Source organism: Ancylobacter crimeensis, assembly GCF_023016805.1.
Taxonomy (GTDB): domain Bacteria; phylum Pseudomonadota; class Alphaproteobacteria; order Rhizobiales; family Xanthobacteraceae; genus Ancylobacter; species Ancylobacter crimeensis.
Genome location: NZ_JALKCH010000003.1, coordinates 225888 through 282008 on the forward strand (window position 1 = coordinate 225888; position 56121 = coordinate 282008).

58 protein-coding genes (1 of these 58 cut by a window edge) are annotated in these 56121 nt (G+C 69.0%); 15 read left to right on the plus strand and 43 right to left on the minus strand.

What is annotated here, in order from left to right; all coding sequences use genetic code 11:
• Positions 1-1480, plus strand: partial view of a PAS domain-containing sensor histidine kinase gene (locus tag MWN34_RS05285; protein WP_247027301.1) — the 3' portion only. 833 nt of this gene lie to the left of the window's left edge; 1480 of the gene's 2313 nt are visible here — the last part of the coding sequence; the start codon falls outside the window, past its left edge; the stop codon is at positions 1478-1480.
• An 8-nt stretch (positions 1481-1488) separates the two neighbouring features.
• On the opposite strand, the gene MWN34_RS05290 is transcribed toward MWN34_RS05285, so the two are convergent.
• From MWN34_RS05290 to MWN34_RS05425, 28 genes are all read right to left on the minus strand, one after another.
• The gene (locus MWN34_RS05290) at positions 1489-4431 is read right to left on the minus strand and encodes a bifunctional [glutamine synthetase] adenylyltransferase/[glutamine synthetase]-adenylyl-L-tyrosine phosphorylase (RefSeq protein ID WP_247027626.1); all 2943 of its coding nucleotides are present in this window, start codon (positions 4429-4431) and stop codon (positions 1489-1491) included.
• Between the two features lie 200 nt (positions 4432-4631).
• Positions 4632-6035 carry a sensor histidine kinase gene (locus MWN34_RS05295; RefSeq protein WP_247027303.1) on the minus strand — a complete coding sequence of 468 codons (1404 nt, stop codon included), beginning with the start codon at positions 6033-6035 and terminating at the stop codon, positions 4632-4634.
• On the minus strand, positions 6019-6699 hold the full coding sequence (locus MWN34_RS05300; protein WP_247027305.1) for a response regulator transcription factor: 681 nt from the start codon (positions 6697-6699) through the stop codon (positions 6019-6021). Before MWN34_RS05300 ends, MWN34_RS05295 begins: the two co-directional genes overlap by 17 nt.
• 495 nt (positions 6700-7194) lie before the next feature.
• The gene (locus tag MWN34_RS05305) at positions 7195-8772 is read right to left on the minus strand and encodes a Do family serine endopeptidase (protein WP_247027306.1); all 1578 of its coding nucleotides are present in this window, start codon (positions 8770-8772) and stop codon (positions 7195-7197) included.
• Positions 8773-8898: 126 nt separating this feature from the next.
• Positions 8899-9399: a cytochrome c-type biogenesis protein gene (locus tag MWN34_RS05310; RefSeq protein WP_247027308.1), complete on the minus strand. Its 501-nt coding sequence runs from the start codon at positions 9397-9399 to the stop codon at positions 8899-8901.
• Positions 9400-9410: 11 nt separating this feature from the next.
• Positions 9411-11414 (minus strand): heme lyase CcmF/NrfE family subunit, encoded by a 2004-nt coding sequence (locus MWN34_RS05315; protein ID WP_247027310.1) that lies wholly within the window; start codon positions 11412-11414, stop codon positions 9411-9413.
• A 17-nt stretch (positions 11415-11431) separates the two neighbouring features.
• Positions 11432-11920 carry a cytochrome c maturation protein CcmE gene (ccmE, locus tag MWN34_RS05320; protein WP_247027312.1) on the minus strand — a complete coding sequence of 163 codons (489 nt, stop codon included), beginning with the start codon at positions 11918-11920 and terminating at the stop codon, positions 11432-11434.
• Between the two features lie 15 nt (positions 11921-11935).
• A complete protein-coding gene (gene ccmI / locus MWN34_RS05325; protein ID WP_247027314.1) occupies positions 11936-13099 on the minus strand; it encodes a c-type cytochrome biogenesis protein CcmI in 1164 nt (387 codons plus the stop codon).
• Positions 13100-13332: 233 nt separating this feature from the next.
• Positions 13333-13818 carry a glycine zipper domain-containing protein gene (locus MWN34_RS05330; protein ID WP_247027316.1) on the minus strand — a complete coding sequence of 162 codons (486 nt, stop codon included), beginning with the start codon at positions 13816-13818 and terminating at the stop codon, positions 13333-13335.
• A 109-nt stretch (positions 13819-13927) separates the two neighbouring features.
• Entirely contained in the window at positions 13928-15343 is a 1416-nt protein-coding gene (locus tag MWN34_RS05335) for an ATP-binding protein (protein ID WP_247027318.1), read from the minus strand.
• 4 nt (positions 15344-15347) lie between these two features.
• Positions 15348-16019 (minus strand): response regulator transcription factor, encoded by a 672-nt coding sequence (locus MWN34_RS05340; protein WP_247027628.1) that lies wholly within the window; start codon positions 16017-16019, stop codon positions 15348-15350.
• Between the two features lie 106 nt (positions 16020-16125).
• On the minus strand, positions 16126-16824 hold the full coding sequence (locus tag MWN34_RS05345; RefSeq protein ID WP_247027320.1) for a lysozyme: 699 nt from the start codon (positions 16822-16824) through the stop codon (positions 16126-16128).
• A gap of 111 nt (positions 16825-16935) precedes the next feature.
• Positions 16936-18873, minus strand: coding sequence for an SGNH/GDSL hydrolase family protein (locus tag MWN34_RS05350; RefSeq protein WP_247027322.1), 1938 nt, complete (start codon positions 18871-18873; stop codon positions 16936-16938).
• 1 nt (position 18874) lies between these two features.
• Positions 18875-19027 carry a hypothetical protein gene (locus tag MWN34_RS05355; RefSeq protein ID WP_247027324.1) on the minus strand — a complete coding sequence of 51 codons (153 nt, stop codon included), beginning with the start codon at positions 19025-19027 and terminating at the stop codon, positions 18875-18877.
• A 290-nt stretch (positions 19028-19317) separates the two neighbouring features.
• Positions 19318-19623 (minus strand): hypothetical protein, encoded by a 306-nt coding sequence (locus MWN34_RS05360; RefSeq protein WP_247027326.1) that lies wholly within the window; start codon positions 19621-19623, stop codon positions 19318-19320.
• Between the two features lie 28 nt (positions 19624-19651).
• Complete coding sequence (locus tag MWN34_RS05365) at positions 19652-20350, minus strand: DUF2793 domain-containing protein (protein ID WP_247027328.1); 699 nt, start codon at positions 20348-20350, stop codon at positions 19652-19654.
• A gap of 12 nt (positions 20351-20362) precedes the next feature.
• Complete coding sequence (locus tag MWN34_RS05370; protein ID WP_247027330.1) at positions 20363-24265, minus strand: baseplate multidomain protein megatron; 3903 nt, start codon at positions 24263-24265, stop codon at positions 20363-20365.
• 297 nt (positions 24266-24562) lie between these two features.
• Positions 24563-25003 carry an NlpC/P60 family protein gene (locus MWN34_RS05375; protein WP_281502892.1) on the minus strand — a complete coding sequence of 147 codons (441 nt, stop codon included), beginning with the start codon at positions 25001-25003 and terminating at the stop codon, positions 24563-24565.
• The gene (locus MWN34_RS05380; protein WP_247027334.1) at positions 25000-25863 is read right to left on the minus strand and encodes a DUF2163 domain-containing protein; all 864 of its coding nucleotides are present in this window, start codon (positions 25861-25863) and stop codon (positions 25000-25002) included. Before MWN34_RS05380 ends, MWN34_RS05375 begins: the two co-directional genes overlap by 4 nt.
• Positions 25860-26498, minus strand: a complete 639-nt coding sequence (locus MWN34_RS05385) for a DUF2460 domain-containing protein (protein ID WP_247027336.1) — start codon at positions 26496-26498, stop codon at positions 25860-25862. Before MWN34_RS05385 ends, MWN34_RS05380 begins: the two co-directional genes overlap by 4 nt.
• Before the next feature lie 25 nt (positions 26499-26523).
• Positions 26524-27114, minus strand: coding sequence for a phage tail tape measure protein (locus MWN34_RS05390; RefSeq protein WP_247027338.1), 591 nt, complete (start codon positions 27112-27114; stop codon positions 26524-26526).
• Between the two features lie 212 nt (positions 27115-27326).
• Complete coding sequence (locus MWN34_RS05395) at positions 27327-27560, minus strand: rcc01693 family protein (RefSeq protein ID WP_281502876.1); 234 nt, start codon at positions 27558-27560, stop codon at positions 27327-27329.
• On the minus strand, positions 27557-27955 hold the full coding sequence (locus tag MWN34_RS05400) for a gene transfer agent family protein (RefSeq protein WP_247027342.1): 399 nt from the start codon (positions 27953-27955) through the stop codon (positions 27557-27559). The genes MWN34_RS05395 and MWN34_RS05400 overlap by 4 nt, the downstream gene beginning before the upstream one ends.
• Positions 27956-27966: 11 nt before the next feature.
• Complete coding sequence (locus MWN34_RS05405) at positions 27967-28374, minus strand: phage major tail protein, TP901-1 family (RefSeq protein ID WP_247027344.1); 408 nt, start codon at positions 28372-28374, stop codon at positions 27967-27969.
• Between the two features lie 198 nt (positions 28375-28572).
• Positions 28573-28992 (minus strand): DUF3168 domain-containing protein, encoded by a 420-nt coding sequence (locus tag MWN34_RS05410; RefSeq protein ID WP_247027346.1) that lies wholly within the window; start codon positions 28990-28992, stop codon positions 28573-28575.
• Positions 28985-29137: a hypothetical protein gene (locus tag MWN34_RS05415; RefSeq protein WP_247027348.1), complete on the minus strand. Its 153-nt coding sequence runs from the start codon at positions 29135-29137 to the stop codon at positions 28985-28987. The genes MWN34_RS05410 and MWN34_RS05415 overlap by 8 nt, the downstream gene beginning before the upstream one ends.
• A complete protein-coding gene (locus MWN34_RS05420; protein ID WP_247027350.1) occupies positions 29137-29487 on the minus strand; it encodes a phage head closure protein in 351 nt (116 codons plus the stop codon). Before MWN34_RS05420 ends, MWN34_RS05415 begins: the two co-directional genes overlap by 1 nt.
• A complete protein-coding gene (locus MWN34_RS05425) occupies positions 29484-30050 on the minus strand; it encodes a head-tail connector protein (protein WP_247027352.1) in 567 nt (188 codons plus the stop codon). The genes MWN34_RS05420 and MWN34_RS05425 overlap by 4 nt, the downstream gene beginning before the upstream one ends.
• A gap of 435 nt (positions 30051-30485) precedes the next feature.
• On the opposite strand from MWN34_RS05425, the gene MWN34_RS05430 reads away from it, so the two are divergent.
• Both MWN34_RS05430 and MWN34_RS19585 read left to right on the plus strand, forming a co-directional pair.
• Complete coding sequence (locus MWN34_RS05430) at positions 30486-31199, plus strand: S1 family peptidase (protein WP_247027354.1); 714 nt, start codon at positions 30486-30488, stop codon at positions 31197-31199.
• A gap of 288 nt (positions 31200-31487) precedes the next feature.
• Positions 31488-31613 carry a hypothetical protein gene (locus tag MWN34_RS19585; RefSeq protein ID WP_281502877.1) on the plus strand — a complete coding sequence of 42 codons (126 nt, stop codon included), beginning with the start codon at positions 31488-31490 and terminating at the stop codon, positions 31611-31613.
• Positions 31614-31705: 92 nt separating this feature from the next.
• On the opposite strand, the gene MWN34_RS05435 is transcribed toward MWN34_RS19585, so the two are convergent.
• From MWN34_RS05435 to MWN34_RS05455, 5 genes are all read right to left on the minus strand, one after another.
• Positions 31706-32962 (minus strand): phage major capsid protein, encoded by a 1257-nt coding sequence (locus tag MWN34_RS05435; RefSeq protein ID WP_247027630.1) that lies wholly within the window; start codon positions 32960-32962, stop codon positions 31706-31708.
• Positions 32963-33078: 116 nt separating this feature from the next.
• Positions 33079-33681, minus strand: a complete 603-nt coding sequence (locus tag MWN34_RS05440) for an HK97 family phage prohead protease (RefSeq protein WP_425532055.1) — start codon at positions 33679-33681, stop codon at positions 33079-33081.
• A 592-nt stretch (positions 33682-34273) separates the two neighbouring features.
• Positions 34274-34453, minus strand: coding sequence for a hypothetical protein (locus MWN34_RS05445; RefSeq protein ID WP_247027356.1), 180 nt, complete (start codon positions 34451-34453; stop codon positions 34274-34276).
• Positions 34450-34638: a hypothetical protein gene (locus tag MWN34_RS05450; protein WP_247027358.1), complete on the minus strand. Its 189-nt coding sequence runs from the start codon at positions 34636-34638 to the stop codon at positions 34450-34452. Before MWN34_RS05450 ends, MWN34_RS05445 begins: the two co-directional genes overlap by 4 nt.
• A 454-nt stretch (positions 34639-35092) precedes the next feature.
• On the minus strand, positions 35093-36247 hold the full coding sequence (locus MWN34_RS05455; protein WP_247027360.1) for a phage portal protein: 1155 nt from the start codon (positions 36245-36247) through the stop codon (positions 35093-35095).
• Between the two features lie 159 nt (positions 36248-36406).
• Between MWN34_RS05455 and MWN34_RS05460 the strand changes: the two genes are divergently transcribed.
• Entirely contained in the window at positions 36407-36706 is a 300-nt protein-coding gene (locus MWN34_RS05460) for a hypothetical protein (RefSeq protein WP_247027362.1), read from the plus strand.
• A gap of 68 nt (positions 36707-36774) precedes the next feature.
• Here the strand turns inward: MWN34_RS05460 and MWN34_RS05465 are convergent, their stop codons facing one another.
• Positions 36775-38154 carry a DNA-packaging protein gene (locus tag MWN34_RS05465; protein ID WP_486187716.1) on the minus strand — a complete coding sequence of 460 codons (1380 nt, stop codon included), beginning with the start codon at positions 38152-38154 and terminating at the stop codon, positions 36775-36777.
• Positions 38060-38800 (minus strand): hypothetical protein, encoded by a 741-nt coding sequence (locus MWN34_RS05470; RefSeq protein ID WP_247027366.1) that lies wholly within the window; start codon positions 38798-38800, stop codon positions 38060-38062. Before MWN34_RS05470 ends, MWN34_RS05465 begins: the two co-directional genes overlap by 95 nt.
• Positions 38801-39533: 733 nt before the next feature.
• Here MWN34_RS05470 and MWN34_RS05475 point away from each other — a divergent pair.
• Both MWN34_RS05475 and MWN34_RS05480 read left to right on the plus strand, forming a co-directional pair.
• Positions 39534-40136 carry a molybdopterin-binding protein gene (locus MWN34_RS05475; protein WP_247027368.1) on the plus strand — a complete coding sequence of 201 codons (603 nt, stop codon included), beginning with the start codon at positions 39534-39536 and terminating at the stop codon, positions 40134-40136.
• Positions 40133-40342 (plus strand): TOBE domain-containing protein, encoded by a 210-nt coding sequence (locus MWN34_RS05480; RefSeq protein WP_247027369.1) that lies wholly within the window; start codon positions 40133-40135, stop codon positions 40340-40342. The genes MWN34_RS05475 and MWN34_RS05480 overlap by 4 nt, the downstream gene beginning before the upstream one ends.
• A gap of 108 nt (positions 40343-40450) precedes the next feature.
• Here MWN34_RS05480 and MWN34_RS05485 read toward each other — a convergent pair whose 3' ends face one another.
• On the minus strand, positions 40451-41005 hold the full coding sequence (locus MWN34_RS05485; RefSeq protein WP_247027371.1) for an NADPH-dependent FMN reductase: 555 nt from the start codon (positions 41003-41005) through the stop codon (positions 40451-40453).
• Positions 41006-41171: 166 nt separating this feature from the next.
• Here MWN34_RS05485 and dcd point away from each other — a divergent pair, with 166 nt between their 5' ends.
• Positions 41172-41729, plus strand: coding sequence for a dCTP deaminase (gene dcd, locus MWN34_RS05490; protein WP_247027373.1), 558 nt, complete (start codon positions 41172-41174; stop codon positions 41727-41729).
• Between the two features lie 22 nt (positions 41730-41751).
• On the opposite strand, the gene MWN34_RS05495 is transcribed toward dcd, so the two are convergent.
• Positions 41752-42516 carry an FCD domain-containing protein gene (locus MWN34_RS05495; protein WP_247027374.1) on the minus strand — a complete coding sequence of 255 codons (765 nt, stop codon included), beginning with the start codon at positions 42514-42516 and terminating at the stop codon, positions 41752-41754.
• 220 nt (positions 42517-42736) lie between these two features.
• On the opposite strand from MWN34_RS05495, the gene MWN34_RS05500 reads away from it, so the two are divergent.
• Positions 42737-44416 carry an L-lactate permease gene (locus MWN34_RS05500; RefSeq protein ID WP_247027376.1) on the plus strand — a complete coding sequence of 560 codons (1680 nt, stop codon included), beginning with the start codon at positions 42737-42739 and terminating at the stop codon, positions 44414-44416.
• A gap of 95 nt (positions 44417-44511) precedes the next feature.
• Here MWN34_RS05500 and MWN34_RS05505 read toward each other — a convergent pair whose 3' ends face one another.
• Positions 44512-45021, minus strand: a complete 510-nt coding sequence (locus MWN34_RS05505; RefSeq protein ID WP_247027378.1) for a YcgN family cysteine cluster protein — start codon at positions 45019-45021, stop codon at positions 44512-44514.
• A gap of 280 nt (positions 45022-45301) precedes the next feature.
• On the opposite strand from MWN34_RS05505, the gene MWN34_RS05510 reads away from it, so the two are divergent.
• The 4 genes from MWN34_RS05510 (at position 45302) to MWN34_RS05525 (ending at position 50313) form a co-directional block, all read left to right on the plus strand.
• Positions 45302-47578, plus strand: a complete 2277-nt coding sequence (locus tag MWN34_RS05510; RefSeq protein WP_425532056.1) for a transglycosylase domain-containing protein — start codon at positions 45302-45304, stop codon at positions 47576-47578.
• A 12-nt stretch (positions 47579-47590) separates the two neighbouring features.
• On the plus strand, positions 47591-48166 hold the full coding sequence (locus MWN34_RS05515; RefSeq protein ID WP_247027380.1) for a DUF1214 domain-containing protein: 576 nt from the start codon (positions 47591-47593) through the stop codon (positions 48164-48166).
• Between the two features lie 134 nt (positions 48167-48300).
• Positions 48301-48849 carry a DUF1254 domain-containing protein gene (locus MWN34_RS05520; RefSeq protein ID WP_425532062.1) on the plus strand — a complete coding sequence of 183 codons (549 nt, stop codon included), beginning with the start codon at positions 48301-48303 and terminating at the stop codon, positions 48847-48849.
• A 378-nt stretch (positions 48850-49227) separates the two neighbouring features.
• Positions 49228-50313 carry a hypothetical protein gene (locus MWN34_RS05525; RefSeq protein ID WP_247027384.1) on the plus strand — a complete coding sequence of 362 codons (1086 nt, stop codon included), beginning with the start codon at positions 49228-49230 and terminating at the stop codon, positions 50311-50313.
• 49 nt (positions 50314-50362) lie between these two features.
• Here MWN34_RS05525 and MWN34_RS05530 read toward each other — a convergent pair whose 3' ends face one another.
• From MWN34_RS05530 to MWN34_RS05540, 3 genes are read right to left on the minus strand one after another with little or no spacing between them, the layout of a single operon-like run.
• Positions 50363-50692 carry a DUF1491 family protein gene (locus MWN34_RS05530; protein WP_247027386.1) on the minus strand — a complete coding sequence of 110 codons (330 nt, stop codon included), beginning with the start codon at positions 50690-50692 and terminating at the stop codon, positions 50363-50365.
• A 1-nt stretch (position 50693) separates the two neighbouring features.
• Positions 50694-51404 (minus strand): peptidoglycan-binding protein, encoded by a 711-nt coding sequence (locus tag MWN34_RS05535; RefSeq protein WP_247027388.1) that lies wholly within the window; start codon positions 51402-51404, stop codon positions 50694-50696.
• 8 nt (positions 51405-51412) lie between these two features.
• A complete protein-coding gene (locus MWN34_RS05540; RefSeq protein ID WP_247027390.1) occupies positions 51413-53152 on the minus strand; it encodes a PAS domain-containing sensor histidine kinase in 1740 nt (579 codons plus the stop codon).
• Between the two features lie 327 nt (positions 53153-53479).
• Between MWN34_RS05540 and MWN34_RS05545 the strand changes: the two genes are divergently transcribed.
• Both MWN34_RS05545 and MWN34_RS05550 read left to right on the plus strand, forming a co-directional pair.
• On the plus strand, positions 53480-53977 hold the full coding sequence (locus MWN34_RS05545) for a DUF5330 domain-containing protein (RefSeq protein WP_247027392.1): 498 nt from the start codon (positions 53480-53482) through the stop codon (positions 53975-53977).
• 94 nt (positions 53978-54071) lie between these two features.
• Entirely contained in the window at positions 54072-54503 is a 432-nt protein-coding gene (locus tag MWN34_RS05550) for a SufE family protein (RefSeq protein ID WP_247027394.1), read from the plus strand.
• 24 nt (positions 54504-54527) lie between these two features.
• Here MWN34_RS05550 and MWN34_RS05555 read toward each other — a convergent pair whose 3' ends face one another.
• Positions 54528-55070: a DUF6456 domain-containing protein gene (locus tag MWN34_RS05555; RefSeq protein WP_247027396.1), complete on the minus strand. Its 543-nt coding sequence runs from the start codon at positions 55068-55070 to the stop codon at positions 54528-54530.
• Positions 55071-55379: 309 nt separating this feature from the next.
• Between MWN34_RS05555 and MWN34_RS05560 the strand changes: the two genes are divergently transcribed.
• Positions 55380-55559: a hypothetical protein gene (locus tag MWN34_RS05560; RefSeq protein ID WP_247027398.1), complete on the plus strand. Its 180-nt coding sequence runs from the start codon at positions 55380-55382 to the stop codon at positions 55557-55559.
• Between the two features lie 83 nt (positions 55560-55642).
• Here MWN34_RS05560 and MWN34_RS05565 read toward each other — a convergent pair whose 3' ends face one another.
• The gene (locus tag MWN34_RS05565; protein ID WP_247027400.1) at positions 55643-56062 is read right to left on the minus strand and encodes a Ros/MucR family transcriptional regulator; all 420 of its coding nucleotides are present in this window, start codon (positions 56060-56062) and stop codon (positions 55643-55645) included.
• Positions 56063-56121: the final 59 nt, after the last annotated feature.

Genomic DNA, 56121 nt, shown 5'->3' on the forward strand with positions numbered 1-56121 from the left:
TGAGTTGATCTCGTTCGGCGAAGTGGCGGAAATGATCCACCCAGACGACACGAACCTCTACGACATCGCCAAGGAGCTCGCCGACAAGCCTGGCCGCAGCATCGAACGTGTCTTCCGGATGAAGAACGCGGATGGCGACTGGCTCTGGGTGCGGGCGCGCTGCGAGGTCGTGCCGCAGGCCAGTGGGGAGGCGCCCCATCTTGTCGGCATTGCAATCGACGTGACCGAGGAACGACGGCTCGCCGAACGCACCGCCACCGCTGACATGCGGTTGCGGGATGCCATCGAGAGCATTTCCGAGTCCTTCGTGCTTTGGGACTGCAACAATCACCTCGTGATGTGCAACTCGAAGTTCCAGACCCTCTATGGTTTGCCGGACCATTGCACCGTGCCGGGCACGCCGTTCGAGAAAGTCGCGAACCACGCGCGCCAGCCAGTCGTGCGCATCCCATTGAAATCCGAAGACCGCCCCGAAGAAGGAGCGCGCGCCTTCGAAGCTCAGATCGAGGGCGGGCGCTGGCTCAAAGTGGCCGAGCGACGCACCAAGGATGGTGGCTTCGTCTCGGTCGGCACCGACATCACGGCACTGAAGCGCCACGAAGAGCGGCTCATGGAAAGCGAGAAGCGCCTGATGGCGCTGGTCGCGGACCTGCGCAAATCACAGCAGACGCTCGAATTCCAAGCCCAGCAACTCGCCGAACTCGCCCAGAATTACGCGGATGAGAAAACGCGGGCAGAGCAGGCCAACCGCGCCAAGTCGGAATTCCTCGCCAATATGAGCCACGAGCTGCGAACGCCGCTCAATGCTATCATCGGGTTCTCGGAACTGATGGAAAGCGGCTTGTTCGGCCCACTCGGTTCCGAAAAATACAATGAATACTGCCGCGATATTCGGGATTCCGGGCGCTATCTGCTGGATGTCATCAACGACATTCTCGATATGTCCCGCATCGAGGCAGGCCGCGTCCGCCTCGCCCTCCAACCCGTCCGGCTCGACGAGGTTGTGCAGGACGCACTGCGGGTCATGTCGGTGCGTGCCGATGAGAAACATCTCACGATGGCGGCCGAGATCGACACCGACGTAACCATCGAAGCCGACAAGCGGGCGTTGAAGCAGATCACGCTCAACTTGCTGTCGAATGCCATCAAGTTCACACCGGAACATGGACGCGTGACCGTCCGTACCCGGCTCTCCGCTCAATCGGCACTTCTCGTCATCGAGGACACCGGCATCGGCATCCCCCGGGCCGCGCTTGCCACGATCGGCAAGCCGTTCGAACAGGTCGAGAGCCAGTTCACCAAGACACACAAGGGCTCGGGCCTTGGCCTGGCCATCGCGCGCTCGCTGGTGGAACTGCATGGTGGCACGATGCGGATCCGTTCGTCCGAAGGTACCGGCACGACGGTGGTGATCCGCATGCCGACGGCAGCGCGGCCCGGACGTCAGATGCGTGCCGACAGTCTCGACGCCGCCGAATGAGTTGAAGCTCAAACGGCGTCCTCGACCCCGAGGATCCGATTGAAGATCGCCCGAACCTGCGCCTGCGTCTCGACCAAATGGGCCTCCAGCGTCGAGAAATCCGGCAAGGCCCCTGCCCGCGCCATCAGCCGCCGTAAGGCCGGGCTTGCTGTCGTCGGGTCGAACGGCCCGCTCACCGCCAGCCGCAAGATTTGCGTGAGGTCGTGCAAGAGCCGGCAGGCATCGCCCAGCGCCTGCCCGTCCGGTGCGTCAAGTAGGCCGACGCGGATCGCCTCGGCGATCACCCGGGCGGTCGAGGTCCGTGCCAGCTCCGGATGGATCCGAGCATGGGCGAGCACGAGATACTGGGCAAGGAACTCGATGTCGACGAGCCCGCCGGCCGCATATTTCAGATCCCAGTTCCGATCCTCGTCCTTCTCGTCGGCAATGGCATGGCGCATGTCGACGATATCGGCCGCCAGCCGCACAGGATCACGACGCCGGGCCAGAACCTGCCCGATGGCCGCCTTTACGGCCAGACGGAAATCAGGTTCGGCCCAAACAACGCGGGCACGCGTGAGAGCCATATGCTCCCACGTCCACGCCTCGTCCGACTGGTAAGCGATGAAGGCGGGAAGCCGGGTTGCGACTGGACCGGAACGACCCGACGGACGCAGCCGCAGATCGACCTCATAGAGCTGCCCGGCATTGGTCGGCGTAGTAAGCGCGCTGACGAGGCGCTGGGTAAGGCGAGCAAAATACTGGCTGCCATGAAGCGGGCGAGAACCGTCCGATTCCGGCTGCTCGTCGTCGAAATCGTAGAGCACGATAAGATCGAGATCCGAACCCGCCGTCATCTCGCGCCCGCCCAGCTTGCCCATGGCGAGAACCGCAAGAGACGCGCCCTTCAGCCGGCCATGAGCTTCCTCGAACCGCGCCCTCACGGCCTTGCCAAGGCCACGGATGATGACATCGGCCAATCGTGCAAAGGCTTCTCCCGCCTGTGCGGCCGGAAGCGTGCCCGACAGGATACGCACACCGATGAGCACATGGTGCTCCTGCCGGAAACGCCGGGCCTGATCGAGCAGATCCTCTTCGTCGGCCGCATCCGCAAGCAAACTGGCGAGGCGCGCTTCAAGCTCCTGCTCGTCGGGAAGCGCACCGAAGAAGGCGGGATCGAGCAGTGCGTCCACCAGCGTCGGGCGATGAGCGATCATATCGCCGAGGCGCGGCGCCGTCGCCAGGATCGTCGCCAGCAGGCGGACGAGATCGGGATGCCGCTCCAGCGCAGAGAGCAGACGCTGTGCACCCGGCAGCTCTTGGAAGAAGCGGTCAGCTGCCCGTAGTGCGCTGTCGGGCTCCCCGCCCCGCGCGATCGCGTCGAGCAGCACCGGAACGAGAGCGGCGAGATGATCCCGCACACCGGGCATCCGCAAGGCTGGATAACGCCCTGACAACCAGCCACGGACGATTGCGCTGGCGGCCAAAGGTTCGGCGTAGCCCAGACGATGCAGCGTTGCGAGGGTCTCGCGGTCATCGGCATCTTCGGGAAAGTCCAGCCGCCCCTCAACCACGGCGCGGGGCGGCGCATCCTCGAACAGGCGCGAATAATGCTCCTGCACGGTGAGGAGACGCGCCATCAGGGCCATCGCGAAGCTTTCGCGATTAGGATAACCCATGAACTGCGCGAAATGCGCAAGCGCGTCCTCATCCTCCGGCAGAGAATGCGTCTGCGCATCCGCAACCATCTGCAACCGATGCTCGACGCGGCGCAGATAGAGATACGCGGCCGTCAATTCATCGCGTGCGGCTGCGCCGATCCAACCGCCTGCCGCCAGGCGCTCCAGCGCCTCGATCGTTCGCGGCGTGCGCAGGCGAGGCTCGCGGCCACCGGCGATGAGTTGCTGGGTCTGGGCGAAAAACTCGATCTCCCGGATACCTCCCCGGCCGAGCTTCACATTGTGACCTTCCACCGCGATCGAACCGTGTCCGCGGAACGCGTGGATGTCCTGCTTCATGGCATGGACATCGGCCAGCGCCGCGTAGTCGAGCGACCGGCGCCAGATGAAAGGCGAGAGCTGCTGCAGAAAGAGTTGGCCAAGCGCCAGATCACCGGCGACGGGGCGTGCCTTGATATAGGCCGCCCGTTCCCAGGTAGCGCCCTCGCGTTCGTAATAGTCGAGGGCGGCATCTGTGGAGAGCGCGACCTGTGTAGAAGCCGGATCAGGACGCAGGCGCAGATCGATGCGGGCCACATAACCGTCCGCGGTGCGCTCTTGGAGCAGCTTCACCAATTGGCGGGTCAGGCGCACGAAAAAGGTGGCGGCCTCGACATCTTGGGCGAGCGGTGCGCGCTCGGTATCGTAAAGCACGATGAGATCGACATCGCTGGAGAAATTAAGCTCGCGGGCGCCGTGTTTGCCCATAGCGAGAATCACGTAGCCGCACCCGTGCACGTCGGCGCGCACGATCTTTCCGGCATCCACCGACTGTCGGAGCAGAAAGGCGACGGCAGCAGCGATCGCTGTGTCGGCCGCGTCGGAAACGGCACCAGTCACGTCGTCGAGCCCGAAGACACCGCCCATGTCCGCGAGTGCGGCCGTCAGCGCCGCCTCGGCGCGAAGCCGACGCAAAGCGCGCATGACGCGCGCTTCATCCTCGATGGCGGCTGCTGCGACTTCCATCAAGGCATCTGTCTTCGCCTGCGCGAGTACCATGAGCGGATCGCTCGTGAGAATGCGCAGGAGCCGTGCGGGATCCTGCCGGACGAGGTCGCTCAGGAAGGGGGAATGTTCGGCCACGGCAGAGCAAAGCTGCAGGGCCTTCGGCCTCTTGACAAGCAACGCCTTCAGGCGGGCGGCGACATCGGGATCCGAAGCGACAAGCTCGCCGAACCTGCGGCGTGCCTTCGTGGCATTGGCGACGACGGGAGCCTGATCGATGCGTGCGATAAGGGATGAACCGTCGACGATCTCGCGCTGCGAACGATTGGCCGGCTTGGCCCGGCTGCCTCCTTCGCTCTCTCTACCCGTCGACCGCACGCCCTTCGCCACCATCGGACCTCCCATTCCGCTCAGTCATACACCACGGCATCTTTTGCAAAAGTGACCAAGTGCCCCGATGCCGGAGAAGGCAACCGAACACCGACGCGAACGGCGCCCGCACACAGGGATCAATCCCCCGAGACCGGCTCCAGAGGAAGCTCGATGACGATGCGAAGGCCGGGCGCATTATCCTCAAGAGCAAGCGTGCCGCCATGCAGATGCACCACGGCGGAAACCAGCGAAAGTCCCAGCCCGGAACCGGGCCGCGTCCGGCTCGCCTCCAGTCGTACAAAGCGTTCCAGCACCCTTGCACGGTCCAGCTCCGGGATGCCGGCACCCTGGTCGGCCACGGTGATGCGCGCCCGCTCGCCGATCGGCTCGCCGGCAATCCGAATGGTGCGGCTCACGCCGTCTTCCTCGTCCGGGCAGGAATATTTGATGGCATTGTCGACGAGGTTCGACAGTGCCTGTCCGATCAGTTCCCGCACGCCGCGCACCATCAGGGGGCCTTGCGCCGTCACCTCGAAGGACAACCCCTTTTCCTCCGCCAGCGGTTCATAGAGCTCGGCGACGCTCTCCACTGTCTCCGCAAGATCGAACGGCACCATGCCGGCACGGGCCTGCCCCGCCTCTGCACGCGCGATCATCAGAAGCGCATCGAAGATGCGGATCAACGTGTCCGATTCCTCGATGGTCTGTTCGGTCGCGGCACGCCACTGGACGTCGGTGCTCGCTGTCCGCAATGCATCCTCGGCCCGATTTCGCAGGCGGGTCAGCGGTGTCTTGAGATCATGGGCGATGTTGTCGGAAACCTGCTTCAGCCCGGCGAGAAGGACCTCGATGCGCTCCAGCATCGCGTTGACGCTGAGGGCAAGGCGATCGAACTCGTCATCCGTACCGGCGAGCGGCAGCCGGCCGGTCAGATCGCCGGCCATGATACGGTCGGAGGTCGCGGTCATCTCGTCGATGCGCTTCAGCACGCGACGCGTGACGAACAGGCCGCCGGCCACGCCGAGCAGCACGAGCACCGCCACGCTCCACAGCGCAGGGCGGATGATGATGCGACGCAGCTCCTCGCGCTCGACCACGTCGCGCCCGATCAGCAGCCGGAATTCGCCGGGGAGGAATATGACCTTCACCACGGCCCGACTGGTATGCCCGTCGGTATCCTCCGAGCGCACATAGTCGATTTCCTTCCAGCCTTCGCTGTCCAGGAAGTTCAGCGGCAGGTTGAGGACATTGCCGGCGACATTCTCGCCGGTAAAGGTCGTAAGGAGGTAAAGGCCTGCCCCTGGTTGCCGGGAGCGGCGGTTGATGATGCTGGCAAGGCGATTGACGCCACCGATGGTGTATTGCTGCGAAAGGATCTTCGCCTCTGTCTCGATCGCATCGGTCACCTGCCCGACGACGAGGCGCTGCGTGTGCCAGCCCAGATAGGCAATGATCGACGCCGCAAAAATCGCGAAGGCCAGCAGATAGGCCGCGATCAGCTTGAATGCGGTTGTGCGGATCAGCCTACCGAGCGCCGTCACGGACGATGTAACCGGCACCGCGCACCGTATGGAGCAGCGGGGGCTCGAAGCCCTTGTCGATCTTGGAACGCAGCCGGGAAACGTGGACGTCGATCACATTGGTCTGCGGGTCGAAATGATAGTCCCACACATTCTCGAGCAGCATGGTGCGCGTCACCACCTGCCCGGCATGGCGCATGAGATATTCCAGCAGCCGGAATTCGCGCGGCTGCAGGACGATCTCCTGTCCGCTGCGCATGACACGGTGCGCGAGACGGTCAAGCTCCAGGTCGGCGACGCGATAGGTGGTTTCGGTCGCCTGCGGACCGCCGCGCCGCGCCAGCGCTTCGACGCGCGCCAGCAGTTCGGAAAAGGCATAGGGCTTGGGAAGGTAATCGTCCCCGCCGGCGCGCAGGCCGGTCACGCGATCGTCCACCTGCCCCAGCGCGGAGAGAATCAGCACCGGCGTCTTGTCGCCGCGGGCGCGCAGTTCGGCGATAAGGGAAAGACCGTCGCGGCGCGGCAGCATGCGGTCGACGATCAGGACATCATAACCGCCATCCAGTGCAAGGCTCAAACCCTCGTCGCCATCGCTCGCGAGATCCACCACAAAACCCGCCTCGCGGAAGGCCTTACGCAGATAATCGGCAGCGGCGCGATCATCTTCGACGACGAGTAGGCGCATGATCTCTTCTTTGACAGTCTCAAGAACGCCGCAGTCTCCCAACGCAGTATCGGCCGGAGCCGAGGTGGGCACGCTGGACGGGTTCGGAAAGGCAGGATGTCGGATCATGACCATGTACGCCATTTTAGGCCTGATGCCTATTGCGAGGTAACGGTCGGGAAGACTGCGACAGCAGCGCGGGACGCCAATGATCGAACGTCCCGCGCGCCATCAGACCGACCGCTTCCTTGGGGGCGACGCAACACGGTTGCGATCGGCGATCCATACAGTCCGGGGGCAACAGGCCTGCGTGGATCGGAAGACCGGCAGCGTGGGGGCGACTGCCGGGGCGGCGGGCCGTTCTTGGGGATACGACCAGCCGATTGGAAAGAAAGGCCGGATCGGCGGCTCAAGGGCGGGACGAGCCGCCGATCCTCAAGAATGCCCGGGGCAAGGGCGGCCCCGGGCAGGGTCGGCTGTTGAACGCCAGCCGTTAGACACTCAGCGGTCGGACGTTCAACCGTTGGACTTACCGAGGGAGATGGCAACGAAGCGCGTGCCCTGCTCCGACTTCACCCGCATCAGCACGGCCTTGCGGTTGTCCTTGCGGGCCTGGGCGAGACCATCGCGCACCTCGGCCGGGGTCGAGACGGGCTTGCCCCCGACATCAAGGATCACGTCGCCCTCCTTGAGGCCACGCTCGGCCGCCGGGCCGTTCGGGTCGACCTGGGTGACAACCACGCCCTCCTTGCCGGCACCGTCGACACTCTTGGCCGGGGCCAGCGAGAGGCCGAGGCGCGGAACGTCATGCGTCTCCTTCTTGTCGTCGCGGTCACCGGTGCGATCATTGCTGGCCACGTCCGTGGGGAGCTGTTCCAGCGTGATCGACACGGTGGTCGGCTTGCCATCGCGCAGCACATCGAGCTTCACGGTGGTGCCCGGCTTCTTCATCGCGATCTTGCGCGACATTTCGCGGGCGTCCTTCACCGTATCGCCGTCGATGGCGGTGACGACATCGCCCGCCTTGAGGCCGGCCTTCTCACCGGGGGTTCCCGGCTGCACCTGGGCGATCAGCGCGCCCTTGGCGTCGCTCATGCCCAGCGCCTCGGCCACGTCGTCGCTGACCGGCTGGATCTGCACACCGACATAACCGCGTGCCACCGAACCGCCGCTCTTCAGCGCGTCGACGACCTGCGAGACGGTCTCGGACGGGATCGCGAAGGCGATGCCCACATTGCCGCCCGAAGGGGAGACGATGGCCGTGTTCATGCCGATGACTTCGCCGTTCAGGCCGAAGGTCGGACCGCCGGAGTTGCCGCGGTTGATCGGGGCGTCGATCTGCAGGAAGTCGTCATAGGGGCCAGAACCGATGTCGCGGCCACGAGCCGAAACAATACCCGCGGTCACGGTGCCGCCGAGGCCGAACGGATTGCCGACCGCGATGACCCAGTCGCCGACGCGCGGAGCATTCCCGGCGAGCTTCACCCACGGGAAGTCGCCCTTGCCCTCGACCTTGAGCAGCGCCACGTCGGTGCGCGGATCGGTGCCGATGACCTTGGCGGTATAGGTCTTGCCGTCAGTGGTGGTCACGTCTACTTCGGTGGCGCTGTCGACGACATGGTTGTTGGTCACGACATAGCCGTCGGCGGAGATGAAGAAGCCCGAGCCCTGGCCGACGATGTGGCCATGGCCACCCCCGCGGGGACCGCGCTCGGCGCCGGGCGCACCGGGACCGCCGGGGCCGAAGCCGAAGCGGCGCATGAAGCGTTCGATCTGCGGCGGCACGTTCTGCGGGCCGGCCTCATCGTCGTCGTTCTGCGCCATCTCGTCGGAGGTGTCGTCCTTCTTCACCTTCACGCTGACGACGGCAGGCGACACCTTCTCGACGATGTCGGCGAAGGAGAACGCACCGGCCGGCTGGCTGGTGGTGATCTGCGCATAAGCAGGCGTCACGGTCTCCGGCAGCACGAAAGCGCCGACGGCGCCACCGGCCAGAGCGAGCGTGAAGACACCGGCGAGCAGCCGGGTGCGGCTGCGGCGCAGGGTGGAGGCGTTCTCAGGGGAGCGGGTCTCGTGGAGCGCGTTGCGCGGCATTGGGTTCGTCCTCTCAGATGTCGTCTGCCCCTCAAGATCAGGCAGCGTTGAGGAAGAACCTAGAGACCGCCGCCTTAACGCAGGCTGGCGGTCAGGTGAAACTTTCGTAAGGTCCGGCAGCGCGGCTCATCCATTCCGGTCGGACGGCGTTACCAGTCGGCTCAGGCGCTCTTCCTCCTCGCGTGTAAGCGGAGCGGCGGCACTTCGGGCCCGTCTTGCCATCACCACCATGGCGGCGCCGCCCAGCGCCAGCACGATGAAAGGCGCGATCCAGAGAAACAGATTCGCACCGTGCAGTGTCGGGCGCATCAGCACGAACTCGCCATAGCGGGCGACGAGATAGTCCAGCACCTGCTGGTCATCGTCACCAGCCTTCAGCCGCTCGCGCACCAACAGCCTGAGATCACGGGCGAGCGGCGCGTCGGAATCGTCGATCGACTGGTTCTGACAGACCATGCAACGCAGCTCCCTGGAGAGCGTGCGAGCACGCTCCTCGAGCGCGGGGTCGGAGAGCATCTCGTCGGCGTTTACGGCGAACACGGGGCGAACCATCGGGCCGAGCGCGCCGAGTGCCAGCGTGAGGACGAGCAGCAGCCGGAAAACGCCTCGCCCGATGCTCCGAGCCATCGACATCCCCTTCATTCCGCCGGTGCCGGATTGGCGGGCGCCGCATCGGCATTACGGCGTGCCCTGGCCGGCCGCGGCGCACCGATCCGCAGGCGCCGGTCGCTCAGCGACAGCACCCCGCCGAACGCCATGACCACCGCCCCCAGCCAGATCAGCGTGACCAGCGGCTTCCAATAGGCGCGGATACCGATGCCTCCGCCGGCCAGTTCGTCGCCCATGCTCACATAAAGCTGGCCGAAGCCGAAGGTACGGATGCCGGATTCGGTGGTCGGCATGTTGCGCGCGGTGAAAAGGCGCTTCGACGACGTCACCGTGCCCCGGTCTACCCCACCCTCCCGGATTCGGAAAACGGCGGCGACGTCGCGGTAATTGGGGCCGGTACGCGGCTCGACGCGCTCCAGCGTCAGCTCGTAGCGGCCGACCGTGGTGCCCTCTCCCGTCTTGATGCCAACGATCCGCTCCGAACTCCAGCTCGTCTCGGCGACGATGCCGAGCAGGCAGATGCCGATACCGGCATGGGCGAGCATTGTGCCATAGGCGGCGCGCGGCAAGCCGCGCAAGCGCGCCCAGGCTGTCGCCGCCGGCACGCGGCCAAGGCCGGCGCGCTCGGCGAGGTCGGTGACAGAGCCGAGGATGACGAAAGCAGCAAGCCCGATGCCAATCGGCGCCAGCGCGGGTCCGCCCGCCTGGCCATAAGCGACGGCCAAGCCGGCAAGAATCGCCAGTCCAAACGCCGCCATGAGGCGCTGGGCGACACCGGCAATATCGCCGCGCTTCCACGCGAGCAATGGGCCGAAGGGCATGACGAACACGACGGGCACCATCAGCAGGCCGACGGTGAAGTTGAAATAAGGCGGCCCGACCGTGATCTTCGCGCCATTCCACGCTTCCAGCGCCAGCGGGTACAACGTGCCGACGAACACCGCGGCTGCCGAGGCGGTGAGCAGGAGGTTGTTCAGCACCAGCGCACCCTCGCGCGAGACGGGCGCGAAGATGCCGCCCTGCCTCAGCATCGGTGCACGCAGTGCAAACAGACCAAGCGATCCACCGATGAAGGCGACGAGGATCATCAGGATGAAGACGCCGCGTGCCGGATCGGTTGCGAAGGCATGGACCGAGGTGAGCACGCCCGAGCGCACCAGAAAGGTTCCGAGCAGCGACAGCGAAAAGGCGAGGATGGCAAGCAGCACCGTCCACACCTTCAACGCGTCGCGCTTTTCCATCACCACGGCGGAATGGATGAGCGCGGTGCCGGCGAACCACGGCATCAGCGAGGCGTTCTCGACCGGATCCCAGAACCACCAGCCGCCCCAGCCAAGCTCGTAATAAGCCCAGTACGAACCCATGGCGATGCCGACGGTGAGGAAGGCCCATGCGGCCAACGCCCAGGGCCGCACCCAGCGCGCCCATGCTGCGTCGATGCGCCCGTCGATCAGGGCCGCGACGGCAAAGGCGAAGGTGATCGAGAAGCCAACATAGCCGAGATAGAGCAGCGGGGGATGGATCGCGAGGCCGATGTCCTGCAGCACGGGGTTGAGGTCCTGTCCCTCCGCCGGGGCGGGGCTGAGACGCAGGAAGGGGTTCGAGGTCAGCAGGATGAACAGCAGGAACGCGACCGCGACCGAGGCCTGCACCGCCAGCACGTTCGCCTTCAGCCGCTGGGGCAGGTTGCTGCCGAACAGCGCGACCATCGCACCGAACAGGCCGAGCACGAGCACCCAGAGCAGCATGGAACCCTCATGGTTCCCCCAGGCGCTGGTGATCTTGTAGATCAGCGGCATCTCGGAATGCGAGTTCTGGTAAACGTTCAGCACCGAGAAGTCGGACTGCACATAGGCGGCGACGAGTGCGGCGAAGGCAAGACTGATGAAGCCGGCAAACGCCACCGCCAGCGCCGGCCCCACCCGCATCAGAGCCGCGTCGTTGGTGCGCGCGCCCCACACCGGCAGCACCATTTGCAGCAGCGCGACCGCGAGGGCGAGGACGAGGGCGAAATGGCCGGTCTCGGGGATCATGGTGGCTCGCTCCCGGTTCAGTTGGCGCTGCTGGTGCGGCCGGGCAGCAGAGCCGGAGCGGGCGCGCCACCCTCGCCTTCCTGCCACTTGCCCTGCTTCTTCAGCGCCTCGACCACTTCCTTGGGCATGTATTTCTCATCGTGCTTGGCGAGCACGCTGTCGGCGCGGAAGCTGCCGTCGGCTTGCAGCACGCCTTCCGCGACCACGCCCTGCCCTTCTCGGAACAGGTCCGGCAGGATGCCGATATAGGCGACCGGGACATCCGCCCCGCCATCCGTCACCACGAAGCGCACATGGGTGCCGTCCGCCTTTTCAACCGTGCCATCCTTCACCAGCCCGCCAAGACGCAGCCGGGTGCCGGGGGAAACGTGCTGGGCCGCGATCTCGCTGGGCGAGCGGAAGAACACGATGGTGTCGGAAAGCGCGAACAGCACCAGTCCGGCGGCAATGCCCAGGACGCCGAGCGCGCAGGAAATGAGGAGAAGACGTCGGCTCTTGCGGGTCATGGTCGCGCCTCTCCCTCAGCTTCCCAGCCCGAGCTCGCGCGAGAGCGCGTCGATCTGGGCCAAGGCTGCGTCATTGCCGACGAAGTTACGCCGGGCGTCCACCGCGGCGGCCTTCGCCTTGTCGGTCTCGCCGAGCACGTTCCAGGCGCGCACCAGCTTGAGCCAGCCTTCGAGGTCGCTGCCATCCTGGGCAAGGCGACCGGCCAGCCGTTCCACCATGCCACGCACCATGGCGGAACGCTGCTCCGGCGTCATCGCCGCGACGGCGGCGACATCCGCCGTGCTCGGACCGGCACCGTTCGCATCCTTCGCGGCCGGTGCAGGTGTCGCTCCCCCGCCGGCCAGCTTGTCGAGCGCACCCTTCACCGTCGGCAGCCAGGGCGCGTCGGCAGGCGCGCCGGCGACCATCCGGCTCCAACGGGCGATGGCCTCGTCGCGCCGCCCGTCCTGCACCGCAGCGAGGCCGAGATAGTAGTTCGCCTTCACCGCCTCCGGCTCCAGCTTGACGGCCCGCTCGAAAGCGGCCTGCGCGTCGGCTGTGACGACGCCGGCGGCACGTGCGGTCAGCGCCTCGCCGAGCCCGGTCTCGCGACCGGCATTCGAACCGGACAGCCGGATGGCGTTCTGCCAGGCGCGCACGGCGTCATCCAGCCTGCCGGTGCGGTAATAGATCGGCGCAACCACCTCATAGCCACGTCCGTCATTCGGATTTGCTTCGAGATGGGCCTCCACCTTGCGCACCAGCAGGGCGATATCGGCTTTGGCGGGATCATCGGAAAGACGCGCGGCCAGCGGCTGACCCGGCAGGGTCGGGGAACCGAGCATGACATAAAGCCCGCCGGCGAGCACAGGTACCCCCACAAGCGCGACCACCGCCGCAATGCGACGCCGGCGATCCGAGGCGCGCGAGCCCGGTTCGGCGCGTCCCCCGCTCTCGGCGGCGCGCAGCATGCGACGCGCCACCTCGGCGCGGGCGGCCTCGGCCTCGGAGCCGGCGATCAGCCCGCTCAACCGGTCGCGCTCGATCTCGGCGAGCTGGTCGCGATACACCGCGAGATCGGCCTCGTGCTCATCAGTGCCGTCGACGGCCGCAGGCCCGCCTGCGCCGATGCGCAACGGCCAGAGCACCGCGAAGATGGCGGCGGCGGTGAGAGCCAGGAAAACGATCCACAGCGTCATTAGGGTTCCTCTAAAACGCTGAGGTAGCCGACCGGAGGCTCTACGCCAATGCTTAAGCACCCCGGAACGATTGCCGCAGGCTCACAGTGGTGCGAGCAAAGAGGCCGGGTGCGTGGAAGCGCCGCACCCTTCGCGGCTCGTTCTACATGACAAGGCTCCCGCCCTTCCGGACGGGAGCCTTGCGCGGCGCAGTCCGGCGACGCCGGCCGCCGGGGTCATGTACGACAGGTCCGTCAGCCCGCGACCGAGGTCCAGGTGCCGTCCGGATTGCGGCAGGCAGTGCCGCGGGCGGTCTGCGGCTGGCCGCTGATGTAGATGGTGTGGGTGTATTCGCGGCAGCGCGGCGAAGGGCCACGGGCATAGGCCGGTCCGGCGACGATGGTGCCGTAATTGCCGCTGTCACCGCGCCAGCTCACCGGAGCGCCGGGGGCTCCGTTCTCCAGCGCCTGCTGCTCGGCCTGGGCGGCGCGGGCGCGGTCCTGCTGGTCGAGCGAGTTGCCGATCATGCCGCCGATGAGGCCGCCGGCCGCGACGCCGATGAGGGTAGCCGCGGTGCTGCGCCCGGCAAGCTGGCCGATGACACCGCCGGTGACCGCACCGATCGCGGCACCGTCCGCCGTGCGCGAGCCGAGCATGGTATTGGGATTGCCGCCATTGGAGGCACAGGCTGCGAGGCTGAGGCCGACCAGTCCGACGGCGACGATCTTGTAGGCGCGCATGAGATCCCCTTCCCCCTGAGGGTGGTAAAAACGCTTCGAGCTTCGCAGAAAGCGGACGATTCTGGCGAAAATGGGCTCGAAGCCCTCTCGGAGCGTCAAGAGGTGGAAATCAGGCCGCCGGCAGGCGCACGATGCAGCGCAGGCCTCCGAACGGCGAGACCCCAAGAGCGAGGCCTCCACCATAGAGCGCTGCCAATTCGCTGACGATGGACAGGCCGAGACCCGAGCCCGGACGTGTCTCGTCGAGCCGCCGACCGCGCTTCAATGCCTCGGCGCGCTGCTCGGCGGACAGGCCCGGCCCATCGTCGTCGATGGTGATCTCGAAGAAGGCACGCTCCCCGAACTGCACCGCCGGCGGCGTCTCCACCCGGACCTCGACGAGGCTGCGCGCCCATTTGCAGCCATTGTCGACGAGATTGCCGAGCATCTCCTCAAGATCCTGCCGCTCACCGCGGAAGCGGATCGAGCCGGCCATCTGCGTCTCGACCGCGATCCCCCTGCCGCGATGAATCTTCTCCAGAGTGCGCACGAGCGCCTCGACGATGGGGCCGACCTCCTCGATCGAAGTCATCACCTGGGCGCGGGCGGCCATGCGGGCACGGTCCAGATGATGCGCCACCTGCTCCGCCATGAGCTCTGCCTGCTCGCCCACCTTGGCGGCCAGCGGATCCGGCACGCCGGCACCCTCGGCACGCGCGGCTTCGTTGCGCAGCACGGCAATGGGGGTCTTCAGTGCGTGGGCGAGATTGCCGACATGCATCCGCGCGCGCTCGACGATCTCGCGATTGGTGTCGATCAGCGCATTGACCTCCTGCACCAATGGGGCGATCTCGACGGGAAACGTGCCTTCGATCTTTTCCGCCGTGCCCGCACGCACCGCCCCCAGCCCGGCCCGCATACGCTTGAGCGGGCGCAGGCCGAAGCGGACCTGGAACAGCAGGGTGAACAGGAAGGCCGAGGCGAGGATGAGGAACGTCACAGCAAGCGCGTGATTGAAGGCGTCGGTCTCCTCGTCGATCTCCGCCGCGTCCGCCGCGACCGAGACGAGGTAGCGCCCGTCCTGCCCGAGATCGACCTGCCGCTCGATGAGGCGCAGCCTCTGATGCGAGGGGCCATCGACATAGCCCTCGCGCATGCCGGCATCGTCCTTCACGCCGCGATCGAGCAGCAGCGGCAGGTTGCCTTCGGGCAGCGAGCGGGCGGTCTTGTACTGCCGGGCGGGACCGTCGATGCGGGTGATCTGCCAGTACCAGCCGGAGAGCGGGAAATCGAAGACCGGATCGCCGAGCGTCGTCGGCTCGGGCATCGTACCCGGCGGAGCGTTGGCGACATCGGCGACGATGGTCTTGAGATAGACGTCGAGCCGCCGGTCGAAGGCCCGTTCCACCGCCTGCCGATAGATCGAGGACAGCGCGAGGCCGACCACGATCAGCACGACGAGAATCACCAGCGTCGCGGAGACGAACAGGCGGACGGCGAGCGAGCCGGTGCGGGAGGAGGCGCGCAGCACCTCGGCGAAGCGCATGGCGTCAGCCGGCCTGTTCCGGCGGCACCAGCAGATAGCCGAGACCCCTGACGGTCTGGATCGCCTCTATGCCGAGCTTCTTGCGCAGGCGGCCGACGAAGACCTCGATCGTATTCGAGTCCCGGTCGAAATCCTGGTCGTAGAGATGCTCCACCAGTTCGGTCCGCGACACCACCCGCCCGGCATGGTGCATCAGATAGGCGAGCAGCCGGTATTCGTGCGAGGTGAGCTTGATCGCCCGTCCCTCGACGCTGACCCGGCCGGAGCGTGTGTCGAGCAGCAGCGGCCCGCAGGCGAGTTCGCTCGCCGCATGGCCGGTGGCCCGTCGCAACAGGGCGCGCAGGCGGGCCAGCACCTCCTCCATGTGAAAGGGCTTGGCCACATAGTCGTCGGCGCCGGCATCGAAGCCCTGTACCTTGTCGCTCCAGCGGTCGCGGGCGGTGAGGATCAGCACCGGCATGTTCTTGCCGGCCCGCCGCCACGCCTCCAGCACCGACAGCCCGTCGAGCCGGGGCAGTCCGATGTCGAGCACCACGGCGTCGTAGGGCTCGGTCTCGCCGAGAAACTGCCCCTCCTCCCCGTCGAAGGCCCGGTCGACGGCATAGCCGGCATCGCTCAGGGCCTCATGGAGCTGGCGGTTGAGATCGGGATCGTCCTCCACGACGAGCAGGCGCACATCCATTCCCTTCGATCGGTCGCCGCGTCGTCCGGCTGCGGCGGGCGGGGAGCATGCCACCGCGCGGCGCCGATGTCAGGTCGTCGCGTCGGGGAAACCGGCCTGCTCAGGCGAGGCCGGCATCTGTCCGCGCCTTTCGGAAGGCCCCGACGAGGCCCGCGGCGGCACCCACCATGGTGAGCGCGACGAAGGCATATTGCAGCAGACGCGAGACCCCGACGAAGGGCAGCAATTGCTGCGCCATCTCGGCCGCGCCGGTGCCGGCAAGGCCGATCGCGGTCGCTGCGGCTCCATTTCCATCGAGCCCGGCAAGACGAGCGACCGGCGTGGGAGCCACGTAATTCGAAGCGACGAAGGCATCCCTGGCCCACAACCCGGCCTCGGCGGCGCGGCGATTGGAAAGACCGGCGATCACCCTGCCACCGGCGCGGTTCCACTTGGCGAGTTCCTTCGGCACGGCAGCGTAGTCGCCGGCATTGAGCTTCGCGAGCAGGGTCGAGCGGCGCAGATTGGCGGCACCGAGATTGAAGGTGAAGGACACCAGCGCCGCGAACTGGTTGTCGGTCAGCGGCACCTTCACGGCGGCCTCAACCGCCGCCTCCACCGGGGCGAGGTCGCGGCGCAGCAGGGCCTCGGCCTCCGCGGTGCTCAGGCTCAGCCCGGCACCGACCCGCGGCGGTCCCGCCGCATCGGTGTGGCCGTAGCCCACGGTCCAGATGCCGACCGGGTCGCGATAGGCCTTTAGCCGGCAACCTTCCCATTGCTTGATGAGCAGAAGGCCTTCCTCGTTGATATGGCGGGACATGAAGCCTCCGTGAGGCGCCACGGCGGGCGCGCAGGCGTGAATGAACGCGGATGGATGCGGCGGGGCGATGCGGAGATGGGAGGCGGCACGGCCGCCTCCCCGGTGCCCCCTTTAGATCGCGAGCGAGGTCAGCATCGCCGCGATCTTGGCCTCGACCGCCGCCATAGCGGTGGCGCCGAGATGGACCTGACCGGCGGTCTGATCGAGCAGCAGGCTGCGCGGCACCACATGGGCCGCCAGATCCTGCGTGTCGTTGGCCGACCCGTCGCCCATGGTCGCGAACACGTCCGCCACCGGATCGAAGGTGCGGTTCGCCCCCAGCAGCGACTGGATGCCGGCATAGATCGACAGCAGGTCGTTGGTGTAGGACGTCGGGGTCGAACTGTCCGAAGGCCCGACATTGATCGGCGGAATGAAGATGATCCGGCTGTGGCCGATAGAGGTCACGATGTCCGAGATGGTCGCGAGATAGGCCGACACCGAGCCATAGCTGTTGGCCGAGCCGTCCCAGATCACCCACGTGTAATCGCGCAGATAAGGCGCGGCCTGAAGCCGGGTCAGCGCCTCGGCCATGGTGGAGCCGCCGGCCCCGATATTGACGACGGTGCGCCCGGTGCCGGTACGCAGCAGATCGTTCAGGATGACGCCGCCCGCGCCGGCCATGTAGCTGTCGCCATTGGTGGCGATGCGGTTGGTCTGCCCCTGGGAGGCGACGTGCTGGAGCCAGGAGGTCGGCTGCTGGCTGGCGACGATCGCCTTGCGGCTGAGCGTGCCGTCCCAGGCCTCGCCGGCGTTCGAGCGGCCGAAGCGCAGCACGGCTGAGCCCGGCATCACGCCGGACGAGGTCTGGAGCACATATTTGCCGCCGTTCAGGGTCGCATAGAAGGCGCTCTGCCCGACGCTGAACGCCACCTTGCCCGCGGTCGAGACCGCATAGGCACCGAGGTCGAGGCTCACCTGAGCCGAATTGTTCTGGGTGACGATCAGCCGAAGATGGCCGTCCGTGTCGTAGACCAGCCGGACCTTGCCGCGCGTGGAGTTGTCATCCGCCTGCGCGATGACCTTGGCGGTCGCATAGGACGACGGCGTGGTGAACTCGAACAACGCGGCCCAGCCGGTGGTGAGCCAGCCGTTGAAGGGCTTCACCTCCTTCACCGAGGTCGGCTTGAAGATGAACGTGCCGCCATCCGCGGACGACGAGGTCGAGCGGATATAGGCGCGGACATTGGCTTCGGACGTGCCGGACGATCCGCACAGTGCGAACGCGGTTTCCGTCGTCGTGCTGACCGAAGCCGAGAGGTTGCCGGCAGAGGTGTTGCCCTGCGACGACAGGCCGGCAGACAGCGAATTGGCCGAAGTGCCACGGCGCAGGGTCCCGACAAACTCGACGGCCTTGCCGTCCACCACCCCGTCCGGCGACACATAGGTGCAGTAGGCGGCCGGAGTGGCCGCGCCGCTCGCGGGGGTGAAGGTGAACTCGCCGGACGATTCGGTGACGGTGCCCGAGGTCGTGGCCCATGCGCTGGCCGCCGGCAGCATGTTCGCCGCGGAGGGATCGCGATACGGCCCGATGTCCCACGCCGAACCGTTCGCCACGCCGCCGATGCCGGTCATGAGAGCGGTCTCGCTGGCATAGGTGGTGCCGCCCGCGTAGTAGATGCCCAGCGTCGGATTGATGTCCAGCAGGACCAGATCGCCCGCGCTGTCGCGCAGCGGCTCCGCGCCGGCGTCGATTTCCAGCGCATAGGCAGCCGAGCCCGGAACGGCGCGCACCGTCACGGCGTAGGAGCCGTTGGTCTTCTCGGAGAGCTGATAGCTCCAGGCACCGTCGGACGCCGCGGTGACAGAGGCTTCGGCCGTCCCGTTCACATAGATCGTCACCAGCGCATAGGGGGGTGCATAGCCGGAAACGGTGGGGGTGCTCGAATCCACCGCGCCGTCCACCGCGGCGGGGCTGACACCGGTGACGGCGGCCTTCACCAGACGGGTGATGGCTTCGGAAAGCGCCGGCTCGTTGGTGCCGGGATTGGCGATATCGATATTTGCCATGTCAGTTCAGCTCCAGAATGTCGTCGCCGAGGGTGAGAAGGGTGCTGGCGAGGACGAGGGGGTCGTCGCCCAGCAGGAGAAAGGCGGGCTCCGGCTCCGAGGACGCCGAGGCCTCGAGCTGGATCGCCAGGGAGATGCCGAGGGACAGATTCATTGAATCGCTCCGCAGCCGGATCAGCGGGGGGGCCGGCGCAAGCCCGGCGGGGCGGCGGGACTGCAGAGGAGGTGGCCGTGGTCGGGCATGGGGATGCTCCTTTGGAAAAACCGACGAGACCGCGCCGGACGGTCGGAAATGCAACCCTTGATTGCAGTTCCGGGAACAAGATGCCCCTTCCCGGCGCGAAAACGGCGCGGGCCTGCCAGGACATCGTTGTGGTGAGAACCTTGGGGCGAGCCCTGCGCGATCCAGCGGCCGAGCGCCGTCGCGACGACGGGCTGCGCCGCTCAGTCGATCGTGTGGATCACGAGACCGATCGACGTCCCGGTCGCGAGCACGCGGCGCACGAGATAGGGCAGGATGCTCGCCTGCCCGGCCGGCAGCGGCAAGACCAGCGGCGCGCCGTCCGCATTCTCGACCGGCAGGATCGCCACGCTCGGATTTGCAACCGAATTCGGCGCGAAAACCCGCAGACGGGCGTAACGGCCGAGATCGGCGGCATCGTCCGGCGTCACCGCCCGGCCGATGCGGCCGAGGCTCACGGGCGAGACGGAAACCCCCTGCCAGGGGTCCTTGGCACTGTCATAAGGCATGTAAGTTCCCCGGGTCTGGAGAAGCCGCTCACGCCGGAGCGGTGAAGGAGAAGAAGGTGACCGCGAGCCGCAACATCCCGCTGGTGAAGGGGCCGCCCGCCGCGGTGACGACGACGGGCGTGTCGGCATAAAGAGCGCGAGGCCCGACGACGCCGATATTGGACGAGCCGGCGGCGATGCCGAGCGTGCCTCCGAACAGGTCAACCTCCCCGCTCGTGCCGACCGCATAGGAGGTCGCTCCCGTCACCGCGGACGCGACGCGGCTTGCCACCGACAACACGATGCTGCGGGCGGGAATGACGAGGGCTGTGGTAACGGCGGCGCCGGACAAGGCGACCTCCGCCTCACGGATGCGCAAAGCGACCGCACTCCCGAAAGAGCCGGCAGCGAGCGCGTCGGTCCATCCATTGCCGTCATGGACAAGGCGCGTACCCTCCCCCACCACATAGGCGGACCAGCCGGCACGCGGGGTGAGGAACGACCAGGCGTCGCCGTCATACAGCGCCACTCTGCCGTCCTTGCCGGCGAAAGTGCCGCCGGCGCCGTCCGCCACGAGATGGCGGTCGCCGGCAGCGGGCGAGGTCGGTGCGTCGGTCCGGTCGCGGTCGAGCACGGCGAGCTGGGTCAGCGCGTCGAGCGCGACCAGCGCTTCGTTATGGGTGACATGCTTCTGCGCCTGCGCCGCCGCGAGCAGCGGCAGAGCGAGGTTGGGGGTCGTGTCGGCCATGAGCGGCTTCCTTCAGAGCGCGAGCGTGGCGGTGAGCGGCGTGCCGACCCCCGCGAGGGATGAAACCTGCGCGATGCGCACCGTGAGCGCGGCGAGCGGGGCGCCGAAATCGGCCAGTTCATCCGCCGCCGGATAGACGACGTCCGGCGTCGAGACGGTGAGACTGCGCCGCACAGCGACACCGTCCAGAATCTCGACGCGATAGGCCTCGCTCGCTTCGCCGAGCGGGATCTCGGCCGCATCCCAGCCGTCGCCGCCGATCCGGCTGCGGCGGATCCAGCTCAGCGCGATACCTTCCGCGGTGCGGCGCGCGCGTGGATGCACCGGAGCATAGGGCAGCAGGGCCCGCACCGACGCCATTCCCTCCAGCGCGGTGACCGCCGGATCGCCCTGGTCGCGGTCGGCCCGGCCGACGCGCAAGGTAAGCGCGCGGCCGATCAGGTCCGTGCCGGCGGCAGCGTTCAGCAACTGGGCGTCGAGTCGCAGGAAGCGCGTACCGGCCGGCCATGCCGTGCCCGCCATGGGTTCGGTGCCGAGCTGGCCGCGCAGCAGGCCGGCGAGCCGCCAGTGCCGGGTACCGATCAGATCGGCACCGGCGAACTGGATGATCTCGACCGCGCCACTCGCCGCAACCAGAGCCGCCGCGTTGGCCCCGCCAAGCACGGCGTCTTCGCTCGCAGCGGCAAGCAGGCCGCCATAGAGCTCGACATCCAGCACCGCACCCCGCTGCCAGCGCCAGAGCGGACCGGCGGGAAGATCGGTCAGCGTCTCGCCCATCACCGAGGGCGCGGGCAGCGTGCCGATGCGGGTGAAGCTCGCCCCGTCCAGCGCCCGCCAGAGAGCGAGCGCGCCGGGCCAGGGCGATGAGAAGGCCGCGACATGGGCGAGCGTCGCCGGCTCGCCGTCGTCGAGCGCCGGCAGGTTGACCAGCCAGGCCGCGGGCGGGCCGGACGCCGCCGGCAGGCGCACGGTGCCGGCCGCCGCATCGCGCGCGGCGACGCGGAACACGTCCGGGTCGACGCTGCGGGCGCTCACCGCCCGCGCCGCGCCATCCTCGATCCCGGTGATCTCCAGCAGCCGGCTGCGCCCGTCGCGGTCCAGCCGCACGATGTCGCCGGCTTCCAGTGCCAGACGGGACGGAGGCAAAGCGAAGCTCGCCGTCTCGCGGCGCGCCCACAGATCCTGCAGCCACATCTCGGCACGGCTTTCCATCAGCCCGCCATAGGACATGACGGCGAGATCCTCTCCCTCCTGCGCCCGCGCCGCACCGGCGAGCCGGCGCGAGGCAGCCGCGCCCTGCCGGTAGTCGGCGAGCGCGTCGAGGAAGCCGAGCGTGACGCTGAGCGGCAATTCGCTCTCCGAGCCGCGCGTCAGCGACAGCGAGGCCGAGCCTTCCACCGCCACCAGATCCTCGTCGGTAAGGCTCGCCACCGTGGATCCGCCGCGCGGCACCAGCGTGAGCGCGCCGGAGCGCTCCGCGAGATCGAAGGCGAAGGCCCGGCCCAGCGGCTCCAGCGCCGCGCGCACGCTCATCGGCCCGTCCAGCGCGTAGCCGTCGACCACGCCTTCGAGATTGCCGACCGCCAGCGTGACGCCGGCATCGGCGGCCAGGGTACGGGCGAGCTCGGCGATGGGCGCGGCGCCGAGCCGGCCGGTGAGCCAGTGGCCCTTCTGCCAGTTCGCGCCATCCGCCCACACATCGCTCGCCAGCGGGAAGACCGGCCACGGCCGGACGTCCCAGGTCCAGCAGAACAGCGTCGCGGGGTCGATCATCCGCCCGCCCGGCAGGCCCGGTGCAGGCGGGTTCACCGCATCGGTGGCGAAGGCGTCGAAGCTCGCTTCCAGATGCCGGCGCTGCATCAGGTCGTCGCGCGCCCCGTTGGAGAAGGGTGGCAGGCCGTTCTCCACCGATTTCGGATCGGGGAAGGTGCTCGGCCGGTTGGCGCCCTTGTCGATGGCGCCGCAACCGATCTCGGTGAGGCGGATCGGCTTCGAACCCGGCACCCAGCCGGTCGGGCTCGCCTGCCGAACCCCGCCGATGCGCTCGTGATGGGCATTGCCCCACCAGCCCGCAAGGTCCTTGACCCGGAACACCCACGGCTCGCCATAGGCGCCGTCGGTGATCGGCAGGCGGTTCTGGGCGGTGCGACCGGCGTCGTCGGGGTAATACCAGTCGAACCCCTCCCCGCCCCGCACATTGGATGCGAGATAGCCGCGCTCATAGACGCTGCGGGCCAGCGTCGCGTCGAGATGGGCGGAGCCGTCCCTCCAGTCGGCGATCGGGGCGTACCAGTCGATGCCGACCGCGTCGATCGCTGGACAGGCCCAGAGCGGATCGAGCGGAAAGCGCAGCTCGGCGCCGCCCTCGCGCACATGGGCGCCGTATTCGGTCCAGTCCGCGGCATAGGTCACCAGCGTGCCGGCGCCGAGCACGGCCTTCACATCCGCGGCGAGGTTCGCGAACTGCGCGACCGCCGGATAGACCCCGGATGCCGAGCGCACGCGCGTGAGCCCCACCATCTCCGAGCCGATGACGAAAGCCTCGACCCCGCCGGCGAGGCGGGCGAGGCGGGCATAATGCAGCACCATCCGGCGTAGGCCCCATTCGTCCGGCCCGGAATAGACGACCGTGCCGAGCCGTGCCGCAAAATCGCCCGGCGCGGCAGTGCCGAACAGGCTCGCCACCTGCGTCGCCGCCTCCGCGGTGCCGTCCACCGTGCCCGCAACATCGGGTGCGGGATGGCAGGTGATGCGTCCGCGCCAGGGATAGGCCGCCTGCCCGGCCCCGCCATAAGGGTCCGGCAGGCCGTTGCCGGCAGCAATGTCCATCATCACGAAGGGATAGAGCGTCACCTTCAACCCGCGGGCCTTCAGCGCGGCGATGGCGTTCAGCACCGAGATGTCGGAGGGCGTGCCGCCATAGGCGGCGTAGCCGTCATACTGGCTCACCAGATGCGCGCTCGCGCGGGTCTGTCCCGCAGCGCTCCAGAGGGTGACGGCGTTGCCGCTGCGCGTCGCCTTGCTGCGCCGGTCGACGCCGGGACGGATCTCGCAATGGCCGGCCCTGAGGTCGGTACCGAACCACGAGACGATGAGCGCAACCCGTTCGAGGTTCGGGCAGCAGGCGAGAAGCTGGTCGAGGGAGGCTTCGATGTCGGTATCGGCGGTGGTGACATGGCGGTTCTCGGCCTCATAGCTGCCGGAGCCGACCGCGCGCACCACCTCGCGCGTGTCATAAGCGAACTCGCTGGCGCCGGGGATCAGCGTCACCGCGCGGATGCGCGGTTCCAGGTCGCCGATGGCGCGCTCCACCTCGACGCTGACCTGCGGCAGCCGGTTGCCGTAATCGGCCAGCGGCAGCCGCTCGAACAGGAGATAAGCGAGGCCGCGATAGGCCGGCGCGCTCCCCGCGCCCTCCACCGCCGCGATCAGAGCATCGGGTTCCTGCGCCTCGCCGCCGAGATGTGCGCGGATGACGAGGCCCTGCTGGTCGAGTTCCTCGCCATCCACCCAGATGCGGCCGATGCGGGTGATCGGCCCCTCGCAGAGCCCCACCGCGAAGCTGCAGAAATAGCTGTAGGTCGTGGTAGTGGACGACCCGAACAGTGAGCCGCCCTTGCCACCGGAGGAGGAGGTCGCGGTGGAGACCACCTCCTCGACATCCTGCGCCCAGATCACCTGCCCCGAGAGCCGTGCCCGTCCATAGAGGCGGGCCATGCCGGCGCCCTCGGTCGAGGTCATGGCCGGCAGGTCGGACAAGCGCGGACCGGTGGTGCGGGTCTTGCCGGAAAACAGCGCGGCATCGACCACCGCTCCGCCCAGCGCGCCAGCCGCCCGCCCGACAAGGGCACCGACAGGACCGAACAACGCACCGCCGAGAGCCCCGCCGGCCGCACCGAGCAGCAATGTCGCCATGGGAATACTCCTCGGTTGAATGGTGTGGGACGGGTGGTTCGGCATACGCCGTCATCCCGACCGGAGCCCAGCTCAGGGCCGGAATCGTCCGGGCTTCCGGGAACGGACTGCCCCCAAACCGACCCGCGACGGCCCGGCCGGGATGACGACCCGCCGCTTCCGGCTGGCCGCCATTCCGATCGAAGGCGGAGCCGTAGAGCGGCGATCGTCCAGGGCTTCCGGGAACGGACTGCCGTCGCCCGCCGCTCACGATTCCGGATCGGCCTCACGCCGTCCGTGACGACGGAACCGGTGCCCCTACGCCCCCGGGAAGGCGAATGCATAGGCCGTCCGCCGCCGCCACCACGGGGCGAGATGCACCTCCGCCACCGCGGCGCCGTCATGGGCGTGGACCATGCGGTCGGGCGCCACGAGAATCGCCGCGTGCTTGGCCGGCAGATGGGCGCGCCAGCGGAACAGCAGCACGTCGCCGGGGCGCGCCTCATTCACTGCAAGCGGCACCAGATGCCGCAGGCCGGCAGCCGCGAGCTGCTCGATGCCGGACGCCTCGGCCCAGTCCGGCGCATAGGCCGGCAGGGGTTCCGGCTCCGGGCCGATCACCGCCCGCCACACCCCGCGCACCAGGCCGAGGCAATCGGCGCCCACGCCTTTCAGCGAGGCGCGATGCAGATAGGGCGTGCCGATCCACATCCGCGCCTCGGCGACGAGGGCGGCGCGGCGCTGTCCGCCATGGCTCAGCCCCCCGCCCGTGCAATCTGGAGGATCCGGTCATTGCCCGGCATATGCGGGCAACCGCGGAAATTGCGGCCATTGCCGAAGCGGTCGCGGCAGGTGGCGAAACTCTTGTCGCAGCCGGCGGTCACCACGAAGCCGTCACCCGCCGCCAGCGTTTCCGGCGGGCGCTGCCAGAGTTCGATCCGCACGGTGCCGGCCTCGATGCGGTGCGTCTTCACCTCGCAGGCGAAGCCCGCCGCCGGACCGGAGGCCAGCACGAAGCGCCCCGCGCCGAACCAGCCGGACGCAAAAGCGGCGAGGCCGGAAACGGCCATCAGGCTCGCCCCCTCCACGGCCAGCACCGTGCCGGCGGCGCGATAGGCGGCGAGCGTCAGGTCGATGCCGCAGCGGGCATCGCCGAGATCGGCGTCGCAGGCGCTGGTGAAGCGCCGCCCGCGAATCTCGTTCAGCCGGTCGGCAGGCGAGCGCAGCTCGGCGGTGAAGGCGCCGTCCTCGCGCCGGACCTCGCCGACATGGAAGCGGCGCAGCAGGACGAAGCGGGTCGGTGCGGACCAGTCGGCCAGCAGCAGCTCCGCCGCCGCGCCGTCGAACAGGCCGGCGGCCAGGTCGGCCTCGTCCAGCAGGTCGGACGTCAACGCGGCGGAGACCTCGCTGCCGTCCACCGCGAAGCCGAGCCCTGCCGTCATCTCCGCCGCCGCCACGCCGCCGATGGCGCGGAACGCCGTGCCGTCGACCGTGAGGTCGTCATCGTGCTCGGTGAGCGCGACCACCACGCCATCGGTGCGAGTGAGGCGCCAGCAGCGCGCCAGCGTGGTGACGCCGGAGGCGAGCAGCGCGGCAAAATCCTCGGGCAGCTTTCTCACGGCCGGATCTCCAGGATCGGGATGCGCGGAATCTCGCCGGCCTCGAAGGCGGTGAGGTTCACCTCGAGGTAATCGGTGTCGAAACGCGCTGGCACGTCGAACAGGTAGCCCGCGCTCACCGCCGCCCCGTTCGGCGGGATATGGCCGGCGTGGAAGCGCACGACGCCCTCATCGGGGTCGAGGTCATAGGTGCTCGCTGCCATTTCCGCCCCGCCGACCGCGACGCGCACCGTGCCGGCGACCGGCTTCACGATGGGCCGAAGATAGGGCGCGAAGGCCGCGCCATAGGTCTTGGCGAGAGCGAACGTCGCATTCGCGCCGTCGCCGACGCCGAGCATCTGGTCGAGCGGGCCGGGATCGGCCCCCGGCGCGGCGGAGGAATGGTCCAGCCGGTCGCGCCAGCGGAAGCCGTGAAGCCGGCCGCGCCGCTCCTCGAAAAAGGCGACCACCGCGGCGAGCTGGGTGAAGGAGCGGACGCCATAGCCGGCGTCCCAGCGCCGCCGCGAATGGGCAAGCCGGGTGTTGCGCTCCTCGCGCCCGGTCACGGTGGTGACGATCTCGGTGGCGCGCTCCGGCCCGCCCGCGGCGCCGAGCGCCACGTCGAGCGGAAACAGCGCCTCGTGGAAGGCGGGCATGGCGGTCTCCCTGAAACAGGCGGCGTCACAGCCCGCGCTGCCCGCGCGCGGCGGCGCGGGCGACGAGGCCGGAGAGATAGGCGTCGGAGCGGCGGAAGGAGGCCGCGTCCGGGGTCGCGACATTCACGGTCACGTTCATCCCCCGCCCGGTCCCGCCGGCAGCGACGCCGAGCTTGCCGTCGGCACCCCGCCGCAGCGGCAGGATGGCCTCGGCGCCGCGCTCGCCCATCAGCCCGAGGCCGCCGGACATCGGGAAATAGGTCGGCGCGGCGACCACGCCGCCGCTGGCGAAGGGCGTTACCCGGCCGTTCAGGCCCTGCGGGAAGACCCCGCCCGTGGCAAAGCCGGAGGCTCCACCGAGCAGGCCCTGCAGCAGCGAGGCGACGCCCTGCTCCACCGGCTTCAGGGCGATGTCGAGGGCGAGCGAGGAGATCTTCTGCGCGAGCGCGGTGAACACCTCGCCGGCATCCTTGCCCTTCACAACCGCCGAGGTCAGCGCATCGCCGAGCGCCCGGCCGAAGCCGCGCGCGATCCGCTCGGTCTCGGCGATCTCGCGCCGGAAGGCCGAGGTGTCGGCCAGGATCTCGACGGTGACGGCGTCATCGGTGTCGTCCATGGCGGTCTCCGGTTGCTTGTGTCGGCGGGGCGCCCGCGGGCAAGAGGCGCAGGCGCCCCGCCGCGCCCGCCAGCGCCGCGCCTGGGGGAGTGGCGGCCGCAGCGCGGGGGCGATGGGAACGGTTGGTCGTCGCGCCGGCGGCCGGGCCCACGTCCTGCGTGTGGGGCTCGGCCGGGCTGACGGCGAGGACGAAACGGGCCGTTGTGCCAGACTCATCCCGGCCCGCCCGGTGCATCCGGGAAACGGGCCATCAGGGCGGCGAGGCCGGCGCGGTCCAACGCGACCGGCGGACCCGGCGCCGGTCCGAGCGCGGCGGAAAGCTCCCGCGGCGTCATGCGCCAGAAGGCCTCCGGGGCGAGCCGCAGATGGCCGAGCCCGAACGCCATCGCCTCTACCCAGGGAAAGGCGCGGGGCGACGGACGGGCCCGGCCCGCTGCGGCGATCAAGGGCCCGGCGGGGCGGCCTCCGGGTGGGCGGCCCCTATCGCCGTTCCGGCGCCGGGCGCGGCGGCAGAGGTGGTCCGGTCTCCCTCCGCCGCGCCGAAGGTTGCGGCGATCAGCGTACCGACGATGCGGGCGAAGCCGGCGGCGCCGCCGGGTGCGGTCATCGCCGCCACCTCGGCGTCGCTGACCTGCTCGCCCGCTCCGCGCAGCCCGGCACCGAGAATGCGCACCGCGTCCCGCGCCGAAAGGCGGCCGCGCTCGAAGCGCTCGGCGAGCGCCACCAGATCCTCGACCCCGAAGGCGTCCTCCAGCTCGGCGAGGGCGCCGAGGGTGAGCACGAGGACGCGGCTGCACCCGCCGAGCTCGGCGGCGATCTCGCCGCGATGACGATTGGCCATGCGAACCTCCCTCAGAGCGTCGTGAAGCCGACCGCGCCGGCGCTTTCGAGGGTGATCTCGAACGTCACCTCGCGATCGTGCTCGGCCGCGATCTGCAGCGCGGAAATGACGAACATGCCGGCGAGCGTGCCGAAATCGGGCACGATGAGCTGGACGCTCACCGCCACACCGTCGAAGAAGCGCTGGCGCAGCAGCGCGTCGGAGGCCGCATCCTTGAACACGCCGGAGCCGGAGACGGACGCCCGCCGCGTGCCCGCCCCGGCGAGCAGCTCGCGCCAGCGACCGGCGCTCTCGGCATGCGTCACGTCCACCGGCTCGGCGTTGAAGGCGATCTGCCGCGAGCGCAGTCCGGCGACGGTGATGAAGCCGGCGCCATCGTCGATCTTGAGAAGCAGGTCGCTGCCCTTTTGCGCAGCCATGTCGTCGCCTTTCCTCGTGGTAGGAGATGGTTAAGGCCTCTGCGCCACCCTTGCCGGGCAGACCGTGAAGGGCGGCCTTCCGCCCTGAGAAATCCGTTGAACGGACGACGCCAAGCGATCCCGAGACCGCTCGACGGCAGACGTTTTTCCTGAATCAGAGCAATATCTTACGCCGGTCCGTTGGGACGTTGGCCGGCCTTACTCCGTCTCGATCACCGCACGAAACCGGAGCAGGCAGTGATGCAGGCGCCCGGCCTGCTCGCGCCTGATCTCCGCGCTTGTGAAGCGCAGATTGACGAGATGCGCTCCCGCCGGGGCCAGCTCCGCATCGTGCAGCACCTGCTGCACCTGTTCCGCGATGGCGTGGACCTCGCGGTGCCCGCCCTGGCGCGACCAGACATGAAGGGTCAGCCGATGCTCCTCGCCGCGCTCGGTGGCGGTGGACCAGTCGCTCACCTGCGCCTCGCCGAGCGTGACATAGGAAAAATCCGGCGACGGCGGCGGCAGGTCATAGACGCGCGTCCCGCCCAGCAAGGCGATGAGCCCGGCATCGGCGGCGAGCGCGTCATGGATCGCCCGGCGCAGCGCCAGCGGCGGGCTTTCGGCGGGCTCAACCATGGCCGGCCTTCCTTTCCTTTGTGCGCGGCAGATCCTTTGTGCGCGACAGATCCTGGCTACGCGGCATTTCGGGAAGGCGCTTCAGCCGCCCCAGCAGCGCGTCCAATCCCTTGAGCCGGGCGGTGAAGACGGGTCCGCTCGCCATCAGGGCGTCTCCTCGGTGCACAGGCATTCGACGATCCGCCCGCGCCCGTCCGGGTCATGGACCGCGCCGACCACCAGCCGCCGCGCGCCGAGGCGCAGCCGGTCGCCGGGCGCGACCTCGGAGCGCCCGCGCAGGGTCACCCGATGCGTCAGCACCGCGACGGGGCGGTCGGCCACCGCGTCGAGATCGCTCCGGGAGGCGCTGCTCTCGATCGCGCCCCACAGCGCATCCACCGGGATGAAGCTGCGCACCACCCCGCCCATGCCGTCGGCGGTCTCCACCGCCGTCTCGTGCACGAAGCGCTGGCGCAACGCGCCGATGCCTAGCCCACCGAGCCCCGCCCCGCTCACAGCCGCACCACGCGGTAGGGCGCGATGAGCGCGCCAAGGGTGGCGGGCAGTGCGGCGGAGGGGCCGGTCTCGTCGCGATGTTCGTAGAAATGCGCCAGCACCAGCCGCACCGCCTCGATCAGCGGCGCCGGTACGTCTGCCGCCGCGGAGCCGTGCCCAGCGATGAACTCGACGGCGATGCCAGCCGGCCGCCATCCGGGCGCCGGCACCGCACCGCGCTCCACCCGGATCAGTCCGGGCAGGCGGGCGCTGTCGGGCCGCAGCGCGGCGAGGTCCAGCGCGACCTCGATGCCGTAAACGTCCTTCACCGAGGCCGCGACGAGGCTGCGCAACGGGTTCACCGGCACCGGAATGAAGCCGGAGGCCGGCCAGGCGTCGCGTATGAGCCGCCAGCGCTGGTCGATCAATGCGCGCCGGGTCAGCGCCTCGACGCTGGCGCGCGCGGTGACCACGAGCGCGGAAATGAGCGCGTCCTCCGCATCGTGGTCGACACGCAGGAACGCCTTGGCCTCGTCGAGCGTCAGCGGCTCGACGGCGGGACCGTCGAGAAGAACAGCGGGCATGAGGGCCTCTCTCGAAGATGTGGGGCCGGAACCGGTCCGGCGGCGGACGGGGCAAAGGGCGGGCAGGACCGGTACGCGCGGGAGGCGGCCGCGCCGGGTTGAGACGGGCTGCACGGACAGGCGAACGAGATGCCGTGCACGCGGACGCCGCCAAGGCACGGCACGTAGGCAGCGGACCGCGGCGCGCGGTTTCGCCTCTGCGCCATTGCCCGAGGCCCGCGCACGGGCTACGCCTCGCCGGAACCGATCCGGCCCCGGTGAAAGCCGGGCCGGCATGAAACGAGGCTCCGCACGAGCGGAGCGGACAGGAGCCTGCCCGTGGCCTTATCGTCGTCTGCGACACACCCGTCTTCCGCAGCATTCCGTGGCGCAACAGGCTCTCACCCGGCCTTCCGCCCGGTCGCCCGGCGTTGGGCACGGGCCAGCGCGGCGGCGTTGCTCGCAGCGCTCGGCGCCCTGCCGGCCTCACCCGCCGCCGCGATCGTCGGCGGGCGCCCGGCGGGCGGCGATGTCGCGGCCAGCACGGTGATGGTGGTCTCGACGCGCGGGGCGAGCTGCACCGGGGTCGTGCTCGGGCCGAGCGTCATTCTCACCGCCGCCCATTGCGTGGCGCCGAAGGCGAATTATGCGGTGGCGGTGATCGAGCCGGCCGGGCCGCGGGTGCTGACGGCGAGCCGGGTCAGCGTACATCCAGGCTTCGACCCTGCCTCCTTCGACACCCGCCGGCCCACGCCCGATCTCGCTTTGATGCAACTGTCCGAGCCCCTGCCCGACCGTTTCCGGCCGGCGACGCTCGCCTCGGATCCCGCGCTTCCGGCGCGCGGCAGCCTGTTCACCCTCGTCGGCTTCGGCGTGGTGAAGGATGGCGACGGCCGCTCGGCGGGCACGCTGCGCGCCGTCGATCTGCCGGTGATCGGCACCACCGGCGGCATCATGATCCGCCTCTCCGCCGGCGCGGCGGCGGGCGGCTGCACCGGCGACAGCGGCGGGCCGGTGCTCGCGGGCGGCACGGTGGCCGCCATCATCGGCTGGTCGACCGCCGCCGGCGGGGCGCGCGGCTGCGGCGGCGTTACCGGAGCGACGCTCATCGGCCCGCAGCGCCCGTGGATCGAGAGCACCGCCCGCGCCATGGGCGCCACGCTCCGGTAGAGCATTTTCGAGCGAAGTGGAGAGCGGTTCGCGTGAAGAAAAGGCGGGCGGCCGGCATTTGCACGGACGCAACGCCTCATCGCCGCAGATGCAACTGGCGCGGCGCTCCTGCCGCACCTACATCTGCCGTGAACGGGCGCCGCTCACCCGGCACCCACCCGGAACGCCGTTCCGTTTACCCAACCTTAACCCTGTCCCAAGCCTGCGCGGCCGGAATGTTCCGACCGCGGGGCACAGCCGGCGCGTGGCCGTGAAAACGTCACGAAGCCGGAGCGATAAGCCGACATCATGAACACGCTCAGCGCCAACACCCTCATCCTCGCCCTCGCGGTGCTCCTCACCCTGGGTTCCGTCGCCATCCAGTTCGTCGACACCGGAAGCCCGGCCGCGATGGCCTTCCCGGTTCGTCCCTGACGAGCCCTTGCGGGCGCACGTCCCGCAGGCGATACGCATCCGAAAAGGGGCGCTCCCGGCCGGGAGCGCCCCTTTTCATTTCGCCTATGCCCTCACGCCGCGAATTTCAGCAGCTTGATGGCGTCGAAGTCCTGCACGCCGCCGCCGACCCGCTTGGTGGTGTAGAACAGCACATAGGGCTTGGCCGAATAGGGATCGCGCAGCACCCGCACCCCGGCTCGGTCCACCACCAGATAGCCGCGGCGGAAATCGCCGAACGCCACCGACAAGCTGCCGGCCGCGAGGTTCGGCATGTCCTCCGCCTCGTGGACGGGGAAGTTCATCAGGCTGGGCGGGGTGCCGGGCTGGGCGGGCGGGCTCCACAGATACTGGCCGTTCTCATCCTTCAGCTTGCGCACGCTGGCCTGGGTGCGCCGGCTCATGACGAAGCTGCCGTTCTGCCGGTAGCCGCTCTTCAGCGCATAGACGAGATCGACCAGCGGGTCGGCGGGACTGGCCGAGGGGAAGTCGCCGGCCGAGCCCGTCGAGACGAAGCCGAGCTTGCCCCAGGTCCAGGCGCCTTCCGCCACCGTGTCATAGGCGAGGAACCCCTTCGGCTTGCCGGAGCCGTCGCCGGTGACGAAGGCGGTGCCTTCCTGCGCGGCGAAGGCGGCCTCCACCTCGGCGGCGAGCCATTCGTCGATGTTCACGGCGGCGTCGTCCAGCAGGGTCTGGGTCGCCGCCGGCATGGCGTAGATCTCCATCGCCGGGAAGGCCAGCTCATCGAGCACCGGGCTCGCGGTCTGGGCGCGCGCGCCGGTCTCCGCCACCCAGCCGACCGCCGGCCCGGAGGTCATGAACGGCTTCTTGTAGGTGCCCGCCGAGATGACCCGCACATCGGAGATGGCGCGGACCGGGGAGAGCGCCGCCAGCCTTTTCCCGATCTCGCGCTCGGTCTCGGAGGGCACCACATAGCCGCCGTCGGTGGCGACGCCGGCGGACATCGCCTTGGCTTCCAGCCGCTTCAGACCGGCGGCCTCGCCATGGCGCACATAGGCGTCGAACGCCGCCTTGTGCTCGCGGGCGGCGAGATCGCCGACCAGCTCCGCGCGCCCGCCCAGCGCCGGGCGGCGGGCCTTGAGCACCAGTTCGTCGATCAGCGCCTTCTGGGCGTCCAGCGCGGCATTGATGCGCTCCACCTTCTCGGCGGTCACGACATCGGTGCCGCGCCGCTCCAGTTCGCCGAGGCGCTGGTCGTTGGCGTCCTTGAAGGCCTCGAAGGCGCCCATCAGCTCGTCGAAGGCACCCGTCACCTCCGGGCCGAAGCCGCCGAAGCCGTGGGCCGCGGGCGGTGCATGATGCGCTTTCATGTCGAGCGCGGCCGCCTCGCGCAGGGCGGGAGCGGCGGCGTTGCGTTCGGGCGCGGGCGGAGCGTTGTGCATGGTGGTGTCCTGTCTGTGGAAGGTAAGGCGATAGGCGGGCCGGTTCAGCCGGGAACGGGCACGCCCCCTGGTGGCCGGGGCACGGGCGCGGTGCGCAGGCGGCGGGCGCAGCGGCGCAGCCGACCGGCGAGGCCGAAGGGACCCCCGCTTTCCTTCACCTCGGCGATCCGCGCCTCCGGCTGCATCGGGAAGGTGACGACCGAGATCTCCCACAGGTCGATCCGCGAGAGCCGGCGGATGCGCGAGCGGGGATCGGTCGCCCCCTCCACCGCGCGGAAGCCGATGGAAAGCCCGTCCAGTGCCCCGGCGCGCAGCAGCGCCAGCACCTCGCGGGCCCGCGTCACTTCGGGTGCGATGCGCCCGCGCACGAACAGGCCGACCGCATCCTCGCGCAAGGCGAGCCACACGCCGATCGGCTCGGCGGGATCGTGCTGGAACAGCATCCGCACCCCACCCGCGCCGCGCGCGGCGAGCGAGCGGGAGAAGGCCCCCGGCAGGATGAGGTCGCGCCCGAGATCGATCCGGTTGAACAACGCGGCGTAACCCTCGAACGTACCGTCCTCGGCGAGCGGGCCGAGTGCGCTGCCGCGTGCCTTGCGTTCGAGGCGGAGCGTCGCGGAGCGCAGATCGAGCGGTTCGACGGACACCGGCGCGGGCCCGCGCTTCCGGTTGAAGCCGGTGAGCGGGACAGCGGGAAACGGCAGCCCGCCGCAGACCGGCAGGCCGGATGGAAGGCAAGGGCCGGCAGGGGCCCTGAGGGAAAAGACCATGGCCGCAACGGATCCGTGAAGAAGGGTTTTGAGGCCCGCGCCGGACGGGTGCGGGAGAAGGAGCGGAGGCGCTCGCGGAGACTTCCCGCGGGACGCCGAGACTTCCCGCGGGGCTTGGAAACCGGCCACGGCGGCGTGGAGACTGCCGGCGGCGTGTAGCGCATGCGGCATAGGCAGCCCTGCCCTCGTCACCCGAACCGTCGTCACCCCGGCCACGGGCACAGCCGGAGCACCGGGATCGACCCGCCGGCAAGGGCAGCGCCCGCGGCCCGCGATCCCGGCCCGGCCCTGCGAGCCGTCCGGGATGACGGGATGTGAAGACCGCCGCCCCGCCGGAGCCTAAGCCGCAGCGCTGGCATCGGCCGCCGGAAAGGCCGCGCCGCCGCCCGCACAAACCCCGCCCAATCCCGGCCCGGCCCTATGGGCCGTCCGGGATGACTGAGGTGGAAGGGAAGCCGGCGGGCGATCCTCACCCGCCCTCCCCGTCCGGCTTGCGCGTCACCGCGCGGCGCTCCAGTTTTTCGAGCGTGCGGGCGAAGGTACGGAACACGTCGGGCGCCTCTCCGGCGCGGGTCGGTGCCGGCAGATGGGGCGGCGCGCCATTGAAGCGGGTCGGCAGGAAGGCGCGTATGCGCGGGATGCGGCTCATGTGTCGTCTCCGAACAGCGTGTTGAAGCGCGCGATCTCGCGCACGAAATCGTCGAACCGCCCGGCGGTCTCCGCCAGCAGCCCGAGCATCCGCCACACCAGCGTCGAGGCTGCGAGCGCCCACAGCAGCAGCGCGAGATGGGCGAGATCGCCCCGCGCCAGAAAGGCGTCGATCAGCTTTTCCATGCGGTTCTCCGGTGGCGTGCGGGGGCGGAGTGGCGAGGTGCAAGGCGCGGCCGGCCGACGTTTCGACGAGCCACGGAAAACCGAGCCGAGGCGGCCCGCGGGACGGGAAACAGCAGCCCGGCACACGGATGGAGATGGGAGCACCGGCATCCCGCGAAGCTCTCGCCGAGCGCCGACGCCGAGCCCCACTCCCCACCCGCTACCCACTAGGGAGGGATTGCGCAGCACGGGCGTTGCGGGGCGTGCCGTTCGTCTGCCCTCGGCTGAAAAACCAGAACAACCCGCCGCCCCGGCGCACCGGCTCCCTCTCCCGCAAGGAAGAGGACTGGGAGGTGGGGGTCTCGCGGCGACCGGGGCATGGCGGCGCGCGAGGGGAACGGCAACCCGGCATGCGGATGGATATGTGGCACCGGCGCCCCGCGATGCTTTCGCCGAGCGCCCGCGCCGATTCCCCTCACCGCGCCCCGTATCCCACCGCCAGACGCTTCTCCTCGTCGCTCAGGAAATCCGCGCCGGACACGCGCTGCCAGAGCGAATCCCGTTCGTCGGCCAGCGCCTCGATGGCGTCGAGGTCGGGGTCCAGCCGCAGTCGCGTGGTGCCATAGGCCGGCGCCAGCCAGCCGGCCAGCGCGGCGCCGAGCCGGCGCGCCATCGGCAGCACCGTGATCCGCCAGAAGGCGCGGTTCGCTTCGGCGTAATTCGCATAAGTTGCGTCGCCCGGAATGCCGAGCAGCATCGGCGGCACCCCGAAGGCCAGTGCGATCTCGCGGGCGGCGCCGTTCTTCGCCTCCAGGAAATCCATTTCCTGCGGCGAGAGCGAGAGCGCGCGCCACTCGAGGCCGCCTTCCAGCAGCAGCGGGCGCCCGGCATTGCCGGAGCCGGAGAAATTCCCCTCCAGCTCCTCGCGCAGCCGGTCGAACTGCTCGTCGGAAAGGTTGCCGGCCCCGCCATAGATCAGCGCGCCGGAGGGCCGGGCGGCGTTGTCGAGCAGCGCCTTGTTCCAGGTGCTGGCGGCGTTGTGGAGGTCGAGCGCCATCTGCGCGGCCTCCAGCGGCGGGGCGCCGTAATGATCGTCCAGCGGGTTGAACAGCGCGATGTGCAGGATCGGCGGCACCTCGCCCTGTTGCAGGAAACGCACCGAGCGTCCGCCGATCGTGTAGTCATACGCTTCCGCCCAGCCATCGGTGCCGGGCACCACCCGCATGCGGTCGGGGCGCAGCGCATAGAGCTCGCGCGGCTCGGCGCCGAGCAGCACCGCCTCGACATAGCCATTGCCCGAAATCAGAAGATTGGCCGCCAGCGCCTCGATGAAGGACGGGCCGGCCTGACGCGGATTGGGCCGCGCCAGAAGGTCGAGCAGCGGATGGGCGGCATGCTCGGCGTCGCCCTCCATCGCCACGAACGCCACCTGCCCCACCGCCTCGGCGACCAGCCTGACGCAGCGATGGGCGACCGGGTTGCGTGCATAGCCCTCGCGGGCGAGCGCGGCATAGTCGAGCGGCGTCCAGCGCGGCCGATGGCCGGAAAGAAGCGCCACCAGCGCCCCGGTCCGCGAAGCCTTGGCCTCGGGCGGGACGACGGGCCGGCGGGAGATGAAGGGCAGGCGCATGGGAGTCTCCCCGAAGGCGGGACGCATGAGATGGCGGAAACGAAAAGGCCGGCGCTGCAGGCGCCGGCCTCAACCCCTAGTTTTACTTCAAAGCTGCGCCCTCATTGCGAGCGAATCGTGCAGAAATAGCCCTCGATTGGAATCGAGGTGCCCTCGCTCATGATGAGCATGCACGAAGCCGTCGACGCCCTCAGGTCAGCGCGCTGTCTGGCCGTGGAGTACGGAGGCTATACGCGCCGGGTCGAAGTCCATGCCGTCGGATTCGGATCTCAAGGCCAGGGCCTGATGGAGGTCTGGCAGGTGGATGGCGGCAGTTCGAGCGGCGTGTCCTCAGGCTGGAAGCTGATGCGACTCGACGACGTCGCATCCGCCATGCGCACCGACCAACCGTCCCTCGCTCCGCGACCCGGCTATCGGCGCAGCCACCGCGCCATGACCGAAATCATCGATCAGGTCTGACGCGCCGCGACCGCTCCGCTGCGGGCCAAGGGTCGGGAGCCGCGCGTCGGCACTGGGTACGCCTTCCCTCACAACCCCCGCACCCGCGGACGCGGCTCGTCCTTGCCGAGCGCCAGCGCCGTCACCGCCCAGACCAGCGCGTCGAGCCGGTCGGGGGAGCGGCCGCCGGAGAGGCCGTCGCTCGCGAAGTCGCACATCTCGTCCTCCAGCGCCGGGAACGCCCCGGCGTGGCGGACGCGGCCGCGCTCATAAAGGGCGGCGACGGGTTCGGCGCGCAGCCATTTTCCGCGCGTCGCCCGCACCTCGGTGACCGGCACCGAGGAATCCAGCGTCGCCAGGATCGTGCGCACCATCTCGCCGCCCTGGTTCACCTCTACGACGATGCGGTCGGCCTCCAGCCGGTGGTGCAGCGCCAGCGTCCGCGCGCCCCAGGCGGCGGGGGTCAGGCCTTGCGCGCTCTCGTCGGCCAGCACATGCACGATGCCCTCGCGGTCCAGTCCGGCGGCGACGATGCCGCAGGCGTCGGCCCCCTTGCGGGAGGAGGCGGGCGGGTCCACCGCCACCACGATGCGGGCCAGCGGTGGGGCCTCGGCGATGCGTCCCGCCTCGATCGAGGCGCGGCTCCACAGCGCGTCGGGCCGGTCCTCCACCAGTTCGCCGTTCAATTCCTGCCGGCCGAGCCGGGTGCCGGCATAGCGGCCCACCACCGTCTCGAGGAAGGTCGGGGCGAGGTGCACCGCGTTCTCGGCGGTGGAGATGCGGGTCACCGCGCAGCGCGGATCGGCGAGCAGCCGGCGCACCAGCGTGGTGGGACGCGGGGTCGTCGTCACCATCTGCCGCGGTGCGGTGCCGAGGCGCAGGCCGAATTGCAGCATGTCGAAAGCAGCTTCGGCATAGCGCCACTTGGCGAGTTCGTCGCACCAGGCGGCGTCGAATTGCGGCCCGCGCAGGCTTTCCGGGTCGTCGGCGGAAAAGCCGTGCGCCACCGCGCCGTTCGGCCATTCGAGGCGTCGGCGGGTCGGCTCCCAGCGCGGGCGCTCATGGCGGGGATGCACGGCCATCAGGCCGGAAACGCCCTCCACCATCACCTCGCGCAGGTCGCCGAAGCTCTCCGCCACCAGCGCGATGCGCCCGCAGGCCCGCGCCGTAACGGACGGATCGCCCAGCACGAGGCCGCGCACCCATTCCGCCCCGGCGCGGGTCTTGCCGGCGCCGCGGCCGCCGAGCAGCAGCCAGGTGGTCCAGTCCCGGCCGTCGGCGGCGCTGCGCGGGGGCTTCTGCAAAGGCCGGCCGAGCAGCGCCCAGCAATGCAGCAGCCATTCCACGGTGCCGGGGTCGAGCCCGGCGATCAGTTCACCGAGCCGCCCCTTCCGCGAGCACGCGCTCAAGAGCTTCAGCAAGCTCTCGTCGGAAGGCGTCGCGGTCGCGGACCTCGCCTCTCTCGTCATCGTCTGGTTCCTCGTCCCGCTCGATGGCCGCAAGCTCGCGCAGGGACCGCACCAGAAGCCCGAGCGTGCGGGCGGCGCGCTCGGCATCGGCGACCCGCACCGAGCCGGCATTGAGCCCGGCGCGGGCGATGAGCCGCTCCACCGCGGCGATCTCGCCCTCGATGCGCCGCACCAGCCGGCCCACCAGCGCACGGCGCGAGCCGGCGGCGGCGGCGAGCGTTTCGGGCCCGCCGGCATCGCGGACCGAGGAAGCGGAGCGTCGGGTGCCGGGGCGCCGCCCGTTGGGCTCGCGCGGGTGGTCCGCCTCGTTCCGCCCGGGCACCGCGCCGGGATCGCCCGGCAGGGTCAGCGGAGCGCCGGGCGGCGATCGAAGCGCCGCCGCCTCTTCAGGTACCGCCGCGTCCCTAGCCGCCTCGGCCGACGCCTCCGGCGACAGCACGGCCGGCGGGGCCAGCGCTCCGGCATCGGCGGCGGGAATGCGTTTGCCCCGCGGGGTCCAGCCCCAGTCCCGGACGCGCGCCTGCAAGGTGCTCTTGCTGATGCCGAGCAGGCTGGCGATCTGCTGCACGGGCACCTTGGTGTGCTCATACAGCCGGCGCGCCTCCTCGACCGCGTCGGGGGAGACGGCGCGGGCGGGTATCGACATGGATGCGGTCTCCCGGTGCGTGATCGGGTGGGTTTTGGATGAAGCCGGCGGACGCCGCCGCTGCCCGGAAGGGCCCGGCCGCGCCGCGGAATCGGGGAAGCTCCACGCCAGAGCCTCGCGCGGCGGCGAACCGCCCGCCGGCTCCCGAGCGACGCCGGAAGCCCGCACGGCATCAGGAAGCGGCGACGCCGTCCCGGGCACATTTCTGGAGCATGTCGTAAAGCTACCCGGGGAGCGTGACGCTGTCAAGGACTTATTTCCTACAATCTATAATTGCATACGAGGATGTTCTAGCCCAAGGCGAGCACCGATGCCACCCGTTTCTTTACCGTAACGGCGCGCGCGTGCGCGCGCGCAACACAGCGATCCGAAGCGCACATATCGCCGCGCCAAGCCGGGTCGGATCGGGGCCGGCCGGCATCGGAAATCGGGCGTGGGACCCGGGTCGCCTATCCGGAGGCCGGTCTCCCGGAGGTTCGTCTCCCCGGAGGCCTGATTCTCACGAGCCGGGCGCGCTTCTCCTCGCGAGTCTCCACATGCCCGCCTTCCATGTACCCCGTCTGGCGCGCCCCGCCTGGCGCCCCCCACTTGCCCGCAGCACTGTGCTGCTATATCCGGCTGTATCCCTGTTCGCCCGACCGGCGAGGTGATCCGATGAAGGCCCTGATGCGACCGACGCCCCCGGGCGCGGATTCCCGACCGTCGGATCGGCATATGCCCCGGCACGTTGGCCGTGCTGGTCGTGCTGGCGAGCATCGCCGGGAGCGCGATCTGTGGTCCTTCCCCGGCATGGGCGCAGGACTCCTCGGCCACGACCTCCGAAACCCCGGCCGCGGACCCATCCGCCGCACCGGCCGCCACGCCCCCCGCTTCCGCCGCCGATCCCGCCGGCACGGGCGCCGCCCTTGCGCTCGGCACCGCGCCGTTGCGGGTCGGCGAGGTCCTGTCGCATGAGGCGCTGACGATCGCAGCGCTCAAGGCCCTGCCCTCGCGCAGCCTCACCGTCACCTTCCAGACCTCGAAGGGCGAGGAACGGGCGCGCTACACCGGCGCGCTGCTGTGGGAGGTGCTGGCCGGTCTCGCGCCCAATGAGGGCAAGCATCCCGAGCTGCACCGCGTGGTGCGCGTCACGGCGCGCGACGGCTATGTGGTGCTGCTGTCGATGGGCGAGCTCGCGCCCGATTTCGGCGATGTCCCGGCCCTGCTCGCCTATGAGCGCGACGGCGCGCCGCTGAAGGCGGGCATCCGCCTCATCCTGCCCGGCGACACGCGGGGCGCCCGCAATGTCGTCGATGTCACCCGCCTCGACATCCTGCAACTGGAGACCGAAAAATGAAACTCAGTGCCCGCAACGTCGTCCCCGGCAAGGTTCTCTCCGTCACCAAGGGTGCGACCACCGCCCATGTCCGCATCGAGATCGCCGGCGGCCAGGTGGTCACCTCCGCGATCACCAACGAGGCCGTGGAAGAGCTCGGCCTCGTCGAAGGCGGCAAGGCCTATGCGGTGATCAAGGCCTCGGACGTGATGGTCGCGGTCGACTGACCGCCCGGCACGCCGGGAGATCACTCCTCCTGAAAGCAGAAGAGCCGCCGGCGGGATGCGCCGGCGGCTCTTCTCGTTTCGACGTGCCCGTCGCCGGGCCGCGGCGCCTCACGCCTTGCGGACGCGGATCTCGTTCAGCAGCGCGTCGATGCCGCCAAGGGCGAAGTCGAGCGCCTTCTGCTCCACCAGCTTGCCGTCCTTCACCTTGTCGGCGACGCCGGCGATGGCGATGTGCGGGGTGTGCACCACGAGGCCGCCGGCCGCGTAGAGCGTCTCGCGCAGCGGCGCCTGGGCGCGCAGGCCGCCGGTCGAGCCGGGCGACGAGGTGATCACCAGCGTCGGCTTGCCGCGGATCGGACCCTTGCCATAGGGGCGCGAGGCCCAGTCGATCGCGTTCTTGATCACGCCGGACATGCTGAAATTATATTCGGGCGAAGCCACGATCACGCCATCCGCCGCGGCGATGGCGGCGCGGAAGTCGGCGACGGCCGCCGGCGGCGTCTCGGTGTCGACATCCTGGTTGTAGAAGGGCAGGTCGTTCAGGCGGTAGACGTTGAGCTCGGCCTTGCCGGCGAGCGCGTCCTTGAGGCCCTCGAGAATGGCGGTGCTGAACGAGCCGGCGCGCAGGCTGCCGGAAATGCCGATGAGCTTGGGGGTCGTCATGGGTGTCCTCTGTTGAGCGAACCGGAAATGCGTCCCGATAGGTAGGCCGATGCGCCCGCCGCTTCCAGAGCATTTCGGCAAGCTCTTCTTTTCGCTTTTGCCGCCCTTCCCGCCTTCGCGCGCGTCATGCTACCGATAAGGTCCCTCACGGGAGCATGGAACGGCCTTGATCCTTACCGATCGCGACATTCGCGACGCCCTTGCGGAAGGGCAGCTCACCATCGTGCCGCCGCCGCCGCCGGAAGCCTATGCGCCGAACGGGGTCGACCTGACCCTCGATGCCCGCATGACGCTCTATCGCGCCCCCGGAACCGGCGAGGACCCGGTCATCGACCCGGCCGGCCCCGGCTACAGCTTCCGCGAGGCGATCCGCACCATGGCGGACGACATCGAGATCGGGGCGGAAGGCTTCGTGCTCGATCCGGGACGGCTGGTGCTGGGCTGGACGATCGAGAAGGTCGACCTCAAGCCCAATGTCCGCCTCGCCGCCCGGGTGGAGGGCAAGAGCTCGCTTGCACGCATCGGACTCATCGTCCACCTCACTGCACCGACCATCCACGCCGGCTCGACCGGCCGGATCCAGCTCGAGATCATCAATCTCGGTCCGCGCCCGATTCGGCTGCGCGCCGGCATGAAGGTGTGCCAGTTGATCCTCGAACAGACGCTGGGCGTGCCCGAGAGCGGCTATCGCGGCCAGTTCGCCGGCCAGCGCGCGGCAGAATAGACTTATCCGTCAAAGCGTTGGCTTAGTCGCCAATCAGCGTGGAGCGGTTCAGCCGCCGCACCGCGACGCCGATCCGCGCCTCGTCGCGCCGCAGCGCCTCCACCGCCTCGCCGGTGTAGCGCAGGTGCTCGGTGATCGCCGCATCCGCATCCCCCGCCCGCCCCTCGATGATCGCAGTGCCGAAGGCAAGGTGCTGGGCGAGCAGCGCATCATGGATGTCCGCATGGGCGAAGAGCTTGCGGCGACTGAAGAAAATGTCCCGGCGCAGCATCTCGGAGAAGGCCCGCATCACGTGCAGGATGACCAGGTTGTGCGAGGCCTCGTAGACGAGACGGTGGAGCTGGAGATCCGCCTCCGCCTCGCGGTCGGTGTCGCCGGCGGCATGGGCGGTTTCCATCTCCGCGAGACAGGCCGCGATCGCCGCCCGCTCGGGCTCCGTCGCCCGCTCCGCCGCGAGCGCCGCCGCCTTACCCTCGACCGCGCCGCGATATTCGAAGTAATCCGCCGCCACCTGGTCGTGCGACTGAAGCAGTCCGGCCAGCGGCTCGGTCAGCGGGGCAAGGAACTCGGCGACGCGCGTGCCTTCGCGTGACGTCACGAGAAGTCTTTTCGCTTCAAGGAGTTGCAGCGCATCGCGCAGCGACGGCCGGGACACTTCGAGCTTCGCCGCAAGGTCGCGCTCGCTGGCGAGCCGCTCGCCGGGATGCAGCACGCCCTCGAGAATCATCCGCTCGATATGGTCAGCGATGGTCTCGGCGAGCTTTCGCGTACGCAACGGCTCGATCATGTGATTCAGGCCTTTCGTGAGCGGCTTTATGCGCTAGCGGCACCGTCCGTTCAACCAAGGAATAAGGGAGTGACCGATTGACTCGGCTGGTCAAGGAACCTTACCAACCGGTAACAAAAAGGTGTTCAATATCACGCGGGTCCGTGCACTCTAGCGCGCCTGCCAAAACCCCGACGACGGAGCCGAACTCCGCACCACCCCTCCGGGAGGAGAACCGCCAGTGATTTGGAATCAATTGTATGATCCGTTCGGCAGCCTCCTGCTGTCGACGCTTTGCGCCGCCATTCCGATTGCGGTGATGCTGATCGGCCTCGGCTTCCTGCACATGAAGGCGCATGTCGCCGCCTTCGCGGGCCTGTGCGCCGCGTTCATCATCGCCGTCTTCATCTTCGGCATGCCGATGGAAAAGGCCGGCACGGCCGCGCTTCTCGGCGCGGCCACCGGCCTGATGCCGATCGGCTGGATCGTGCTGAACATCATTTTCCTGCACCAGCTCACCGAAACGAACGGCTCCTTCGAGGTGTTGCAGCGTTCCATCGCCGGCATCACCAGCGACCGCCGGCTGCAGCTCCTGCTGATCGCGTTCTCCTTCGGCGCCTTCTTCGAAGGTGCCGCCGGCTTCGGCACGCCGGTGGCGGTGACCGCCGCGCTGTTGATCGGCCTCGGCTTCTCACCCCTCGCCGCCTCCGGCCTTTCGCTGATCGCCAACACCGCGCCCGTCGCCTATGGCGCGCTCGGCACGCCGGTCATCGCGCTGGCCGGCGTCACCGGGCTGGACCTGATGCAGCTCTCGGCCATGATCGGCCGCCAGCTGCCGTTCTTCTCGCTGATCGTGCCGTTCTGGCTGATCTGGGCGTTCGCGGGCTTCCGCGGCATGATTCAGATCTGGCCGGCAATCCTGGTCTGCGGCGTCAGCTTCGCGATCCCGCAGTTCCTGATCTCCAACTTCCACGGCCCCTGGCTGGTGGATGTCGGCGCAGCCCTCATCTCGATGCTGTGCCTCGTCGGCTTCCTGCGCGTCTGGCAGCCCGAGACCATCTGGACCTCGACCGCCCTGAAGGGCCGTACCGGTGGTGACGGGTCGGAAGGCAAGGCAACCAAGGGCACGCTCAACACCTCCGGCGCCGCCCCGGAGCGCGCCGCCGTGCTGCGCGCCTGGCTGCCCTGGGCCATCCTGACGGTGTTCGTGTTCCTGTGGGGCATTCCGCAGGTGAAGGCGATCCTCGACGGCGTGTTCCTCCAGAAGTTCGAGATGGCCGGCCTGCATAACCTCGTGCAGAAGATGCCGCCCGTCGTCGCCGCGCCCAAGACCGAGGCCGCGGTCTACCTGTTCAACGTGATGTCGATGACGGGCACCGGCATTCTCGTGGCAGCCATCATCGCCGGCTTCGTCATGGGCTTCTCGCCGGTGAAGCTGGTGCAGATCTATGGCCGCACGCTGTGGAAGGTGCGCTACTCGCTCGCCACCATCGCGATCATGCTCGCGCTGGGCTTCCTGACCCGCTATTCGGGCCTTGATGCCACGCTCGGCCTCGCCTTCGCGGTGACCGGCCCGTTCTACCCGCTGTTCGGAACCATGCTCGGCTGGCTGGGCGTCGCGCTCACCGGCTCGGACACGGCCTCGAACGTGCTGTTCGGCGGCTTGCAGCGGATCACCTCCCAGCAGCTCGGCCTCTCGCCCATCCTGATGTCCGCCGCGAACTCGTCCGGCGGCGTCATGGGCAAGATGATCGACGCGCAGTCCATCGTCGTCGCCTCCACGGCGACGGGCTGGCAGAACAGCGAAGGCACCATCCTGCGCTATGTGTTCTTCCACTCGGTGGCGCTGGCGGTGCTGGTCGGCATCCTGGTGACCCTGCAGGCCTATGTCTGGCCCTTCACCTCGCTCGTCATCCACTGACGGGGCGATGGGGTCGCCATCGGGGAGGCGCAAAGCCTTCCCCTTTCAAGGGAGGCCGTGAGGCCTCCCTTTTTCATTAGCCGTATCGGGGGCGATCAGCGCCTGCGGCGCGGGCCGCCGGGATGGGCTGCGCCCTTGGGCAGCCGAAGCGGCCACCGCACCATGTGGTCGAGGAAATCGGCGAAGGGAATATCCTCCTCCGATCCCGCCACCCGGCCGCGCACCGAGACGCCCGCCTGATGGATCGTGTCCCGATCCCCCGACAGCAGATGATGCCACCAATAGAGGTCGCGCCCCTCGGCCACGAGACGATAGGCGCAGCTCGGCGGCAGCCAGCCGATCTCGCGCACCACATCCGGGGTCAGGCGCACGCAATCGGGCACATGGGCTTGCCGATTGGGATAGTCCCGGCAGGCGCAGGTGAATTCGTTCAGCAGCTTGCAGCCGATATCGGTATAGGCGATAGCCTCGCTGTCCTCGTCCTGCAGCTTGACCAGGCAGCAGCGGCCGCAACCGTCGCACAGGCTCTCCCATTCCTCCGGCGACATCTCGTCGAGGGTCTTGGTCTTCCAGAACGGCGCGGCGTCGGTGTCGATCAGAGTCATGCAGGGTCCGGCAGCAAGGAAGCCGCATCGCCGATGACGGCGGGGAACGTCGCCCGGGCCGAAACCCTCGGGCGGACGGGAGCCGGTGGCGATCCGGAAGGCCGGATGCACCGCCGGCCGGATGCAGCGGGAAGCTGCCTATATAGGGCCGCGGCCCGCCAATGCGATAGTCTGTATCCGCTCCAGCCTGCGAAGCGTGGAGCAGGCGGCCTTCAACGCCCCTCGCCTGCCCCGGTACGCTTCGCTATAACGGGCATGGGTGGGCTAGGGAGACGACGGCTTGAACGACCGGCCGAACGGCGAGGACCCTGCCTCCGGCGCAGGAACGACGCCCCCTTCCACCCCCCCGGAGCTGGAGGGCCGGAGCGGGCGCGCCGGCCCGTGGCGTCGGCTGCGGCATGTTCTGCTCGAAATCGATTCCTGGATCGATTCGACGATCTTTTCCTCCGGCTCACGCCTGAGAAATGCCGCGGAAAGCTATTCCGCCTTCACCGAGCGCTTCAACCTTCAGGGCCCCGCCCGCTGGGCAGGGAGCCTCGCCTCCGAAGCCATGACCTGGGGAGCGGTCGGCGCGGTCCTGATGCTGGCGCTGGCGCTTCCCGCTTTTCAGGAGACATCGGCCGACTGGCTGAAGCGCGCCGACCTCTCCGTGGTCTTCCAGGACCGCTATGGCAACATCATCGGCGAGCGCGGCATCCGGCACAACGACACGGTGCCGCTCGAGGAGTTTCCCGACCATCTCATCAAGGCGGTGCTGGCGACGGAGGACCGGCGCTTCTACGAGCATTTCGGCATCGACGTGATGGGAACGCTGCGCGCGGTCGCCACCAATGCCCGCGCCGGCGGCGTCGTGCAGGGCGGCTCCTCGCTCACCCAGCAACTCGCCAAGAACCTGTTCCTGTCCAACGAGCGCACGCTGGAGCGCAAGATCAAGGAGGCCTTCCTCGCGCTCTGGCTCGAATTCCACCTCAGCAAGAACCAGATCCTGAAGCTTTATCTCGATCGCGCCTATATGGGCGGGGGAACCTTCGGGGTGGATGCGGCGGCGCAGTATTATTTCGGCAAGTCGGTGCGCGACGTGAACCTTGCCGAAGCCGCGATGCTCGCGGGCCTGTTCAAGGCGCCCTCGAAATACGCCCCCCATGTCAACCTGCCCGCCGCCCGCGCCCGCGCCAATGTGGTGCTCGACAATCTGGTAACGGCTGGATTCATGACCGAGGGCCAGGTATTCGGCGCCCGCCGCAACCCCGCGACGCCGGTGGACCGCAAGCAGGAAGACACGCCGGATTATTATCTCGACTACGCCTTCGACCAGGTGAAGAAGATCGTCGACACGCTGCCCAAGACCTATGCCGAGCGCTCCTTCCTCGTGCGCACCGCGCTCGATCCCAATATCCAGAAGGCTGCCGACACCGCCATTCAGGACAGCATCCGCCAATTCGGCAAGGATTACGGCGCCAGCCAGTCCGCCATGGTGGTGTTGGAGCCGAACGGCTCGATCCGTGCCATGGTGGGCGGCACCGATTACGGAGAGAGCCAGTTCAACCGTGCAACCGATGCGCTGCGGCAGCCGGGCTCCTCTTTCAAGCCCTATGTCTACACCGCCGCTTTGATGACCGGGAAATACACGCCGCAGACCATCGTGGTGGACGGACCCATCTGCATCGGCAACTGGTGCCCGCAGAATTACGGCCGCTCCTATGCCGGCCGCATCCCGCTCATCACCGCCCTCACCCGCTCGCTCAATACGGTGGCGGTGAAGCTGGCGGAAGCGATCGGGCGCGGGCGCATCGTCGACCTCGCCCACGCCATGGGGGTGAAGAGTGAGCTCAAGATCACCCGCGCGCTGCCGCTCGGCGCGGCGGAGGTCACCGTTATGGATCAGGCGACCGGCTATTCGGTCTTCGCCAATGACGGCATGTCGGTCGATCCCCACGCCATCGTCGAGATGCGCACGCCGGCCGGCGAGCCGGTATGGAGCTATGACCGCGACGGGCCCAAGCCCCATCGCGTGATCCCGCAGGACATCATCCGCGAAATCGTGCCGATGATGAACAGCGTAGTGGAGAACGGCACCGGCCGGCGGGCGATGCTGCCGGGCGTGAAGGTGGCCGGTAAGACCGGCACGACGAACGCCTATCGTGACGCATGGTTCGTCGGCTACACCGGCAATTATGTCGGCGCCATCTGGTTCGGCAATGACGACTACACCCCCACCAAGAAGATGACCGGCGGGTCGCTGCCGGCGATGACATGGCAGAAGGTCATGGCCTTCGCCCATCAGGGCATTGACCTGAAGCCGCCGCCCGGCCTTGAGGGCCTGCCCGTGCCGAAGCTCGACGGGGCGGTCGCGGAGGCGAGCCCGCTGAACATCGAGGGCGTGAAGCGGCCGATCACCCTGTCGCCCCGTTCCGCCAGCCGGCTCATCGAGATCGAGCGCGCGATGCGCGAGGCGATCGCCGCCGATCCAGGCCGGACCAGCGCCGCGCTCGACGCGCCCGGGCCGATCGAATCCGCAGCGGCAGCACCTGCCGCACCGTCGCCCGCTGCCAATTGAGCTTCCAAGCCCGTGCGCGCCACCTCCTTCATCGCCAGCCTCGCCATCGGCGCCGCCATCGGCCTCGGCCTCACCTGGCTCACCACAGCGGACGGCTACGGCCCGGACGTGGTGACGGCCGGTGCCTGGAAGGCTTGGCCGAAATCCGGTACCGACGATGCCGACCCCTATGCTCGTGCGGCGCTGGCCCGGCAGGGCACGGTGCCGCTTGAACTCGCGGACGGCCTCGCCTTTATCGCCCGCACCGACGATGCTGGCCGGCCGCTCGACGGACGCTGCGACATCCGTCTTAGCGGACGGATGCCGCAGGCACGGTACTGGACGCTGACGCTCGCCGACGAAAAGGGCCGGCTGATCGCCAACCCCGCCGCCCGCTACGGCCTGACCAGCGCCGAAGCCTTGTGGAGCGGCGACGGCAGCATCGACATTGCCCTCGCGCCGAAAGCACGCCCTGGCAACTGGCTGCCGACCGGCGACAGGGGCCGGCTCATGCTGACCCTCCGGCTCTATGATGCGCCGGTCGGGATCGCCAATCGCACAGATGATCCGCCGGAGACGCCCAAGATCACGACGGAGCGCTGCCCATGACGATGCCAGCCAGCGCACCGGAGAATGTGGAAACGCCCGCCACGGCCGCCGCCGAGACGGAAACGGCCCGCCGCGCACGCCGCCTGCTGCGCCGGCGGCCCAGCCTGCTCGACCGGCTGCCGCCGCGCTCGCGGCTGGCGCGGGCGCTGCTCGTGCTGGCGTTCGGCCTCGTGCTCGGCGGCATCGTGCACATCGTCTCGGTGCTGAGCCTGCCACTCTTTGCCGAACGCGACGCCTTCGCCCGGCTTTCCGCCATCGCCGAGCCCAACACCGTCACGCTGCTGGACGACCCCGGCCCGGCAGGCGCAGTGCTGCCGGCGAGCGATCCCGCTTTCGTCTCCGCCGTGTGCCTTTACGATCTGGCCGAAGGCCCGATGAAGCTCGTTTTGCCGACCACGCCGGACTACACCTCGGTGTCGTTCTACACGCGGAGCGGGCTGGCCTTCTACGCGATCAACGATCGGGCGGCCGGACGGCAGGTTATCGAACTCGACCTGATGAATGCCCGCCAGAAGGCCGAGCTGCCGGACAATGACGAGGTCACAGCCGCCGACCAGCTCATCGTCGAATCCCCGACCGATGAAGGCATCGTGCTGATGCGCGCGCTCGTGGGCGAGCCATCGGCGCGCGATCTGGTGCGCCAGCGCATGGCAGCCGCCCGCTGCGAGGTGAGCGGCGGCTGATCCCGGCCTGTTCCAATGCTGTCTTCGTGCCGGGGGCTGTCTTCAGTTTCGCCCCACCGGCGTGCCGGCGGCACTGTCCGTCGCCGGTTCCTCCTCATTCTCCCCGCGGTCGACCCTCACGACGGGCAGAATGATGACATCGGCGGTCCGGCCGTCGGGCCGCCGGAATCCACGTACGACACGCGACTGAATGCGGGAATGCGTAGAAAGCGGCACTACGGCACCCATCGTCCGTCCCCCGTCCTTCCGGCCCCCGTCGGACCGTCGTCATCTGGCGCCACACATGGTTAAGTCGTTGCTAACGTTCGGGCAGTAGCGTGGCCATCACCGACGTCCGTTCCTCGCACAGTCAGTTTCGCCGCCATGTCCGACACACCGATGCCTGCCGTCACGCTGTCCGACACCGCCGCCGCCGAGGCGGTGCATGAGCGGCTCCGTGCCGCCATCGACGAGGCCCACAGGGAGGGGCGCGACACGCGTCCCCTGCTCCTGCGGCTTCTGGCGATACGGGCAAGCGCGGAACCACCGCGCAACCCGGTCGAGCAGCGCCGGCTCAGCCAGCTGATACTGCGGCTGATCGAGGCCGCCGATACGGAAAGCCGGGCCTTCGCCAGCGCCACCCTGGCCCGCCGCGCCGACCTGCCGCGCGAGGTGGCGCTGCGGCTGGCGCAGGAACCGATCGAGGTGGCCGAGCCGATGCTGCGGCTTTCCCCGGCGCTGGACGAAGACAGCCTGCGCAGCCTGGCGCAGGACGCCTCGCCGGCCCACGCCAACACCATCGCCGCCGCTATCGCTGCCCGCCGGGTGGTCTCCCCAGGCCTCGCGCGGCATCTGGCGGAGACGCTGCATCAGGCGCGCAGCGCTGCGATGACCGACGGCCCCCTGCCCGCGCCGGACACCGTTTCGGCCCTGCAGCCGTCCTCGGCAGCGACCCGTCCTCTACCTCAGGCCTATCTGCGCAGCGGGCGCACGGAGCGGGCAGCGATCCTCGAACATCTCGTAACCATGCCGCCCCTTCCCATGACCGAGCGCGTGCCCCATGCCGGCAGCGCGATGGTCGAACGGCTGGAACAGGCGATCGAGGCGCGGCGCAGCGACGAGGCCGTCACCCTGCTGTCGCTGGCGCTGCGCACCGCACGCGACACCGCGCAGGACATCGCGCAGGACCGCACCGGGGAGGCCCTGATCGTGGCGGCCCGAGCCCTCGGCCTAAGCTTCGAGCTCGCCTCGCGTCTTGTCTTCCTGCTACATCCGGAACTCGCGCCGTCCACAGTGCGGGTTCTGGCTCTGGCCGAGCTCTATGAGCAGCTTCCCGACGGCCACGCACAGCATCTTGCGGCAGCGTGGCGCGCAGAGCGCAGGCGCAACGCCCTCCGTCCGACGGAGGCCCTCGCTGCGCGTGAGACCTTAGAGCCGCGACGGATGGCCGACATCGTCGCCGAACCCCAGCGCCGCACGGCCTGACGGTTCGGCGGGCGCCGTTTCGCGTGACCGTCAAAGATCGAGGCGACCGTCAGGAATCGAGGAAAGAGCGCCCTTCCCGATCCTCGATCTCGATGAACCAGAGATCGGGATCGAAGCCGATTTCACGCGCCATGCGAGCCTCTACATCGGCTTCCGTACTGCCCGCTGGCAGCACCACCTCGAAGCGGCGCTCATTGTCCACATCATCGAAGCTTGGCGGCGCGGGGCCGTAGAGCGCCGCCGTGCCGTCGAGCCGTGCCACCTTCACGAACAGCGCCCCCGCCTCTTCCGCCCCGCGCCGGCGCACCGCTGCGAAAGCGCCGGCGCCATTGGCCCTGCGCACCACCGCCGAGGCGAGGATGGCGGTCTTGAGGCGCACCTCAGCGGATCGCCATGCCGGAAACGGCGTTGAGCTCGCGCACCAACGGGTCGTTCACCTGCCCGGTGATCGGCAGGCGCCGGTCGCGCTCGAAACGCTTGATCGCCTCTTCGGTCATGCCACCGGTGCGACCGTCTATCTTGAGCGGACCATAGCCCAGCTTCGCGAGGGCCTTCTGCACCTCCATCACCCGCGGCGAGACGGCGACATCCGCCGGCGGCCGGGCGACAGCCGCGTCGCCGCCCAGCAGCGACGCGATGCCGGACGGCTTGGCCGCGACGGGGGCCGGAGACGCCGCACCGAGTTGCACCGGTGCGCCGATGGCCTGCGCGGCGGGCCTGGGCTTCGCCGCCGGGGTCGGAACCGCGGGCGCAGGAGCCGGCATATTCGCTGCCGGCTTGCTCGGCGGCAGCGGCGCATCGTCATCGCCATCGTCGGCCTGCGGCAAAGCTGTGCGTTCGGTGGGCGACGGGGCCGCGACCGGCAGCGGCACGGACGTGGCGGGAGCGGCACCGCGGCTGGAAGCGGGGCCGCGTGTCGCGGTCTGGAAGCTCAGCGCATTGACCACCACAGCACACGCTCCGGCGAGGCAAAGCAGCGTGATCAGGACATCGGAGCGGCGCGTTGGCAGCAGCCCGCCGAGCGCACTGGAACGGCCGCGCTGGAATGCGATGTCGTCTTCGGTCAGTTCGGCGAACAGGGAACGGGCCATCTCACACCTCACGCGCGCAATCGGGGAGTCGACGGGGACGGGTTGGAACGGGCCGGCAACCGGGTGACGCTGGCGCCCCGCGCATCGCTGACCCGCGCTTCCAGAGGCAGACGCACCTCGACGCGGGTGCCCTCGCCGAGCCGGCTGTCGATCTCGACACGCCCGCCATGCAGCGCCGCCAGCGCCTTGACCACCGATAGGCCGAGCCCGGTCCCCTCCTGCCGCACGGTTCCGCGCGCCTGGAAGAAGGGTTGGCCGAGCCGGCGCATGTCGGGTTCGGCAATGCCGATACCGGTGTCGGCGACGCTGAGCACCAGCTCGCGTCCGCTGACACCCATGGCGAGCGCAACCCTGCCCTGATGAGTGAATTTGATCGCGTTGGCGAGCAGGTTGAGCGTGATCTGCTTCACCGCCCGGCGGTCGAGCCGCACCAGCTCGGGAGCGCCCGCGAGGTCGACGGCGAGCGCGATGTTCTTCTCGCCCGCCTTCAGCGCCATCATCGACAGGCAGCTCTCGGCCAGCGGACGCGGATCGAAATTCTCCAGCTCCAGCTCCACGCGTCCCGCTTCGATGCGCGACAGGTCGAGAATGCTGTTTACGACGCCGAGCAGATGCTGGCCGCTCTCATGGATCAGCCTGGCATATTCGCCGCGCCGCTCGACCGGCACGAGGCTGTCGTCCCCGCTCGCCAGCACCTCGGAAAAGCCGATGATGGCGTTGAGCGGCGTGCGCAGTTCGTGGCTCATGGCGGCAAGGAAGCGCGTCTTGGCAAGGTCCGCGCTCTCTGCCGTCTCGCGTGCGGCGGCCAGCGCCAGTTCGTTGCCCTTGCGCTCGGAAATGTCTCGAATGACGGCGACCACCTGCCGCCCGGCCGCCCGGCTGCGCAACAGGTCGCGACCGGAAGCATCGGCCGGCAAGGCCTCCATCAGCCGAGCGCGCATCTCGACCCAGACGAAGCAGGTGGCCTGGCCATTCTGCCGCAGCCGGAATTCAGCCGCTCCGACGCCAAGGCGGCCAGCCTCGTCCAGTGCCGAGAGATAGCTCGGGCGGTCCCCGACATGGACCCGCTCGAACAGTCCCTCGCCCTGGAGCGTTTCCGGCGCGTCTCCCAGCAGAATGCGGGCTACGGGCGAGGCAAAAACCACCTCGCCGCCGGGACCGTGCTGGGTGACGAGATCGCTCATATTGTTCGCGAGCAGATCGTAGCGCGCCTCATGCAGCCGGCTGAGCCGTTCACCCGTGACCGCGACGTGAATGGCACCCGCCGCGAGGGCCGCGGCATAAGCGATGGCGGCGAGGAAGCTGAGGAAACGCAGTGCCTGGAGATCGAGCCGCGCCATCTCGTCGGGCGGTGCCATGCCGGCGAGCGACGCGGCGAAGAGCAGTACCGCAACCAGCGCCGCCACAGCCGCGGCACCGATCACGATGCGGCGCGAGCCGGTGAGTGCGGCTTCCAGCGGAACCACCAGCAGCCACGGCAGCACAAAGGAGCCGAGCCCCCCGCTCGACCAGCCCATGGCCCCGACGAGCCCGGCAACGGTGAGCGCGGACAGCAGGTGCGCCCGTTCCAGATCGCCCGTGCGGGACAGAAAGAAGGCGATGCCGATGGGTGCCAGCAGCCAGAGGAAGGCCAGTACCTCGACCACGCCCGGCATGCCCTTCGCGCCGACAAAAAATGGAACCGCGGCAAGCGCGCACACCCCGCCCGCCAGCCGAGAGGCAATGAACCCCCGGTGCTTGGCAGCCATCAGCGCATGATCCCTCACGGAGGGGTGCACGAGGCGATCGAGAAAGGATTCCAGCGCGGCGATCACAGCTCTCACAACCTGGGCAGGCAGCGTTATCGACCCTGCCGATGCAAGCGATGGTGCCATGCGTCGCTTAAGCGAACCCTAAAACGTTGCGGCACGGTACGTTCCGTTCCCTGAGCCAACAGCGCGTGGAGAGGTTAAGACGCCGTTTCCCAAAAGCTCCGAATTTGGCTGAACGCACAACCAGATAAGCAACGGGCCCGCGCTATTCTGGTTGTCCATGGTACCGATCGGGTGCCGTGGGATGGAGATGAGGCGGGCGTCATGCTGTTCCTGTTGCGAACCGCATTCTGGCTGACGGTGGTGCTGATGCTGCTGCCGGCGCTGCCCGATTCGAATCGCGTGCCGGCCGCCACGACGCCCCCGGACGCCGGCCATGCGGCTGCCGCGACGAACGGTTCAGGGGTCGATCGGCTGGATGCGCTGGGTGCGGCAGGCGCGGCCTTGTCCGATGCCACGGGCTTCTGCCAGCGCCAGCCCCGGGCTTGCGAGGTCGGCTTGCAACTCGTCGACCTCGTCGGCGAACGGGCCGGCACCGGGGCGCGAATGGTCTATGACTATGTCATGGGCCACATCGCTCAGGAAAAGCGCCGCGCCGCGGGCCAGGCTGTCCCGCCCGATCGCCCCTCGCAAAGCACGCTGACCGACGACGATCTCGGCCCCGCATGGCGGGGGACCTCACCGGGAGGAGGCGCACGGCCGGCACCGACCGACACCCGGGAACACACGGCGCCGCCGTTGCCGCCCAAGCGACCGGCCTGAGGCCCGAGGACCCGGCGACATTGCATCACGCGGCGGCTGCACCCTATATGCCGGTCACCGAACAGCCAGCATGGCCGCGCGCTCCGGGGGACGCATGACGATCGAAAGCATCATCGAGGATTTCGAGCTGCTGGACAGCTGGGATGACCGCTATCGGTATCTGATCGAGCTCGGCCGCAAGCTGCCGCCCTTCCCCGAGGATTTGCGCGGGGATGCCACCAAGGTGCAGGGCTGCGCCAGCCAGGTCTGGCTGGCGAGCCACAGCACCGGCGGGCCCGATCCGGTATTGACCTTCGACGGCGATTCGGACGCCCATATCGTGCGCGGCCTCGTCGCCATCCTGATGGAGCTCTATTCCGGCCGATCTGCCGGTGCGATTCTCGATACCGACCCGAATGCGGTGTTCGAGCGCATCGGCCTGCGCGAGCATCTCACTCCGCAGCGCTCCAACGGGCTGCGTTCCATGGTGGAGCGCATCCGCGCCGATGCCCGGCTTGCCCGCCAGAACGGACAGCCGGTCAGCTGACCTCGGCGGAAGACGCCTCGTCCCTTATTCCGCCGCGTTTCCGGCCGGCGCGATCCAGGTGGAGATCCGCCCGTTCGAGCGGCCGACGGCCCGTGCGTCATAGCCGTAATGCCGCGCGAGCCGGTCCAGCGCGAGGGTGAGGACGACCTTGCCGGCGCGCGCCGGCCAGCCATGTTCCTGCTCGACCTGCTCAAGCCCTTTCAGGAAGCAGCACACATCCATCAGCACGCCCGCGAATTCCGGCCCAACCGCGCCGAGCGCGTTGCGCACCCGCTGCTTCGCGGCAAGTACGGTTTCGGAGGGATCGAGCGCGCCCGGCACCCGTGAGCCGCGCACCCCGCTCGCATTCCAGTCGGCGGTAACGCGCGGCATCATCTGGGCGCGGGTGAAATCGGCACGCAGCCTCTCGCCGGCGAGAAGCTGATGCGGGGCGATGAGCGGGCGGCCATCCTTGCCGCGGCGCCGGGCGAACCAGGTGAGCGGGCTTTCTGCCGGATCGGCGGCCGGAGGAACGACACCGTCCCGAAGCGCGGCGGCAGAAGCAGATGGCGAGAGGGACGAGGACATCTTGATTCTCCAGCTCGAAACAGGCCACAGCACGATCGCTACGCCGGGCGCCACGCCGGCAAGCCGGATGACGAGAGCGGAACGATAGGATTTTGTACTTATCATGAGATTATATGGCAACCCTGACGCGCACAACCGCGTCAGGTTGTAGCAATTGGAATGATATATCTACCGGCCATTCGAGCCCGCCACAGGATTGACGAGGCATCAGGTGATATAGGATGAAAAACCTATATTTATTTGCACCCTGGAGTCCCCATGTCCCCGCGTCCGCCTCGCCTGCGCGCTTGTCGCGCACAGGATCCAGATATGTTGCTCGCCGCACGAATGGAGACGCTGCGCCCCTTCATCGGCACCACGCCGGAGGAGCGCCGCATCGTCCTGTCCCGCCTGCTGCGCGAGCAGCGGCGCGCCGCCCGTAGCGGGAGGGGGTATGACGCCCTGCGCCATGCCGCACTGAGGCGGCTGATGAATGAGGCCCCCTGGTGAGCGGCCGGAAACGAAAATGGCCGCCGCACCGACGGGTGCAGCGGCCATTCCTGAAACGATGTGCCGGCCGAGCCGGCGAGCCTTCAGCGGCGGGTGCGCCGACGCTGCTGGCCGAGGCCCATCTCCTTGGCGAGCGCGGAGCGGGCGGCGGCGTAATTCGGAGCCACCATCGGGTAGTCGGCCGGCAGGCCCCATTTCTCGCGATACTGCTCGGGCGTCATATCGTATTGCGTGCGCAGATGGCGCTTGAGCGACTTGAACTTCTTCCCGTCCTCAAGGCACACGATGAACTCCGGCGACACCGACTTCTTGATCGGCACTGCGGGCTTCAGCGGCTCGGCGACCGGCTCCGGCTCGCCCTTGTCGAGACGCTCCAGCGCGGAATGAACATCGGCGAGCAGAGCGGGCAGGTCATTTGCCGCGACAGAATTCCTGCTGACATAGGCGGAGACGATGTCCGCAGCCAGCTCGATATAACTCTCTTTTTGCACGGAGTCGTTCATGGCTCGTTCTGTAGAATGACATCAATAGAGTTGACGGTCGGAAAGGCCGGCCGCTCGTC

Coding starts and splice junctions, on each gene's coding strand:
- MWN34_RS05460 (WP_247027362.1), top strand. CDS start 36,407: ATGATGAGCATGCACGAAGCCGTCGACGCCCTCAGGTCAGCGCGCTGT.
- MWN34_RS05415 (WP_247027348.1), bottom strand. CDS start 29,137: ATGGCGAGCGGACCCGTCTTCACCGCCCGGCTCAAGGGATTGGACGCG.
- MWN34_RS05410 (WP_247027346.1), bottom strand. CDS start 28,992: ATGGTTGAGCCCGCCGAAAGCCCGCCGCTGGCGCTGCGCCGGGCGATC.
- MWN34_RS05455 (WP_247027360.1), bottom strand. CDS start 36,247: ATGCGCCTGCCCTTCATCTCCCGCCGGCCCGTCGTCCCGCCCGAGGCC.
- MWN34_RS05505 (WP_247027378.1), bottom strand. CDS start 45,021: ATGACTCTGATCGACACCGACGCCGCGCCGTTCTGGAAGACCAAGACC.
- MWN34_RS05560 (WP_247027398.1), top strand. CDS start 55,380: ATGTTGCTCGCCGCACGAATGGAGACGCTGCGCCCCTTCATCGGCACC.
- MWN34_RS05450 (WP_247027358.1), bottom strand. CDS start 34,638: ATGGAAAAGCTGATCGACGCCTTTCTGGCGCGGGGCGATCTCGCCCAT.
- MWN34_RS05370 (WP_247027330.1), bottom strand. CDS start 24,265: ATGGCGACATTGCTGCTCGGTGCGGCCGGCGGGGCTCTCGGCGGTGCG.
- MWN34_RS05445 (WP_247027356.1), bottom strand. CDS start 34,453: ATGAGCCGCATCCCGCGCATACGCGCCTTCCTGCCGACCCGCTTCAAT.
- MWN34_RS05485 (WP_247027371.1), bottom strand. CDS start 41,005: ATGACGACCCCCAAGCTCATCGGCATTTCCGGCAGCCTGCGCGCCGGC.
- MWN34_RS05545 (WP_247027392.1), top strand. CDS start 53,480: ATGCTGTTCCTGTTGCGAACCGCATTCTGGCTGACGGTGGTGCTGATG.
- MWN34_RS05385 (WP_247027336.1), bottom strand. CDS start 26,498: ATGCCCGCCTTCCACGAGGCGCTGTTTCCGCTCGACGTGGCGCTCGGC.
- MWN34_RS05480 (WP_247027369.1), top strand. CDS start 40,133: ATGAAACTCAGTGCCCGCAACGTCGTCCCCGGCAAGGTTCTCTCCGTC.
- MWN34_RS05470 (WP_247027366.1), bottom strand. CDS start 38,800: ATGTCGATACCCGCCCGCGCCGTCTCCCCCGACGCGGTCGAGGAGGCG.
- MWN34_RS05425 (WP_247027352.1), bottom strand. CDS start 30,050: ATGCCCGCTGTTCTTCTCGACGGTCCCGCCGTCGAGCCGCTGACGCTC.
- MWN34_RS05435 (WP_247027630.1), bottom strand. CDS start 32,962: ATGAAAGCGCATCATGCACCGCCCGCGGCCCACGGCTTCGGCGGCTTC.
- MWN34_RS05535 (WP_247027388.1), bottom strand. CDS start 51,404: ATGGCCCGTTCCCTGTTCGCCGAACTGACCGAAGACGACATCGCATTC.
- MWN34_RS05465 (WP_486187716.1), bottom strand. CDS start 38,154: ATGACGAGAGAGGCGAGGTCCGCGACCGCGACGCCTTCCGACGAGAGC.
- MWN34_RS05555 (WP_247027396.1), bottom strand. CDS start 55,070: ATGTCCTCGTCCCTCTCGCCATCTGCTTCTGCCGCCGCGCTTCGGGAC.
- ccmI (WP_247027314.1), bottom strand. CDS start 13,099: ATGACGCTGTGGATCGTTTTCCTGGCTCTCACCGCCGCCGCCATCTTC.
- MWN34_RS05300 (WP_247027305.1), bottom strand. CDS start 6,699: ATGCGCCTACTCGTCGTCGAAGATGATCGCGCCGCTGCCGATTATCTG.
- MWN34_RS05335 (WP_247027318.1), bottom strand. CDS start 15,343: ATGCGCTTCGCCGAGGTGCTGCGCGCCTCCTCCCGCACCGGCTCGCTC.
- MWN34_RS05525 (WP_247027384.1), top strand. CDS start 49,228: ATGCCTGCCGTCACGCTGTCCGACACCGCCGCCGCCGAGGCGGTGCAT.
- MWN34_RS19585 (WP_281502877.1), top strand. CDS start 31,488: ATGAACACGCTCAGCGCCAACACCCTCATCCTCGCCCTCGCGGTGCTC.
- MWN34_RS05400 (WP_247027342.1), bottom strand. CDS start 27,955: ATGGCCAATCGTCATCGCGGCGAGATCGCCGCCGAGCTCGGCGGGTGC.
- ccmE (WP_247027312.1), bottom strand. CDS start 11,920: ATGACCCGCAAGAGCCGACGTCTTCTCCTCATTTCCTGCGCGCTCGGC.
- MWN34_RS05345 (WP_247027320.1), bottom strand. CDS start 16,824: ATGTCCCGCCATATCAACGAGGAAGGCCTTCTGCTCATCAAGCAATGG.
- MWN34_RS05330 (WP_247027316.1), bottom strand. CDS start 13,818: ATGCGCGCCTACAAGATCGTCGCCGTCGGACTGGTCGGCCTCAGCCTC.
- MWN34_RS05405 (WP_247027344.1), bottom strand. CDS start 28,374: ATGGCTGCGCAAAAGGGCAGCGACCTGCTTCTCAAGATCGACGATGGC.
- MWN34_RS05305 (WP_247027306.1), bottom strand. CDS start 8,772: ATGCCGCGCAACGCGCTCCACGAGACCCGCTCCCCTGAGAACGCCTCC.
- MWN34_RS05360 (WP_247027326.1), bottom strand. CDS start 19,623: ATGCCTTATGACAGTGCCAAGGACCCCTGGCAGGGGGTTTCCGTCTCG.
- MWN34_RS05355 (WP_247027324.1), bottom strand. CDS start 19,027: ATGAATCTGTCCCTCGGCATCTCCCTGGCGATCCAGCTCGAGGCCTCG.
- MWN34_RS05565 (WP_247027400.1), bottom strand. CDS start 56,062: ATGAACGACTCCGTGCAAAAAGAGAGTTATATCGAGCTGGCTGCGGAC.
- MWN34_RS05550 (WP_247027394.1), top strand. CDS start 54,072: ATGACGATCGAAAGCATCATCGAGGATTTCGAGCTGCTGGACAGCTGG.
- MWN34_RS05350 (WP_247027322.1), bottom strand. CDS start 18,873: ATGGCAAATATCGATATCGCCAATCCCGGCACCAACGAGCCGGCGCTT.
- MWN34_RS05390 (WP_247027338.1), bottom strand. CDS start 27,114: ATGGACGACACCGATGACGCCGTCACCGTCGAGATCCTGGCCGACACC.
- MWN34_RS05310 (WP_247027308.1), bottom strand. CDS start 9,399: ATGGCTCGGAGCATCGGGCGAGGCGTTTTCCGGCTGCTGCTCGTCCTC.
- MWN34_RS05495 (WP_247027374.1), bottom strand. CDS start 42,516: ATGATCGAGCCGTTGCGTACGCGAAAGCTCGCCGAGACCATCGCTGAC.
- MWN34_RS05365 (WP_247027328.1), bottom strand. CDS start 20,350: ATGGCCGACACGACCCCCAACCTCGCTCTGCCGCTGCTCGCGGCGGCG.
- MWN34_RS05315 (WP_247027310.1), bottom strand. CDS start 11,414: ATGATCCCCGAGACCGGCCATTTCGCCCTCGTCCTCGCCCTCGCGGTC.
- MWN34_RS05540 (WP_247027390.1), bottom strand. CDS start 53,152: ATGGCTGCCAAGCACCGGGGGTTCATTGCCTCTCGGCTGGCGGGCGGG.